The following is a 57,671-nucleotide window of genomic DNA, read 5'->3' as shown; positions in this document are numbered from 1 at the left end:
ACGTGAGGACACCCTGCTAATTCCAATCGACTTCCGTGTAACCTTTACCCAATAATCTTGGTCTTCTTCGCATTCTCCATCGACTTTTCAATGATTCCACTCAACGGACGCTTCAACGCGAGCGCTACAAACAGGCTGATACCAATAAAGCCGAATAATACGAGTATATCCCGGATCACCGTTTCCCAGAGGATGCCGCCCACCCCTTCACGTAACAGGCTGATCGCATACGTGAAAGGCATGTATGGGTTCAGCGCTTGGAAAAACGGTGAAGTCATACTGATCGGGAACGTACCGCCCGAGCTGGAGAATTGGAACACCATGAAGATGATCGCTATTCCTTTGCCCACGTTGCCAAAAACGGACACCAGCGTGTACGTAATCGTGACAAAAACCAGGCTGACCAGCATACCGAATAACACAAACGGAGCTTTATCCGCTACATAGGCCCCCAGGATGTAAATATCACCGAGCGTGACGAACAACGCCTGAAACAGCCCAATTGTCACAAACGTCCCCAAGCGGCCCAGGTACAGCTGATACGGCTTGTACACTCCGCCCGGATTTTCCGCATTCGGCTTCAGCAAGGAAATTAACAAGGTCGCACCTACCCACAGAGACAACACACCGTAAAACGGTGACATGGCCGAACCATAATTCGGTATCGGGTAGAGGCGGTTTTCCTTGATCTGCACGGGACTTGCGAGGAATTCGCTCTCTTTTTTTATGTCGCCGCGCAATAGTTTGGCAAGGTCGGCGAAGTTGTTGTTCGCCTCGACTTCTCTCAGCTTGTCGGCTGCCTGCCCAATGGCACTCTCCAGCTTAGGCAGATCGTCGCGAACCAATGCAGCAACTCTGTGGACTCCTGCCTCCACCTCCGGGAGCTTGTAGCGCACAAAATCAGCCAGCTTGGTCAAATTCGCCTCCGCTTTAGGCAGATCGTTCTGGACGAATGCCGCTGCCTCGTCGAGCTTCTTCCCGATAGTAGGAAGATTTCCTTTCAAGAACGGAGCTGCTACGCGAATAGCATTTGCAAAAGCATCCGACTTGCTTCTGAGCGTTTGCGCGAGCTCATGGACCTGCGCCCGTATTTGCGGCATCTCCTGCTGGATTCGCTTCAATTCTGCCAATCCCAGCTCCAAGCCCGTTTTTGTCTCTTGGAGAATCGTTTCGATATCCGGGAGTTTTTCTTGGGCCTTATGCAGTAGATCAGCAGATTCTCCTGTGATCACCTTCAGCCTTTCAATGCCCTCGGATATTTTCGGAACGATTTCGCTATCGTATCTGGACAGGATGTCTCCCAATTCCGCGCTGGTGTTTTTCGAGAGCTGATTCAAGCTCTCCACCAAATCTTTCGCAGGCTGCTTGCCTTTTTCCAGCGCGCTTGCAATCGTACCGAGAATCTCGATTTGCCGGTTCATCCTGTTCTCAATCGTGCGCAGCCTCTCTGCGAAATGACTCAATGGCTGTCCAGGAATATAACTGTTTACTTTCTCTACAAGCGATGCGGTATGCCCCAAAACATTCACGGCTCTGGATAACCTGTCTTTCACGGCATTTACCTCACTCGCAGTAGGAAGGCGATCCGGATTGATTTGCAACAGTCTATCTGTGAGTTGTGTGAGCGCATCCGATGCTTGCTGGGCTAAGATAAGATTTTGCTTGATCAGCGGTGCAATCGTTTCAAAGGCACCGTCATGCTTCGTAAAAAAGTCATTGAGCTGATCAGTAACAGCCGCGCCCTTATCAGTCAGATCAGCGATACGCGGCAACGCATGTTGCGCAGCAGAAACGATCTCAATAGCCTGACTCGCTTTTTCTGTGGCCGTAGTCACTGCGTTTGCGACTTTATCAAAATTTTGATCCAGCTCTTCAATTCGTCCAACGGCTTGCTCAATCACCGGTAGCTTGTCTTCCATCGCAATAATGACCGAAGCCGCCTCATTGATCTTCGGCCAGTTTTGCTGAATTTTGAGCACGGCCTGCCCAGCTTGATTGATTTCGGGGATTCTTTTTTCCACTTCCAGAATGATCTGCGCTTTCTCGTGAATCTCGGGAAGTTTCTTTTCAATCTCCAACACCTTTTGCCCTGCGGCACGAATCTCAGGCAGGCTTTTTTCCAGTTGGAAAACGCCACTCTCGATTTTGCGGATGGTCGGCAATTGCTCTTCAATTTTAATGCCGATCTCTGTAAGCTTCGTCAGCAAGGCTTCACTGACGCTTTCCGTAAAACTCTCGTTGATCTGCTTGGCAATCGCTGAAACACCTGACGAGGTAATTTTGGGTGCGACGGCGTTCACTTTTTCATTGACCGTATAGATCACTTCGGGCTTGTTCAGGTTGCCATGGACAATTCCCGTGATTTTTGTGGAAAAGTCAGCCGGGATCAGGATACTGGCATAATAATCGCCCCGCTCCACGCCCCGCCTGGCCTCTTCTTTGTCCACAAAGGTCCACCCTAGTTTCTGGTTGTTATGCAAGCTCTTTACGAGCTCGTCTCCGATGTTGACCTTTTGATCGCCAACAGTGGCTCCCTGATCCTCGCTCGTCACCGCCACCTTGACCCCTTGTGTATTGGCGTAAGGGTCCCATACTGATTTGATGTTGATCCAATCGTATAAACAAGGAAGGAGAATGATGGCGATGATTAGAAAAATCCCAGTCGGAACCTTGAAAATGTTAATCCAGTCCGTTTTGTAAATCTTCCATATAGACCGCATGTATGTACCACCTAGTAAAAAAGAATGGATGAATCTTTACACTCACATGACAGTTTACCATGGAAGGAAATGATCGGGAATGAGTCTGCTACTAGTAGCATGAGCCGCTACACGCTAAATTATGATGAAAAAAGCCCAACCATCACTGGTCAGGCTCTTCCTAGTAAATCGGTAAAACTATTTTCTCACTTTCAGCGTGTACTCGCTTGTATGACCATCGTTTTCGGCAATAATCGTCACTGTGGTTTTGTCCGGCGTATCCTCATGGACGGTTACCACACCATCCTCGCTAATCTCGGCATATTCCGCTTCCACGACACTGTAAGTGGTTCCTGTGCTTTCCTTGGTCATATCGCGTCGGCTGCGATCCGTCATGGTAGCCGACACGCTCATTTGAACCGTACTGCCAGGCTTTACTGTACTCTTTTTGGCGGACAGATTGATACTCTTAACCTCTGCGATCGTGAACGTCACTTTGGTCGATTTTTCTCCGTTGCTCACCTTGATGGTAACTTTTTTGCCAGGTCGCGCATCCTCGGAAATCTCGATCAAGCCATTTTCATCCACGGTGACGCTGCTGTTGTCAGATTCATAGACGGTTCCGCTCTCTACATCAGTCAAATCCTGCTCGGTACGGTTCGAGAACCATCCGGTCACTTGGAGCTGGAGACTCTCACCCGGCAACAGGGATGCCCTACTTGGTGTAACGTTCACTCTTTGCAGACCTGTATTTGCTACCATGTAGATGCCCGGCTCCTCGATTTCGAAGCTTGCGCGGTCACCCGTTTTGATGACATCTACTGTTTTGCCTTTGGAGGTCTTGAGGACGTTCCATACTCGCTTCGATTCATCATAGTACTGAGCCGTCAAATATTTATCCTTGTGCTCGTACGGCAGAATCATGCGGACAGTCCTGCTGTCAAAGCTCTTCAATTCCTGATTGTCTGCTTCTAGGCGCACTTCGTACATATCGCTGGCATTGCCCGATTTCGAAGGCTTTTTGATGTCGTCCGGCTTCGAGAGCTCGACGTGGATATCCGCACCGTCATGCTCTTTGAGAAGCTCGCTGGACAGCCATACACCTGCGTCTTCCTTGTTCACCAGGGCCACATTGATTTGCTTTTGTGCCAATGCATCTACGATATCACCACTTAGTGTCATCGAAGATTTTTCTTCTTCCTTCGATTTTTTCGCTGCACGCACTTCATGACGAGTGCCGTCCATGCGAATCTCGATTGTCTTCTCCAAGTCAAATAGCGATGCTTGCTTGTCCAGTGCTGTCTCGATGGCCTCTACTGCTTGGGCAAAGCGTTCGAGTTGAGCGACTACCTTCTCCGTATTTTCGCTATCGTCTGCTTCGATCGTGCTGACTTGTGTCAAAAGCTCCGCGATCGGTTCTTTCAGCTTTTTCACCCATTTTTCAGAGAGATCGTCTTTATCCAGCTTGGCAATCGTCGTCTCTGCTACATGAGCCATGACTTTTACTGCTTGCTCCCATTGTTCCTGATCGTTTTTCTCGATCTCATCAACAACTGGCAAGAAAGCATCCTTCAACAGCGAGTAGGTCTGTTCTAACACTTGATCCTCATCGACGATATCCTCTTTCCACTTGGAAACCATCGCTGCCAAAACAGTATCCGTTGCATCGGAAACCAAAGCAAGATGCGTAGAATCACTGAGCTTGTCGTCCTTGATCAGCTTGGACAATTGCTTGATCGCATTCTCTGCTTGCTTCTCTACTACATCCTCATCTGTAGCGTTCTTAATCACCTCAGCAGCAGCGCGATTGGCTTGGCGCAACTGCTCATCTGGCGTGAGTACAGGCGGATCTACTGGTGGTGTGACTGGTGGTACTTCGGTAAACGCATCCTTCAGTGCTGTTTGGGCAAAGTCCTCAGACTCTGTGTCCTTTTGCTTGGAGAAAGCGAGAATTTTCGTAGCGCCATTCGGAATTGCCGTACCATTCGGCATCGCGTAGACGACCTTATCGCCTGTCTTGGCTACAGATGCAATCGCAGACTGCCCGGACAGTTTGCCTTCGTCGTTCCCCCAGTAAAGTACATACTCGTCAATGTTCGCTTCATTTGCCGCAGGAGTGATCGTAACATCCCCGCCAATCACACCCTTATTCGTGTCCGCATCGGTAAAGGATACCGCTTGTGGTGCTTGTGCCTGCGTCTCATCGATAATGGTAAAGGTGGCGCGGCCAAGCTCCAGATTGTCGTTATCTGTGCGATACTCTGCTTCCCCGACATAAACGGCATCGTATTTGCCAGGAGCCAAATTCAAATCCTTGAACGTAATCGTTCCATCCGGCTGCTTGACGCTTTTCGTTTTTTGCATCGCGATTGGTTTTACATTTTTTCCAAGCTTCGTTCCTACAGGGAAAATACCGATCCAGTCTTCTAGTACAGAGCTGGTATAAGCAACCTCAACGGCTTCTGTTGGCAGATATTTTTCTTTGACCATGTGAACGGTAGGATTGCTGATGGTCAAATCAGGGTCGGTAGCCGGGTCTACCACTGGTATTTTCTCGGAAAGATCGATTTCGAATTGCGCATTGGCGATCCATGTGTCGTTTTTAAAATCTCTACCTTTTACCTTGACTTTATCATCGTAAACTTCCACGAAAAAGCCTTGGCTTCCATCCTTGCCTGTATTGGCGTCTGTCCACAAATAAGAGGTAGCGCCCGCATTAAACATCGTGGCGTATTTGGCGTTGTACATCGTATCCTTTGCACCCAGCTCCCAGTGCGTATGTCCGCTGAACAGGAAGGCCCCTGGATGCTTGGACAAGATCGTTTTCAATTCCTTATCCTGTCTGACACCGTACCAGTAATTGCTTTTGAGATAGCCCACGTTCGCACCTGCTACCGTATTTTTCAACGGTTGATGGTGGAAGATGAAGGTCGGCTTACCCCCAGACTCGGACAGTTTTTCGTCCAGCCATTTCAACTGTGCTTCTGACAAGTACGAGTAGTCCTTTAACCCTTTTTCCGTGCCAAGGAAAATGAACTGGTAGCCGTTAATCCACACATTGTAGTAGCTAGACTTCATGTTGGTGTACTTGTGGAACAGCTCGGAAAACTGCGTCCAGTCCCCCCAGCGAACATCGTGGTTCCCTTGCACAAAATACGTTTCCGGGAGTTGGTCCTTGTACATGTTAAAAATCCGGGCCAGCTCCATATATTGTGCTTCGGTTCCGTTCTCGGTATTGTCCCCGATGGTCATGAGTCCGTCACTGTCCGGATTCAGCGCAATCATATCTTTGAAGGCATCTTCGAGGTTTTTATTATGAACGTGATCCTTGCTGGTTTGCACATGCATGTCAGTGATGACTTCAAAACTGACCAATGGCTTCTCTTTCACCATCCCTGGGATCGTAAACTCTGCGCTCGCTGTCGTTTCACCCGCAGTTGAATCCGAGTAAGCGAGGAGCTTCGTAGCGCCCTTTGGAATGACCGTGTTAGCTGGGATTGTATAGGTCGCATACGTTTCATCTGGCGTAGTCGGGGGCTGCACTTGTGCGATGATCGGCTCTCCTGGCAGCTTTCCTACATCATTTCCCCAGTACAGATTGTAGTGAGTCACATTCGCAGGATCAGCAGGGATTTTGATTTTCACATCGCCTGCGATCTGGTCTGCATCGTCATCCGTATCCACAAAAGTAATGCCCGTAGGAGGATTCAAGGTAATGATCGAAAAAGGAGCACGCTGAAAAATGTTGTAGCCGTCATTTTGCATGTACAGCGCCTCATACTCACCTGCTGGCAACGATTTCGTAAAGCTCATCGCACCATTTGGCTGACCGGCTGCACTCGTATATTGCCAAGCAAGAGAAGGGTTGCTGCCCTGTGGAATGGCACCTGCTTTATACAGTCCGATCCAATCCTTCAGGGAAGCCCCTGTATACGACAAGGACATCGGTTGACCATACAAATAAGTTTGCTTGTCCATCGTGACGGTTTGCTCTCCTGCTGCCTGAACGCCTTGGATCATAAAAGGTTGAGTCATTCCCATGAAGGCAACCGTAACACCCAGTACCATTGACATCGTTTTGTTTATCACTTTCATAATAAACGCGCACCTCATTTCGATCAGATTGATAGAGTCCGACTGATGATTTTTACACGACCTTGCTGCTGACTTTCAGACCAATGACACCAATCACAATGAGTGACATCCAAAGCATTTGCTGAAGATTGATCATTTCTTTGAATAAGAAAATACCGACGAATGAAATTAAAACAATCCCGACACCAGACCAGATCGCATAAGCGACTCCGACCTGTATGTAGCTGAGTGCGAAATTAAGCAGAGTGAAGCTCGCACCGTACAACAGAAACATCAGAATGGATGGCCACAGCTTGGTAAAGCCCGCAGATAGTTTCATCGAAGTCGTACCTGCTAGCTCCAACAAAATAGCGAATGTGAGGAGAATCCATCCCCACCCGATCCCATCATTCATGCCGTGATGCCTCCACCTTCAGTTGCGCATAGGAGGAAATCACCGCTTCTGCTTCCTCCAGGATTTGTATCCGATCGGAAGAGTCTTCCTTGCTCACAATGCCAATGGTCACGGAGACCCCTGCACTTTTCCCCATGCGTATGTCGCCGCTCGTATCACCGATGACAGCGACTTCTCTCGGCTTCAAGCCCAATTGGGTACAAGCTTTTACCACCATGTCCGGATAAGGCTTGCCACGCTCTACCTGATCATTCCCGATAATGACTGGAAAATAAGAGCGAATGCCCATCCATTCCATATGCTTGATCGCTTCCTCTGTTTCATCTGCGGTTACAATCCCCATAAACATTCCGTGGTCGCGACATTGTTCGAGGAACGGAATCAGCCCCGGGATGGGATAGGCAGGACGAGTCTGATCCATATCCTGATAAGCTCGCTCTTTGCACTCTCTAGCGAGTCGCATTGATTCTCCCCACGATAGTCCCTGACGATATCCCTGCCATGCCAGGATCGCAAGCAAATCGCCAGTTGAGCCCATCGCTAACGGACCATTGATGCTGTAGTCGCATAATTGCCCGTCTTCGTCGTGAACGGTCCCCCACAGCTCTGCGAGAGGAGCGATCTCAGTCGGCTGCGGAAGCTGGCTGGCAAAATGACGATGTACGGATTCGCTCCAGTACCCCCAGAGCCGCACAAACTCCAGCAAAGTACCATCCTTATCGAACAAAATCGCTTTGACGGTATATCTCTTGTTGTTAACAAGTAAGTCGGGCATCTTTTCACCTGCATTCCATTTTGAATCGGACTTGGCTTTACTCTTTCGTCCTGACGAGAAGCGCATCCATTCTTTTCTGAATCTTGCCTGAAGTCCACATGATCGCGGTACGTACCAACATATTCGCCACGATGATTAACGTAGACATCGCAGCAGCCTGCGCGATATCGCCTGAGTCCTCCTTATTCACAATCGCAACCGCAGCCGGTTTCAGGTCTGGTGCATACAAGAAAATAATGGCCGAGACCGTCACCATGCTGTTGATGAAATAGTAGAGGAACACTTCCAAAATCGTCGGCAATGACAGCGGAACCGTAACCCGCAGCAATGTCCGATACCAAGGCACATTCATCGATTCTGATGCAGCCTCGAACTCGCTATCCAGCTTCTTCAGACCGGACGTCATCGTCAGGAAAGAAACTGAATAGAAGTGAACGATGTTACACAAAATGACGATCCAAATCGTACCGTAAATGCCGTGCAGCGGTTGATTCGGATTGTTGAAAAAGAATACGTAGATCAAACCGAGCACGAGTCCTGGCAATGCAAGCGGCAGCATGGACAGAAAATACGCTGACTGACGCAGCAGACGATGCCCACGTGACTTCTCGATGAGATACGCGAACAAAAAAGTAGCGACTGTGCCAATCAATGCCGTAGCAAACGCGATAAGCAAGCTCGTCACAAACGGCCCTTCGCCATCCAAAAAGTCTTCATAGTGCGCAAAGGAAATGGACAGATTGTACGGCCACACTTTTACAAGGGAGCCGTAAATAGCAACCAGGATAATGCTAATAATCACAGCGGACACGGTGGAGCAAAGCACGTAAAACAACCCATCCCGCAGTTTGTTGCGTTCAATTCGGTAAGGAATGGACTTTGCGCTCAACCAACCGCTCTGTTTGCGCTGGGAGATGCGATCGATCACAAATGAAATCACAGCTGGTATTAACAGCAGCACTCCAACGGCCGCACCCATTTGCATGTTTTGTTGCCCGATAACCTGCTTGTACAAATCTGTCGCCAGCACGTTGTACTGCCCGCCGACCACTTTGGGAGCCCCGAAGTCGGTAAAGGTCAAGACGAAGCAGACAAAAATGGCACTGATCAGCGCAAACCTCGTACCCGGTACCGTGACCGTCCAAAATCTGCGCCACTTGGATGCCCCGAGCGTCTCTGCCGCTTCATACATCCGGTAATCTGCACTTGCGAGTGCCACCGACAGCATCAGAAACGCCTGCGGAAACGTATAGAGTACTTCCGCCATCACAATCCCGATAGGCCCGTAGAGCTCAATGCGGAATTCCGGCAACAGCCCAAAAAATCCGGTAGAAATCAGACCTTGATTGCCAAACAGGTAGGTCAGCGCCAAGCCGTGCAGCATAGAGGGTGCGAATAGCGGCAAGAGTGCAACCGACCGATAAAACCATTTGCCGCGAATCGCACTTCTCTCCAGTGCGTAAGCAAATCCGAAGCCTAACGTAACGGCAATGATCGTCGTGACCGTCGACACCTTAATGGAATTCCACAATGACATCACGAGAGCCGGCGTCGAGAAGTAATTAGCAAAGTGCATGAGCCCGATAAAGTTTCCGTCCTGATCTGTAACTGCCTTGATCACTAGCTCACCAAGCGGCAGCAGGATGGCGAACAACAGCGCGATGGTCATGCAAATAATGATCGCATTTTGGCTCCATTGGTTGGCATCAGGGCGTATTCGTTTTAACCAGGTGTCCATATCGTATGCGCTCCTTAGCCAACAGCCAGGTCTGCCGTATCATCAAAACGGATGACATGCTCTGGCGGCAGGGTGAAGGCAATTTTTTGATCCGGCCAAACATGATGAGACACCATAGCATGTGCCGGGACATCAATCGTGACAAACTGTTGCAACAAAGTACCTTGTGGACCGATCAACTCTGCCACAATTCGATAATGCGTACCGCGATATTCCAACTCGCGCACGATCCCTTGTCTGCCTTTTTCATGACCGTCACGCAGCAACTGGACATGCTCCGGACGAATGGCGAGCATAGCTTGATCCGAGTGCTTATCCGACTGGATAAAGCTGATGGCTCCGATAAAATCAGCAACAAATGGCGTTTTGGGACGCTCGTACACTTCTTTTGGCGTACCGACCTGAATGATGCGCGACTGGTTCATGACCACGATGCGATCCGCCATTGTCAACGCTTCCTCCTGATCGTGCGTCACCATAATCGTCGTCATCCCGAATTGATGATGTAGCCGACGAATTTCGTTCCTGAGTTTGGCACGGACCTTGGCGTCCAGCGCAGATAATGGCTCGTCCAAGAGTAAGCAGTCCGGCGAAAACGCCAAGGCCCTCGCCAGTGCTACCCGTTGCTGCTGCCCTCCTGATAATTGAGCCGGGACTTTGTTGCGGTGTTCTCCCAGCTCAACCAGTTGAAGCATTTCCTCTACCCGATCAGCAATTTGTGCCTTGGAGAAGCGATTACGCAATCCGTAAGCAATGTTTTCACTGACCGTCAAATTCGGAAACAAAGCGTACGATTGAAACATCATGCCAAAATTCCGTTTCCCTGCTGGCAGCGAGGTAATGTCTTTCCCGGCAATGACGACGCTCCCTTGATCCGCTTTTTCCAGTCCTGCGAGGATGCGCAACAACGTTGTTTTTCCGCAGCCGCTCGGTCCGAGCAGACAGATGAATTCATTCTTGGCAATGTCCAATTGAATGCCCTGAAGCGCTGTGTGCTTCCCGAATCGCTTGGCGAGATTGCGTAATGACAAATAGCCTTGCTCCATCACAAATGCCCCTTTATTTTTTACTTTTTCGGTTCAGCCTTGGAGCCGTACTTCTGCTCCCACTCGGCCAGAATGCCTTCGCGGTCTCTTGCTGCTTGATACAAGTCCAGCTTGGTCAACTGCGATACAGGGTCTTGTTTGTAGCCTTCCGGAATTTGACTTCCCTCTTGCTTGATGCTCAAAATCGCGTAGTTTTTGTTGTATTCCTTCATCGGCTCATCGCTGATCGCCCAGTCGAGGAACAATTTTGCTTCTGGCTTGATGTCCTTTTTCTTCACGAGCGCGCTCGCTTCCATATCCCAGCCTGAGCCCTCTTTCGGGAACACGACTTCGACTGGCGCTCCTTTTTTCTGTTCGTTAATGCCGCTGTATCCATAAGAGATACCGATTGGCGCTTCACCAGCGGACGCCATCTTCGCCGGCTTGGAGCCAGAGTGCGTGTAGATCATCATGTTTTCATGCAGCTTGTCCATGTAAGCCCAAGCCTTGTCCTTGCCGTACAACTGATGCAAGGCGTTGACGGTCAAGTAGCCTGTTCCAGAAGAAGCAGGGTGAGGCATCGCGATCAAGCCTTTGTATTCTGGTTTGACCAAATCTTCGTACGACTGTGGGATAGCCAGATTGCGTTTTTCCATCTCTGCTTTGTTGACAATAATGGCTGTCTCCCAAATATCCATGCCTACCCATTTTGGCGGGTTGGCCTTGTCCTTGAATTCAGGCAGTACACGATCTACGCCTTTGGGAGCATATGGCGCAAGCATTTGCATATCGTCCATCACCAAGAGACTCGTGGCAGCCAGTCCCCAGATCACATCCGCCTGCGGATTGTCCTTCTCGGCAATCAGCTTGGCTGTCATGATGCCAGTGGAGTCACGAACGATGTTTACTTTGATATCCGGATACTGCTCTTTGAAAGAAGTCAGATACGTCTTGATCTGTTCATCTTCAATTGCCGTGTACACATTGATTTCTCCAGAAGCGTTAGACACTGCAGCCTCCGAGCCAGTTTGACCACTGTTCGATGCTGTTCCCTCTGTCTTCGGTGCTCCACAGCCTGCCAACAAACTCGTAACGACCAACGTTGCTGCCATCACATTCCACTTGATTTTCACGGTGATTCTCCTTTTCTGAAAGAAAGTATCGGATAAAAACCATCTGCGTTCAAAAATTATTGTACACTCGCATTGTGTTTCGCCCATGAAACCACTGTTAATTGAGCATTAAGATTACGTAAATGCTCATAACAATAGCTTTATCACTGTGTAGAAAAACTTTTTGCTATAATGGAAGTATCATACAAAAAGCATTGAACGAAATGATGATGACGGTGGCACGAGAGGGAAGTGAATATTCGCATGTCGTTGAACGACGAAAATGTACGAGAAGAAAAACGCCTCCATATTCGTAAACAAATGATCGAAGCCATAGCGGAAACGATGGACTTGTATGGCGCTACTCATTCCTCTGGTCAGCTTTACGGTGTCATGTTCTTCGAGAATCGTCCGATGACTCTCGACGAGATGAAAACACAGATGAACATGAGCAAAAGCAACATGAGCTATGCAGTGAGATCTTTAATGGAATCCCGCATGGTCAAAAAACTCGAGGAAAAGCAGGAACGAAAAGAGCTGTATGCGGCGGAGACCAACTTCTTCACAGCGTTTCAAAACTTCTTCACATTCAAGCTGCAGCGTGAAGTCGATGTGATGACCGGTGCCATCGACCAGGCACTGCCTGAATTAACCGAGCTGATCCTTTTGGAAAGTACCTCTGATGAGGAACGAAAGCTCGCCCTCCAAGATTTGCACAAGCTCAGACATGCAAAAGGGTATTACGAATGGTTGCAAAGTTTTGTGTATGCCTTGGAACAAGGTGATTTTTTCGAAGAAGAGCCCGAATAGAAAAAAGCCATCTTTCTCTCCAAAGCTAGAGGAAAAGATGGCTTTTCTTTTTACTTTTTCTTCTCTTGACGCACCAAATACAAGAAGTATGGAACACCGATGACCGCCGTCACAATACCCGCGGGGATCTCGATCGGAGGATTCAGTCCTCTCCCCAATGCATCTGCAATGACGAGAATCAACGCGCCCAAAACCGCCGCACCTGGCAACAGATAACGATGCTGATGACCGAACAGCTTTCTCGCCATATGTGGTGCAATTAATCCCACAAATCCGATCGAGCCAATCGCCGCTACACATGCGCCTGCCAATGCAACGGCGAGCAGCAGGAGCATATAGCGTGTTCGGACGACATTCAGTCCGAGCCCCGTGGAGCTCCCTTCATCCAGACTGATAATGTCCAGCTTTCGATGCAGAGCAAAGCTAATGGGAATGAATACGAGCAGCCACGGCAGCAAAGCGTAAATTTCATCCCAGCCTTTCCCCCACAAGCTCCCTGCCAGCCAGACAAGAGAATCATTGGCTTGCATCGGATACTTCACCATGATGAATTCCGTCAACGCTTGGCAGATCGCCCCTACTCCCATGCCGACCAAGGCAAACGTAGTTGGCTGTGCACCGCTTTTCCGAGCGAAATAGATGAGGGCAATCGCTACCGCCAGTGCTCCCAAAAACGCGACAATCGGGAGAAGAAGCGGTGATGCGGTCGGAAACAGAATGATGACAACAACCGCGAACAAGCCCGCTCCTTTGGTTACCCCTACAACATCTGGAGATGCCAGCGGATTACGGATCATTCCTTGCAAAATCACACCTGCGATCGCGAAGCCCGCTCCGGCAAGAATCGCGAGCAACGCCCGTGGCAATCGATAGTTTTCAATCATAAACGTAAGCGACGAAGATTCTCCCATAATCACTCGAATGATTTGATCAGGGCCGATAAAGATCGGGCCGATCCCCATGCTAAGCAATGCTGCCGCTAAGACTAAGGCGCCGAGGCCAACTAGGAGCAGGGTGTTTTTTCGCGAAGTCATACCATTTCCCTCCCCTTTTTTCTCGCCAAGTACAGAAAGAACGGGGTTCCCAAAAGAGCCGTTACAATCCCTACAGGAGACTCAAACGGATAGGAAATCAATCGAGCCAGTACATCGGAATAGGTAACCAAGACAGCACCACCAAGCGCAGACACAGGGATAACGACCCGATAGTCCGTACCCACGAGCCTCCTTGCGATATGCGGAACCATCAGTCCAACGAATCCGACAGCTCCGGCGACAGCAACAGAAGCTCCTGCCAAAATAACGACCACAACATAAGATAGCAGTCGGACGCGGGCGATTTTTTGTCCCAACCCCATCGCGACTTCCTCCCCCAGTCGAAACACAGACAAAGAGCCGGACAGCCAGATCGCCAGAAGGAGTCCCGCCATCGACCATGGCAAAATCAATTGCACATCCGTCCAAGCCGCTCCGCTAATGGAGCCAGACAACCAGTACAATACATTCGAGATGTGCTCGTTAAAAATAATGATTCCCTTCGTAATGGAGGTGAGCAGCAGGTGGATGGCCATTCCTACCAAGGCGATCTTGAGATTGGTCATCCCGCGGGAAGCTGCGAATCCAAAGACCACAAGTCCCCCGAGAATCGCTCCAGCAAATGCAAAATAAATGAGATTGGCTTTCCCGATATCCGGTAAAATCACAATCGCGAGTACGACCACCAGACAAGCCCCCGCATTCACGCCAAATACTTGCGGGGATGCGAGCGGATTGCGGGTAACGGCCTGCATCACGGCACCTGCCACAGCCAAATTCGCCCCAATGATGGCTCCCAGCACGGCTCTCGGAACGCGGATGGTTTGGAAAATCAAGAGCTCCTTGGAGTATTCACCCGATAGCCAATGCGTCACTAATGATCGAATCTCCAGCGAAGCTACTCCGGTAAACAAGCTCAGCAACAAGCCAATGAACAAGAGGATTGCCAAGCCGATCGCAATGAGGACAAAGGTACTTTGTCGTTGTCGTGTCGTTGTTTTCTGCAATACAAGCCACCTCGATCAACTACCACGTGCAGGAACACTGAAAAGACCAGATCAGCGATCGGTCTTTCCAGAATTTGCATCGTATGTTATTTTTCCTTGCTATATAAGAGATTCACTGCCTCTTCCACAATGCGTTCTGCGGATTTCAGTCCGCGATAGCGCGTCCAGAGGTCACGATTTACTTTGTGTACTTCCTGATTTTTGACTGCGGTGATATTGTTCCAAAGCGGATTTTGCTTCCACTCGTTCAACAGCGCGTCGTCGGCTTCCGCCAGGAAAATCACATCTGGGTCCCACTGCACCATTTGCTCCAGACTGATTTTTACCGTTGGTTCTGCCGCATCCTGAATCGCATTTTTGATTCCAATCATTTCGAGCAATTCGCCATCAAACGATTTCGCACCATGTGCAGACAGCGAATCTGCGCGGAATACACCCAGCATGACATTGCGGGAATCCCCAGCCGGTACCCTCTTCTTAAACTCTGCGATGATCTCCTTGTGCTTGATCAGGCGTTGTTCTGCTTCTTTTTGCTTGTTCAGCGCTTCCCCAATCGTGGCAAACGAGCTCAAGTTTTCCTGATACGTCGAGTTGCGGCTTTTCAAAATGATCGTCGGTGCGATTTTTTGCAAATCCTTGTATATGTCCTTGTGGCGATTCAAATCACCGATAATCAAATCCGGCTGCAACGAGCTGATGACTTCCAGACTCGGCTGCTGGCGTGTCCCCACAGGGGTATACTCGATTTTTTTGCCGACCAGTCCTTCTACGTCCTTATCCTTCTCCTGCGCGATTCCTACAGGTGTCACTCCCAGCTCCCATAGTCCGTCTACAAAGGAATACTCCAACGCGACGACTCTTTTCGGGTCTCCGGTAATTTCCGTTTCGCCCAGCTCGTGTTTCACGATGCGCTTCTGTGCGGTTTGCGCACTATCTTGACCTGCTGCTGGCTGTTTTTGCTCTGCGCTGCCGCACCCGGTCAGTAATACCGTACCTGCCAGTGCAAGCGTCCAAAGCATATGACCGAGACGTTTCATTCCGTTTGTTCGCTTCATCTTTTGTCCCTCACTTGATGTAATTGATAATGATTATTATTACCGACGAAATGCGTTTTTTATTGTAACAATCCGCTGCCGCAAATGAAACATTGTGCTTATTAAACCTTTTACCGCAATAAAGGTCATTAACGTCATTTTGTTCATGCTCTGCCATTACGAAAAAAAGCCGTTACGCCTGAACCATCGACGTAAACGGCTTTTCGCCACGATGCTATTTGGTGTTTGGTGTATGACTTACTTCGGTCATCGAGCTCAGCTTCTCTAATGCTTCCTTGGCAGGCGCATGATTCTCCGCCATCTCCAACGCCGACTGATAAGCTGCCACAGCCTCTTCCACTTGACCCAATCCTTCGTAACAAAGCCCTTTGTAATACCAGGCGTGAAAACTCCCCGATCCCTTCAAGGTCAGATGACGAATGTTGCTCTCCCCTAGCTCCAAGCAGTGATCAAACGTCATCAATGCTCGTTTATAGTTCTTTTTCAAATACTGAATGATCCCTTTGTACAAATGCAAATCAACATAGTCAGGATAAATCTCGATTGCCTTTTCAATTCCTGGCCACGCTCCCTCAGCACTGCCGATCGAGATCAACGTAGAGTATTTGAGCTTATAAAGAAGCGAAGGAGGCATCATATGGTTTTCGAGAAACCCAATAATAGACAGATTCACGAACTTGAACGTTTTCTCATGCTCCTGGATACGTGAGAATTCACTGGCAAGATGATACTCAATCCATGGAGAGTGGTCCTCTTTTTCCAATTCTTTCATGAGTAGCTGAATATTGCGCTCGAATTTGTTCTTTCTGCCAGTAAATTCATTCATGTAGCCGTAATGGTATATCCGTACAGGCAAAATTTGAATGTGGAGATCTTCGGTCAGATTGGGAAGGACCTCTTCTACGTTGAGCGTTTCATGGATGGGAAAATAGAAGCGAAAACCGATGCCATTGCGAAACAAACGTGAGTGAGCGATATGAAAAGCATCGTCTTCATTTTTTTCATCTCCAATGTAATTTATTAGATGGATATAAAAAAGGGAATCTTCTTGACCGCGAAGCAGCTCTTTCAATTTCGTGCTGTCTTCTTTATTCATTTCCTCATCGGCATCCATCCACAAAATCCAGTCGCCCGTTGCTTTGTCCAGTCCAAAGTTTCGTGCTTCTGCGAAGTTATCCTGCCACTCATACGAATGCACGACCGCTCCGAATGACTTGCATATCTCTACCGTTTTGTCGGTACTTCCCGTGTCTACGATAATCATTTCATCCACAAGATCTTTCACGCTTTCCAAGCACTTGTGAAGGCACTCTTCTTCGTTTTTTACAATCATACATAAGGAAATTTTGGGCGCCTCAGACATGCTACTCATCTCCTTTTACACACATCAATGAGATCGTAGTCTATCCCCCTTTACTCTATGAGCGGACTGCTCCTTTCAGAACGGCGCCATTTCCTTGGTTTTCGAACTATTTGCTGGAGCAGCGCATAGCAGATATCACAAAGAAAGCAGGGATCGTATCCATGCATGACTCATGTCCTTTGTGCAACAGCGCTCAGGTTGCGCTTTTCCACCAGTACGCTACCTTCGCGCTACTTACGTGCAAAGATTGTGATCTCGTTTTTCCGGAACATGCGATCTTCCATACACTGCTGCTCGATATGTGGTTTTCGGAAAAAGGGAAGCTGCTCGAAATTGGTCCAGGAACAGGAGAGTTGTTATTCCTTGCTCGTGAGGCTGGGTGGGAGGTTGTCGGGGTAGAGCCGTCGCACCAATCATGCGCATACGCCCAAGACCGGTATGGGTTACAACTGGTTCATTCGTTATGGAACTCCTCCGTTCTCGCCCCCGAACACATTAGTACTTTTGATGCCATTGTTTTTTGTCACGTCTTTGAGCATATTTCGCATCCGAAGCAATACCTTGAAGAATTGAAGGGGTTTCTTAAACCAGGAGGAAAGATCCTTTTTAGCGTGCCGAACAAAAACTCGTTCACCAATAAATTGTTTGGGGTGGATTCCCCTCTGTATACCGAGAATGACCACCTCTTCCATTACTCCCGTGACAATCTGATCTCACTGCTTCATCAAGGTGGCTGGGAGGTTCTCTCCATCTTTTCTCGAGAAGAAACGAACCGATTGGAAAACCATCTGCGCAAGACCACGCAAACACCTCTACCGATCCATGACATCATCAAGCTAGCCGCGAACCTCCAGTCGACATTCCAAGGCCATGAAATCTTCTGCATTGCAACACGACAAGCCTAACCTGCCATCCGTAATAAAAATTCGAGTAGGCAGGAGGTGCAGCACGTAGATGACCAGAGCCAAACTGACGCTTTCCATGATTGTGAAAAATGAAGGCAAACGGTATTTGAGACGAGTGTTGGAAGCACATAAAGACTTTATTGACGCAGCCGTCATCATCGACGATGGCAGTATCGATCATACCGTGGATCTCTGTAGAGAGGTTCTCAAGGGCATTCCTCTTCATCTGGTTCAAAACGCTACCTCTCAGTTTTCCAACGAGGTCACCCTGCGCAAACAACAATGGCAAGAAACGATCCAGACTGATCCGGGATGGATTTTGAATCTGGACGCCGATGAAAGCATGGATAGCTCCTTTCCCTCAAAAGTTTCCGAGATTTTGGAACAACAGACACACGAGGCGATCTACTTTCGTTTGTACGATATGTGGAGCGAGACGCATTATCGCGAAGATGTGTATTGGAAAGCCCATCATCACTACCGTCCTTTTATGGTCAAATACCGCCCTGACTTCCCCTATGTATGGAGGGAAACCCCACAGCATTGCGGCAGATTCCCTCTCTCGATCAACCAGTTCCCTTACCTGTGCCATCCATCACGCGTGAAACATTTTGGCTGGGCCCGACTCGAAGACAGACAAAACAAATACAACCGCTATCAGCTCCTTGACCCCAACGCCCGATATGGATGGAAGGAACAGTATGAATCGATCTTGGATCAACATCCCAATCTGTTGGAATGGGTGGAATGAGGATGATCATACGCGATATCGAAGAGGCTTTGCAGCTCAAACCAGATGCGCTTATTCTCGTAGATGATTTTGATCACTATCCCTTTCTGGCTCATCTCGGAAAAATCTATCACTATGAGGAACTTTTTCGAGAGATTGCCGGAAATCGTCGCTGGGTATTGGTAAGGCTCCAGGGCCAAGAAACATTTGATTACTAAATCTATGAGGTGATAATCATGTCTCAAGCATCGATTCCTAATATTACGCCTGTTATCTCGCTTACTCTTGGCCAAACCACTTCGCTATTGCTTACCTCCATCGCTTTAGAAGAGCTGGCTTTGGCTCACATTCTGAACGCCGAGGCGGAAAAGATCCAATATGTTTTAGGTACCCTTGCTCCAGGGCTCGAACCAGCCGCAACACTCTCCGACATCCTGCTCGTCCATGCAAGCGTTCGTCAAACGATACAAGATGTCATCAAAAAAGAAATGCTTCTGCAATTCAAGCTGGAGAACATCGTTGATAATCTGATCACTCGAAGCTAACTGGCTTCCTTCATTAGACTCCTTCGCCTTAATAGACCTCATTCGTATGGAAACTATCACCATATCACTGGTCCGGGTCAATCGATCCGGGCTTTTCACATTCCCCGCTTCCTTACGCATGTGTACAAATAAACAGTTCAGTGGGACACACACCTATGCATACACTTACCGTAGTTAAAACAAAGGGGGGGAATAGCTCGCGCTCACAGTTTAGAAGTATGCGATAGGCGCGCGATTAAATTGGTTACCTATTACTTCAAAGAGGTGATCTCATGTCTCAACCTATCATCCCTAACATTACCCCAACGATTTCCGTTACGATTGGGCAATCCGTATCTTTACTGCTAGCTTCCATTGCTCTGGAAGAATTGGCTTTGGCACATATTATGAATGCAGAGGCAGAAAAGATCCAGTTTGTGGTAGGTACATTGGGGGTTACGCCTGGGTTCGTCCCCAACATTTCTGACATTCTTGCCGTTAACAACAGTGTTCGCAGAACGCTGCAAGATGTCATCAAAAAAGACATGCTCTTGCAATTCAAGTTGGAAAATGTAGTTAGCATTCTCCCGAGCACCTCCACTTCGTTATCGAATCAATACGATTAAGTTGTCATATTAAGATCGCGGTTACATAACATGTACTGCGAGGAAGTTTCCATTTCTTCACTATCAATCACGCGATCCTATGACGATCCTATCGTTTTTGTTGCAAGAAACTCGCCCGAAGGCGTTCTGTGCAAATTAAGGGAAGCAGATCGCCTTCTTCTTTGGGTAAGTCTTATTTTGTATACAAAATCAAACACATAAAGGATGTAGATAACGATGTCAATGCCCACGATCCCCAATATAACACCGGAAATCATATTGAAGCGAAACGAAGTATTAAATCTGCTTCTCACCTCCATTGCGCTGGAGGAAATCGGACTTTCTCACATTATTAATACAGAGGGGGAAAAGATCCAAAAGATCGTGAAGGAGCAATGCCTCTCGCTCAATGATGCGCTTGCCTTAAACGACAGCGTAGAACGAATGCTGCGCAATGTCATCAAGACCGAGATGCTCCTACAATTCAGGCTGGAGGATATTATCAAGCTGGAGCAGATGCAAAATAATCATGATCAGCAGCACGATGACTTACCTGACTTACCCGACCTTCCATGCCTTTGAAGAATAGCCCTCACTACTTACACTGCTTTTCATGGGATCATAATTTTATTGAAGAGGGATGATGATGACCTTACGGGATAAAGTTCCATCAAATGATGTGCCTACGCGCGAAGAAGCTTTGAGTCATTTGCTGCAATCCATTGCCCTAGAGGAAGAAGCCTTGTCCAGATTGCTAAACGCCGAAGCTGACAAAGCCCTTGCTTTCGTTGGCAAAAATCTGGACTTCCCCAACACCCCCTCTAATGATGAGATCATTACCTTTAATCGTACAGTCATTTCGATTCTGGATTCGGTGCTGATGGCTGAGTGGCTTTTGTTAAAAAAGCTGGATGCAGCCATTCACATGTACCCTGTGGCGCTTAAATCAAACTTTGAGATGAAAGAAGCCGATTTCGGTGATGAATTGGATGACGACTTCACCATCGACTATTAACGATTGATCATTTCAGGAATTCGAGGTCAATTGCCATGAAGAACAAAGATATCGATGACCAAACCGTTCTAAAGCTGACCTATTCCATCGTCCAGTTGGTCAAAGGATTGGAATCCCGCTTTCATCATGCCAAAGATTACGAGCTTATGCTGTTTGGCTACCAAATATCAACGATGTTCAATCTGCTCATCAGACTGCATACCCACATACATAACAAGCAGATTGCTCACAGCTTTCTATTTGAATCGTGTAACCCTTTCCATCCCACTAGTGAAATGTACACACATGTCCTTGCTGCGATTGCCCAGTTATCGGAATTGGTAAAGACATGGAGGTTTCCGCATAAACAATTCGCGACCTTGATTGAAAATCATCTGCGGCAATTACAATCGTTTTACTCGATAGAAGACCATTCCCATCATCAAACAAAGTCTATAGAACGGGAAGAGGATTCCCCCAACAACGAGCCGATGCAATTGGAGCTGGAAGGAGATTTTCCAGATGACGAACCTGTACAGCTAGATCTGGGTGAGCAAACGAAAACCACTGACGTTCCACCTATACCTCCCCCAACCCCTCCATTGCTCACAAACAACGCACGCATCGATACAGCCAACAACCGGAAATCAGTACATCCAAAACCCCCATTATTAGCACAGGCTACCTCCATCCCTACTCCCGATAAAAACAAACGCAAGTCCAAGCGTCCCAAGCCTGTAACAAACGTGGCAAAAGTGCGTGGCCAGAAAAAAATGCTCGCTAAGCGAGTTACTGCACCTACAAAGCCTCCCTTTGTACCGAACTCCGTAAAGGTACGTATCGGCAATGTCACCAAGGTCATCCACATATGAACCTGAATTTAATGAAGGAGTAAGGTATATGGATCGTTTGGAATTGATCGAAGTGGCCGGTAGCAGTTATGTGGTCTCCGGTAAATACGGGATCGGTGTCTATTTGGATAGGTCCAGCAAAACCGCCGTTTGCATTGATAGCGGACCGAATGCCATGGTCATCGAGGCAGTATGCACGAAAATCAGTGATCGAGGGTATCAAATTCTTGCCGTTGTTCATACACATGGTCACGCTGTTAATCACGGTGGCAATCTCTATTTGAAAAAGAGGTTCCCCGACCTTCGTATCTATGCGACACATCTGGCAGCCTATCTCATTGAAAATCCGCATCTCGAGCCTTTGGTTTTCGACGCAGGTGGAGGGTCTGATACGAAGCCTGATCAAAACAAAAAGAATGAACGTGCGCTCGTAACAGATTATCTGCCATCCACCGATGGAATCTTTCACGTCCACACCATTCCATTCAAAATCGTCTCCTTACCTGGACATTCGCCGGGAATGGTCGGCATTATTACCCCTGATCATGTCCTTTACTGCGGCGATGCCTTGTTTGGTCCCAAAACATTGAACAAGCAGAATCTCCTTTTTTTTAACGATCTGAGGGCTGCCAGAAGTAGCTTCAAGAAGCTCTCGATGATGAAATTGACCGCGTATGTGCTCTACCATGGCGGACCCTATAAGACAGTCACCGGTTTAATTAACAAGCATCTCACCATTATGAAAGACACCTCTGCTTTTCTTGAAGCATTGATTCATGAGCAGCCAAGCACTCTCGAACAAGTCGTCCAAAAAGTCATGAAAAAGTATGAGTTTGAAGATGACTTGCACCGCTACGGTTTGACCACTTCGATTATCCGCTCTTATATAAAAGAGCTACAGCAAGAGAACCGAATTGTCGCAAAAGTGGACAATGGTTTACTGCTATTCAGCAAACCTGCGGCAACCACTTGAACAAAGGCTATATATGGGGGTGTACTATGGGTAAAAAACGTATTTTAATCGGTAGTCCCATTCAGCAATTCCCGATCATTTTGGAGGAATTCCTTCAATCCCTCTCGGAGCTGACTACCAAAAATGAACTTGTTCATTACATGTTCATTGACGATAACAAAGACCCACTATCCAGTACACTCTTGGCTGATTTCGAAAAGGCGAACAAACGAACCATCATCCTCAAAAACACAGACGATGATACGTATGTCCGAAATGAAATGACTCATTATTGGACGGACCGAAATATTTGGAAAGTAGCGCAAATGAAAGATACGATTATCTCCTATGCGCTCAAAGAGGGTTTCGATTATTTGTTTTTGATCGATTCTGATCTCGTTTTACACCCTCACACCCTGCAACAATTGCTTCAAGCGAATAAAGATATTATCTCCAACATTTACTGGACACGTTGGCAGCCTGATTCGATTGAGCTTCCTCAAGTTTGGCTGATGGATCAATACACATTGACACGCGAAGGCGCGTCCGAGTCAGCGGAGAACCAAAACTTTTTAGAGATGCTGCGTAAACCTGGTGTGTATGAGGTAGGTGGTCTCGGTGCATGCACGTTCATCCATCGAAAGGTCTTGGAGGCAGGCGTCAGCTTTAAACGAATAGCTAACTTGTCGTTCTGGGGAGAAGATCGGCATTTTTGCGTTCGGGCTGTAGCTATGGGCTTTTCTTTGCATGTGGATACGCATCTTCCTGGGTACCACATCTACCGTCAGTCGGATCTGGCAGGAGTGAGCGAGTATCGCAAAAAAAATGGCATGACAGCGGGGAAAGCGAATCAGATTTCAATCAGTTTATGCATGATCGTCAAAAATGAAGAAGACGCTCTGGAGCGTTGCCTTTCCACCGTTGCGGATCTCGTCGATGAAATCATTATCGTCGACACGGGGTCAACAGACCGCACGAAAGAAATTGCGTCCAACTATGGCTGCACCATTTATGATTTCGAGTGGATTGATGATTTTTCAGCTGCACGCAACTATGCGTTCAGCAAGGCAACATGCCCCTATATTTTGTGGCTGGATGCAGACGATATCCTTCTGGAGAAAGACCGTCAGCTCTTCCGCGAGTTGAAGTTTACGTTGAATTACAGCATCGACAGTGTCACGATGAACTACAACCTTTCTGTGGACAGCAATGGGAATGTGGCATACAGCATTCGCCGCAATCGCCTCGTAAAACGCGACCGCGGTTTTTGCTGGATCGGACCCGTCCATGAGTATTTGGAAGTGAATGGAAACGTCATCAACAGTGATATATCCATCACGCATAACAAGCAGAAGGAATACACGGACCGCAATCTGCAAATCTATCGACGCAGGGATGCCAAAGGGGAAGAATTCTCTCCTCGCGACTTGTACTATTTTGCGAATGAATTACGCGACAATCAGTTTCATGAAGAGGCCATTACTTTTTACACGAAGTTCCTGAACACCCAACAAGGCTGGGTAGAAGACAACATTAACGCTTGCTTGAAGTTGGCGAGCTGCTATTCCCACCTATATGAGAGACAAAATGTTTTGTCGTCTCTATATCGTACGTTCAACTACGATCGTCCACGGGCGGAAGCTTGCTGCCAGATCGGAGCCTTTCACGTCGAAGATAAAAATTGGCTGCTGGCGATTTTTTGGTACGATCTCGCAACAAAAGTAGAGCGACCTGCTGAAAAGCTCGCACACATCGACCACGTTTCCTGGACCTGGCTACCTCATCTGCAACTATGCTTATGCTATTCTCAAATGGGGGACAACGAGAAATCCCGTCACCACAATGATATTGCCTACTCTTACAACCCAACTCACCCTAGCATTCTCTACAACAAAAGGTATTTTGAGTCTCTGACCTGACTCCCCTCGTGATCATGAAAAAGTTACCCACCCTGTTGGGTGAATGTATAAATGCCATAAGCAATGGTGGTCTATTTTTTGATGAGCACGGTGCTAACCGGTTAACACAAAAGCCAATCTGGAAATCAAATTGGCTTTTTCTGTTTCTATACAGCCAGGCACGCGCACAGATAAGGCCTCATAGGATAGTAATAAGTTTTTGAATGTAACAGGAAGGATGAATGCCATGTCTCAAGCCAATATTCCCAATATTACTCCCACTATTACTGTAACGAGAGACGATGCTATCAATCTCCTCCTTACTTCCATCGCCATCGAAGAGCTCAGCCTCGGGCATATTATTCATGCAGAAGCAGAAAAATTGCAATATGCCATTGGTACACTACCAGGCTTGACTGTTCCTGCTTCGGTAAGCGATCTCCTTCTGGTGAATGCAAGCGTACGCCAAACCTTGCAAGACGTTGCGAAAAAAGAAATGCTCTTGCAATCGAAACTGGACAATATCCTGTCTGTTCCATCCAGCAGCACAGGTGGCATAACAGGGCCTATGGGGGCCACAGGGCCGACGGGCTTTGGTACTACTGGAGCTACGGGGGCTACTGGCGCGACAGGGGCCACGGGCGTTGGTATTACTGGAGCTACTGGAGCTACTGGCGCTACCGGGACAACAGGCGCTACTGGACCTGCTTTCATCGCTGAAAACTTCTCTGGCTTCTTATCAACTGTGACCCTTAACGCATCTTCCCAATTAACTAACTGGTCAACAGCCAGCCCCTACTATAGCAGTCCAAGTTTCAACCCGCAAACTGGCGTATATACAGTACCAGTGACTGGAACTTACGCCATAAAAGCAACCATTAACTATGAAACGACCGCAGCCATTACCGTTAATTTAGATCCGGGAATCACCCCTGCATTTGAAGTACGGAGACTTACCCCTGTTGTAACAAGTCTCATTATCGGTGATTTCCCTGTCCTCAACGTAAACATTGACCTCGTACTCACATTAAGAGCTATTTTGGGGGCTGGAACAGTTACACTCGCTGGTGACGTTCAACTCAATGGTGGAGATACGCTCGGTTTGTTCTATGTAGCCAATGGATTGACTACTAACCTCGACTTAGGAGGCGGCGGCGAGGGTATCGTCTGGTCCATTCACCGTCTCACCTAACACCACGTTCCTTACGAAAAAAGCTGACTGCATTTTATCATGCAGTCAGTTTTTTCTTGTCCATCATATTCCCCAGCTTACACCTTTTTCACAAACTCCGATTTTAGCTTCATCGCGCCAAAACCATCGATTTTACAATCAATATCATGGTCCCCATCAATCAGGCGAATGTTTTTTACTTTTGTCCCGATTTTCACGACCAATGAAGTCCCTTTTACTTTGAGGTCTTTAATGACGGTTACCGTGTCGCCATCATTCAAGACGTTTCCATTCGCATCCTTGATGACCTTGTTATCTTCACCATTATCGTTGCCTGCTTGGAGCGTCCACTCATGGCTGCATTCCGGGCATACCAAGGAACTTCCATCTTCGTACGTGTATTCTGAATGACATTTTGGGCAATTTGGCAATTGACTCATCTTTGATATAACCTCCATTCGATACTGTCCATTCTATCATAAACTAGCCTGAAAACCTGGCCACCTACCCAGTAAGCCCTTCGTCCCGTGCTTTTTTAACTGCCTCTTCGCGATTCTTTACACCCAGTTTTGCATAAATCACTGTGGTGCAATTGCGTACTGTTCCTTCAGAAAGAAAGATTTTCTCCGCGATTGTTTTCATGCGAAGCCCCTCTACTAACGAGGCCAATATGCCTCTTTCCCGTTCCGTCAACCCATAGGGGCACTCGCGTCCTTGCTTTTGGCGAAGTCCATTCAGCTCTTCTTGCTGCAAGCGCATTTCTTTGAAAAGGACATCCGCAATCTTATGGTTAATCAACGCTTCACCCTGATGAACAACTCGTATCGCCTCTACCAGCTCGATCGGACTAACCGATTTTAACAAGTAGCCATTGGCGCCTCTCCCTAGCGTTTCTGCTGCAAGGGCTGTTTCTTCGAAGGTCGTCAACATAATGACACGCATATCTGGCCACCGCTCACGTATCGCTTGTAGTGTCTTCGCCCCGTCCATGACAGGCATTTGGACGTCCAAAAGTACGACGTCGGGTTTTTCTTTTGGAATGATGTCCAGTGCCATCAAGCCGTTCTCTGCGACCCCGACCACCTGCAAGTCTTGCTGATTCTGTAAAACGAGCTGCAAGCTTTCCCTCACAACGGGCTGATCATCGACGATCAGGATACGTATGCCTGCACTTGGTACAGCCTGCATAGCTGGCAGACTACAAATGACCGTCACACCTCCTTCGTCCATACAATGGATCGATAATCGTCCCTGAAGTGTTTCCAGCCTTTCCTTCATCGATTGCAAACCAAATCCGAATTCGATCGTCCCATTTCCTTCCCCATTATCTTCGACCTGCAACCGGATCTGGGCTTCTTCAAAGTAAAGTCCCACTTGAATTTGTGATGCTTTTCCGTGTCGCACAGCATTGGTCAGTGTTTCTTGCAAGCAACGGTACAAAGTCAGCTTTATGGAACGGCTCAACGCATACTCAGCGCCGTACATACGCAGCTTGACGGACACCCCTGTAGCCACTTGAAATTGCTCGATCAATTCAACGAAGGCGGACTCCATCGTCGTAGCTGATTCATAGCCATTATGAGCCCACTTGTGGAAAATCCCTCTGGACTCGTCCAAACCTTGTCGGGCCATCTGCAAAAGCATGTCCAGCCGACTAGCCTCCGCATCTGGTATTTTAGACCGAAGCATCTCCATCCCCATAATAAGCGATGTCATCGTGTGTCCGATCGTGTCATGCAGCTCTCTGGACATTTTGTTCCGTTCTTCCAGCAGTGTGATTTCCTCCACCTGGGAGGTGTATTGCTCCAATATTTGGTTCTGATGTTGAATAATCAGGCCTTGCTTGTGCATACGGCTAAGCAATTGAAAGGCAAAACCAAGCGCATATGCCGCGAAATGGTACACAATTAGATCGCTTAAGGGTATAGGCTCGAAATCCACCCCGATTGCCTCCCCCACAAGAAACGGAATCGCCAAAATCGCCAATGGTCCCGTCCAGCGATAAGATCGTTCCACACTGTGATATCCGATAAGAAAAGCGATGGGGATAAACTGCCATCTTACACCCTCAAAAAAGAAGTTCAAGGCAATACACAAGCCTCCACTCAAAATAATCTCAGCGAACAAATATAGGTTACGAGAGTATCGACGCAAACAACTGGGGACGACAAGCACTAAGAACACAACGATCAATGTAATCACTATCGGATAAGGCAATTGATCGTGATGGCGGACAAAGCCGAGAATAATCGTCAATCCCCACATAAAGTGGATGGTGAAGATCATCCAGTCGACCCATAACCATCGTTTAACAAATGCAAGCAATTGGCACACCTCATCTACACCCAAACTTTCTCTCCATTATAGTATCAGATGACGATCAGCTACTATCACGATAAGCAATGACATTCTGTTACTTCTCACCGTGACACTCATCGTCCTATACTCATCCCTGTCGCTGGCTTACAACAATTGACTGACGCAAAACGCGAAAGGTGATGAAACATGACATTATTTGCTTTACGAAAATGGTTTGCCGTTCTGCTCGTATCCTGCCTCATGCTGATACAGCCCTTATCTGTGGTCAATGCTCGCTCGCCGCTTACTACTCCTTCCATCGAACAAGTAGTTGATCCCCTCATGAGGAATGAAATGAACAACTTGCATATCCCTGGCGCAGCCATTGTCATTACCCAGGGAGATCGCATCATTTTTAAAAAGGGCTATGGTTTTGCCGACGTCGAACAGCAAATCCCCGTTGATCCCGAGCGTACGGTGTTTCGAATCGGTTCCGTGACCAAGTCGTTTACTGCTACTGCAGCGATGCAGCTCGTGGAAAAAGGCAAGCTTTCCTTGCGCGAAGATTTGAATACCGTCCTAAAAGACTACAAAATTACCAATAATCGTTACGGCCCGATCACGCTCCACCACCTGCTCACACATACAGCCGGTATAGATGAAAAAATTTATAAAAGAGACAACCGTCAGAGTGTGATACCGGAATTCTCGACCGAGCCCGTAAATGAAACGCTTCAGATGCAGGAGACGATTTTCACGCCAGGCAGTAAATTTCAATACAGTAATGCGGGCACCGGATTGTTAGGGAGTGTAATCGAGCAAGCTTCCGGTCAATCTTTGCATGACTATATGCGGGAGAATATCTTCCGCCCGCTAGGTATGGATTCCGCCGAATTGTATCTCCCAGAGGACAAGAGCAATCTGGCTAAAAGCTATTATTACGACGGAAACGCCTATCAAACGATTCCTTACTCGGGGATTATTTTCCCAGGGAGTGGTGCCGCTAATATGACACCAGTCGACTTCGCCCCCTATATGATCGCCCATCTTTCTGGCGGCAGCTATAACGGCACATCTCTGCTCAAACTAGAAACTGCCCAGCTTATGCATGCCCAGCAATTCGCGGCCCATAAACGCATGTACGGAATCGGCTACGGCTTTTTTAAAGGAGAGACGAAAAACGGCATTCCTACCCTATGGGCAAACGGTGGGATTGATGGCTTTATCTCGAAAATGGTGCTGATTCCATCAGAATCAATCGGCATCTTTGTTACGGTGAACGCCACGCATCCGGGCTTGGAGCTGCACGGCAAGGTCGTGAACGCTTTTACCGACAAGCTACTGACAGAGCAAGTCCGCAAGCCCCTAACTCCTGTTGCTGGCACCATAGATGAAATGAAAAAGCTGGAAGGTCAATATCTGCTTACCCTGACGCCCGAGAATGGCTGGGGCAAAGGGCTTCGTCTACTCAGTAGCTACCCTTACACAGTGAAGGCATTGGACGCGCAGACGATATCCGTGACTGGTATGTTCCAGAATGAAGGACAACAGTCCCTTGAGAAAAAGTTTGCGCAGGTAGACGATCATTTCTTTCAAGAGATCGATGGTGAGGAACAGCTCTATTTTCACGAGGAACAAGGGAAATTTTATATGACAGGACCGATGAACTTTTCGCTCCCTCGTATCTCCTTCATCGAAAGTCCGCCTGTTCTCCTGGCTCTATATGTGATTCCCGGAATCGTGTTCATCCTTCTTTCGCTCGTCTGGATCGCTCGTTTCGGGCTACGCAAATGGCGCAAACAATCGCACGCTATTTCGAAGATCGTTCCGATTATGGCTCTGCTTCATAGCTTGTTTTTTATCATCCAATTCACCTATGCAAACGCAGAGCTTGTCTATGGCTATCCGACCTTCTACCAAGTCGTTGTTGCATCCCTACCAATAGTTTCGTTGGCCGCCGCCGCTTATTTGCTCCTGCAAATTGGAACATCCAAGGAGCGCGATCGCTGGAAGGTAGCGAATAGCGCAGCAGCGGTACTCTCCATCCTGTATACTGGCTATTTATTTTACTGGAACTTTCTTTCGATTCATTACTCATAGGACTCCGATGCCGCAACTGAGCTTTACAGTTGCGGCATTTTTTTAAGCATAATGTTTGATCCAAGGAACTACCATTAAACTAAGCCACATAAGGAGGATCGAACCATGAGTACTTCAAGCTTAAAAATCGGGATTATTCTGGGCAGCTCTCGCCCTGGCCGAGTCAGTCCCCAAGTAGGTGCGTGGCTCAAAGGAGTTGCCGATCAACGAGGAGATGCAGCGTATGAAATCGTTGATATTGCGGACTTTCACTTACCGTTCTTTGGCGATCCGAGTGGTGAGCAACAGGTAGCCGCCTGGGCGGCAAAGCTATCCAGCCTGGATGGATTCGTATTCGTTACCGCCGAATACAACCACAGCATCACAGGGGTATTAAAAAACGCACTCGACCTCGCCCGCAAGGAATGGTACAACAAGGCGGCTGGTATCGTCAGCTACGGTTCATCAGGTGGAACTCGTGCAGCAGAGCACTTACGTGGAATCCTGGGGGAATTGCAGGTTGCCGACGTTCGTACACAACCTGCCTTCAATCTGTTTACTGATTTTGAAAATTACACCGTCTTTAAACCATCCGAATTGCACATCCCACATGTAAACGACATGTTAAATCAGGTGATAAGTTGGTCAACGGCATTAAAATCGGTTCGAGACTAATAGAAAAATGACTAGCAGCGATATCTGCTAGTCATTTCTTTTTGGTTCCTCACTCATATCGCAACGCGTCAATCGGATTGAGCCTAGCTGCCTTATGAGCCGGGTAGAGCCCAAAGAAAATACCGATGGCACTGGAGAACCCGAAGGCGATTGCGATACTTTCCCACGATAATAACGGCGGCACATCGACATATTGCGAGGCAAACATGGCTGTCCCGATGCCGAGCAGCACGCCAATCGTTCCACCAATCAGGCAGACGATCATCGACTCGATCAAAAACTGCAACATAATATCTCCGTAACGCGCCCCTAACGCTTTGCGAATGCCGATTTCCCGCGTCCGCTCCGTGACGGATACGAGCATGATGTTCATGACGCCTATCCCACCGACAAACAGCGCAATCCCGGCTGCGACGCTAAAGATCGTGGTGAGCGTACCGGAAAAGGAATCCATCTCCCCCAGTGCGTTCTCGATACTATCGGTTTGGTAATAGTTTTCGCGATCGTGTCTGCGGTTTAAGTATTTCTCTGTCTGCCTCTTGGCTGCTTCCATTGTTTCCTTCGACTTGGCTTTTACGGTTATCGTCTGAACGTACTTGAACCCGTCCATATTGTGCAGAAAGGTAATCGGCATATAGGCACCCTCGGATCGACCAGCGTCAATCGTCAGCTTGGCTTCCCTTACCACGCCAATAACGATGACTGATGCTGTTTTGTAAGTTAAACGCTTGCCAATCGGGTCTTCACGTCCGAAAAGCCCTGCCGCTAATTTTTCGGTTAAAACGATAACCGGCTTCCCCTCTCTTGCTTCCTTCGCAGTAAAATATCTGCCTGCAACTATTTTCAAGTTGGGTTGAACCTTTAACAGATCCTCATTTGTTCCTTGTATACTTGCGTCCTTCCCCTTTTTCGGGCCTCGAATCGTTCCAAAAAGATCTAAGAACGGCACGGCCGCTTCAATGTAGGGCGATTGTTTGGGAAGTGCATAAGCATCCTCCACTGTCAAATCAGAAAGCTTGCTTCCTTGGCCCCACAAAATAGTAACGGTGAAATTAGTAGCACCCAGCTTCTCCAACTGATCAGTATAAGCCTGTTGACTGCCGTTTCCTAGTGTAATCACGGCAATAACAGACATGATTCCGATGATGATCCCAGACATCGTCAAGGTAGCACGCAGCTTGTTTGTTCCAATTCCTTCCAGGGCCGTACGAAAGCTTTCGAGTAAATTCACGTGAGGATCACCTCCTCGGACGCAGTAGCAAACAAGCGCTCCTCCACTCGCTCATCTCGGATGATATGACCATCTCGAAACGTAATGACGCGCTCGGCATGCTGGGCGATATCCGCCTCGTGCGTGACGAGCAGAATCGTTACCCCTTGCGCATGCAACTCCTGAAAAATCGCCATGATCTCGATGCTGGAACGACTGTCCAGATTCCCTGTCGGCTCGTCAGCAAGTAAAATGGCTGGCTGGTTAACCAACGCTCTGGCGATAGCTACCCGCTGTCTTTGACCGCCGGACAGCTGCGTTGGTTTATGATCCATCCGCTGGCCGAGTCCGACACGCTGCAACGCCGCTTTCGCTCTTTTTTTGCGTTCTGTCATGCCGACGCCCGCATACATCATCGGCAACTCCACGTTTCGCAGCGAAGTAGCACGTGGCAACAAATGAAACGATTGAAAGACAAAGCCGATTTTTTGATTGCGTACCTGCGCCAGCCCACTATCCTTCAACTGCGTAACATCAATTCCATCCAAGACATACGATCCGGAGGTTGGCCGATCCAGACAACCCAGCATGTTCATAAACGTCGATTTTCCGGAACCAGAAGGTCCCACGATCGCCACGAATTCACCTTGAGCCACGTGGATATTGACATTTTGCAAAGCAAACAATTCCAGCTCATCCGTCTTGTACTGTTTGGTTAACCCCTCAATGTTCAGCATATGTATCCTCCTTTACCCCGCAAACTCTTCGGGAGATGCTTGGAAGATCACTTCATCTTCTTGCAAGGTTTCCGGTGGATTCGCTACCAATTCTTCACTGCCGTCCAATCCGCTTTCAATTTGGATAAACAATTCACTTTCAATTCCAGTCGTCACTTTTTTCTTCTTGGCCTTGCCATTTTCCGCTACCCAGACAAAAGAAGATCCATCTTGATCCGTCACGACTGCCTCAATGGGGACTTGCATGGCGTTTGCTGCTTTTTGCAGGACGATGTTCACATCCACGTGAAAACCTGGCTTCAAATACTCCCTCGTCTCATTTAGATGGACAGCGACTGGCACTCCCGTACTCTCTCCACCCGGCTCTTTGCTGGTTACAGCCATAGGAGATATGCGCAACACCTTACCTTGCAACTGTTCTCCGCCTAAGGAAATGCCTGAGACCACAGCATCCTGTCCGACTTTGATTTTACGCAAGTCAGATTCGCCAACTGCTGCTTCGACCATAACATCATTGGTATCTCCAACCGTGAGAATTTCCTCGCCTTTACTTAGGTACTTCCCTTGTTTCACCTTCATGGAGAGCACCGTCCCGTCAATCGGAGACACGATGCTGCTTTGCACACGTTGCTTTTCATATTTTGCTTTTTCCAAATTCAGCTTTTGAATTTGCGCCTCGTAGGAACGAATCTCTGCCTTGTCTGGCCCTTTTTGCTTCAAAAGTAAGTCTTGCTTCGCGACCCTTACTCTTGATTCTGCGGTCTGTAGCTTTTGCTTCGCCTCCTCTACAGCCTGTTGGGTAGACACGCCAGCAGTGAACAGCGATTGCGTTCGCTGGTAATCTTTTAATGCCGTTTGGTATTCACGTTCATACTGGGCAAGCTGCTCCTGCATTTTCGTGACTTCCTCAGGCTCCACGCCTTTGGAGAGCTTTGCGATATTCGCTTCCTGAATGGTGATCTGTGCCTCGATATCCATGATTTCATTGCTGACATCGGACATGTCGATATTGCCGATCACCTGCCCTTTCGTCACTTTGTCTCCCTCCTTGATGGAGAAATTCCGCAGATCGCCTGCATAGTTGGCGAACAATGTATGTTCATTTCGTACTTTGACCATGCCCGACGTCAAAATCGTGCTTTCCAAGTCGGCCGTTACCACCGTTGATAACGTGATAGGAATGCCATTCTTCTTTTCTCCCGAAGAAGCTGCATAGCCGCCGAACCCGGCCACAAGCACGCCCACGCCCACACCTAGCCAGATCCACAAACGCTTTTTCATCTTTCCTTACCTCCCCAAAAACTGTAAGCTCCGGTCATCTTTGGCCAATCCAAAAACCCCACTTCTTCCTTCGCAGTTTCCACCCTGGCTCGTCACCCGATCAGGATAAGAAAAACTTTTAAAAGAAAAAGTGGGGTAATCCTTAAATTTTTTTAAAGTGAGGGAGTCTGTTCGTAAGGTAAGCGTATTTCAAAAACGGTGCGGATCAAATTGCTTTGCGCAGAAATCGTCCCTTCGTGGCGCTCGACGATATTTTTGGCGATAAATAGCCCGAGACCTGTGCTTCCGTTTTGATGGCTTCGGGCCTTGTCACCTGTGTAAAACTCCTCGAAAAGATGTGGCAGATCTTCTGGGGGAATCTCGTGACCGTAATTGATAATCTGCACAACGACCTCGTCGCCCGCAAGAAAACCGTTGATATCAACAAACTGACCATCGTGCCCGTAACGAATGGCATTCGTCATGATGTTCTCGAAAACGCGTGCCAAGAGCTCGCCATCCCCGCAAACCGTCAATCGTGAGGCCACATTCATTCTCGTTTTCAACTGATTTTTCTCCAAGGAAGGATATAGCTCTTCGTTTAACTGCATGAGCAGTTCACTCAGGTCAATCAGGTTCTGTTGGATGGTGAGCATGCCGTAGTTCATTCTCGTAATTTCGAAGAGCTCATCAATCAGCTTTTCCAAACGCTGCGACTTGGTAAAAGCAATATTCGTGTAATGTCGGGCTTGTTCCACCGTTAACTGCTCGTCCCGCAAAATGATGTCCAAATACCCTAAAACAGAAGTCAGTGGCGTCCGCAGGTCATGCGCCAGGTTTAAAACCAACTGATCCTTGCTGCTTTCGGCAAAATCTCCTCTTTGTACGGCTTCTTGCAATTTTTCACCCGCCAGATTGATGTCCTTGGCAATATCTCCAAACTCATCGTTTGACGGTATTTGAACATGATGGGTAAAGTCGCCGTTTGCAAGATGATGAATTCCTCTGGAAATCTCCTGAAAGTAGACGGCATACCGTTTGGTTAACAAGAAGAAAAACAAGATAGCTAGGGGAACAAAAAAAATCAAAAAGAAGTAAATGTCCCCTATTTCTCGCATAAAATAGCGAATCGGCGTTAACAAGCTTTCAAACTTTACCTGTGTTCGATAGTAAAACTGTAGCGCTTTAAAGATCACATAGGTAACCGCACCGGATAGAAGCAGACTTAGGCCCAGTAGCTTGACCATTTGGAACCGAAAGCTTCGTTTCATGTTATCCATGGAATGAATACCCTACGCCCCAGACCGTTTTAATCCACTTGTTCTTGGTTTTTTCTTCTCCCAGCTTCTTTCGCAAGGTGCGAATGTGCACCATGACTGTATTGCTGCCTTCATAGTACGCTTCGCCCCATATCTGCTGGAAAATATTGTCCGCACTAAACACCTTCTTTGGATAGCGGGCCAGCAGGTAGAGAATATCAAATTCTTTCGGTGTTAACTCAATTGTTTCTCCGTACAGGCTCACCGTTCGCTGCTCTGGATAAATGACAAGTCCACCTGACTCTACCACCTTGTTACTCGGCACTTCTACTGCTGGTTGGTTCAGCTGCTTAAAGCGCCGCAGTTGGGCATTCACACGTGCGACCAATTCCATCGGATTGAATGGCTTGGTCATATAATCATCTGCGCCCATCACCAATCCCGAAATTTTATCCAGATCGGACGTCTTGGCACTCAAAAAGATAATCGGCATATTGTGCTGTTCACGAATCAGCCGGGTGACCTCATAGCCATCCAGCTCAGGCATCATAATATCGAGGATCGCCAAATCAATCGAATGGGTCTTCACAGCTTGGAGTGCTGCCTTTCCATCCTCTGCGATAATTGTATGGTAACCTTCTTTTTTCACATGCAAGGCAACGAGCTCAGCAATCTCCGCTTCATCGTCGGCGATCAATATGGTGACGTGCTTCATCGTTTTTCCCATCCCTTTTATACATTTGCTACCATTATAGCAGGTATGAAAAAACTTTTCTGTTATCTCACCATGATATCGTTCATACAATTATGGATAATAATTACTTTCAGTTTGTTTTGACTTTGCAGACTTTTCTATATTAATATATTCATGTCCATATCATATCTATCATAAATATACTTGGGGGTAATTTATGAAAAAACTAATGTTTGCTGTTGTCTCTAGTTTGTTGGCGCTCACGGTAAGTGCATGTGGCAGTAGCACGGATCAAGCTTCCACAACCTCTGGACAATCCGGTGCTAAAAAGTACGTTATTGGTACAGATGCAACATACCCACCCTTTGAGTTTGAAAAAGACGGAAAATACGTGGGAATTGACATCGACCTGATCAATGCGATCGCCAAAGAAGAAGGCTTTGAGGTAGAAATTAAGCCGATGGACTTCAAAGGAATCATTCCGGCTGTTCAAGCGAAGCAATTGGACGGTGCCATTGCAGGGATCAGCATCACGGATAAACGCAAAGAAATTTTAGATTTCTCTGAACCTTACTATCAAGCAGGTCTTTCCCTGGTCGTACGTGAGGACAACACAACGATCAATGGAGAGGCAGATTTGGCTGGCAAAACGATTGCTATCAAAAAAGGCACGACTGGCGCAACCTTTGCTGATGAGCTCGGGAAAAAATACGGAGCCACTGTCAAATATTTCGACGATAGCCCTTCCATGTTCCAAGAGGTTCAAAACGGCAACGCTGATGTGACTATCGAGGACTATCCGGTTATCTCGTATAAAATTGCGGTAGACCCTGCATCCAAGCTGAAAATTGTAGGCGAACGTCTCAACGGTGACCACTACGGCATCGCGGTTTTAAAAGGGAACAAAGAGCTGCAGGACAAACTCAACTCCGGTCTGAAGAAGCTGAAAGAGAACGGGAAATACGACGAAATCATCAACACATACTTGAGCACCAAAAAATAAAAGGCGCAAGACGCGCCTTTTTTTTCACCTTAGAAAGAATGGAGTTGTCCAAATGAGCAGTAGTTGGGATGTTATTGTCGATGCACTTCCTGTCTTGGCCCAAGGCTCTGTGGTCACATTAAAAATAACGGTCATTTCCCTGTTTTTCGCTCTCTTAATCGGATTGCTTTTTGGTTTAATGAGCACCAGCCGCTCCAAAATACTCCGCGGCATTGCAACCGCTTACGTTGACTTTCTCCGCGGCACACCGCTGTTGGTTCAAATCTTCTTTATTTATTTTGGATTGCCGCCTGTCCTTGATATCAAAATTCCAGAGACAACCGCAGGTATTCTTGCGCTCAGTCTCAATGCCGGAGCGTACCTGGCTGAAATTTTCCGCGGAGGGATTCTCTCCATCGATAAAGGGCAGATGGAAGCTGCTCGCTCCCTCGGACTCACGCACGGAAAAGCCATGCGCCTGGTTATCTTGCCTCAGGCTGTTCGCCGCATGATTCCTGCTTTCGTCAACCAATTCATCGTGACGCTAAAAGACACCTCGCTCTTAACGGTCATTGGTATCCGTGAACTAATGAACAGTGGTGAGATTATCATTTCTAGCAACTTCCGCTCATTCGAAATTTGGGCTGTAGTAGCAGTCTTCTATTTCCTGATGATATACATCCTCAGTCTGCTATCCCGTTCCCTTGAGAGGAGGTTCGCGAAATGATTCATGTAGAGAATTTGAAAAAGAGCTTCGGCTCATTGGAAGTCTTAAAAGACATCTCGACTACCATTGAAGAGCGCGAAGTTGTCTGTGTCATCGGTCCCTCCGGATCGGGAAAAAGTACGTTTCTGCGCTGCCTGAACCAGTTGGAAGAGGTGACATCTGGCAAAATCACCATTGAGGGTGTGGAGGTTACCTCCCCCAAAGTGGACATTAACAAGCTGCGAGAGCGTGTCGGCATGGTGTTTCAGCGGTTCAATCTATTCCCGCATCTCACTGTATTGGAAAACATTATGCTCGCACCCAAGCACATCAAAAATTCAGAGCGTCAGCAAAATGAACAAAAAGCGCTGCAACTCCTCAAAAAAGTAGATTTGGCGGACAAGCGTGACGTGTATCCAGATCGGTTATCTGGTGGTCAACAGCAGCGCGTAGCCATTACCCGTGCGCTCGCCATGGACCCTCATATCATGTTGTTCGATGAACCTACCTCTGCACTCGACCCGGAAATGGTAGGGGAAGTTCTTCAGGTGATGAAGGATTTGGCCAAAGAAGGAATGACGATGGTCGTGGTTACGCATGAGATGGGCTTTGCCCGTGAAGTAGCTGATCGCGTGATTTTCATGGATGGCGGATACATCGTCGAAGAAGGCACGCCTTCCGAGCTTTTTGACAATCCCCAGCATGAGAGAACCAAGGCGTTTCTCAGTAAAGTGCTGTAGACAAGCAACGGGCATGATGCGATTTTTCATCCATCATGCCCGCTTGTTTTTCTATGAAACTATCTTACACATACTCATGCGCCAGCATCAAAAACACACTGGACGTCCACGTAAAGGCCCGGTCCCTCAGTCCATCACCTGTCAGCGCATCGAAGTTTTCCGCCATGCCACTGCGTGCTGCCATTCGGCAAAAACGTCTGGCAATCTCCTGAGAAAACGCCACTTCGCCTGCTCGCCTCAATCCATCGACCAAGAGCATCGTCACTGGCGCCCAGATCGGGCCTAACCAGTAGCCATCAGCACGGTAGAAGGAGCTGGTTGGACTCTCCGTAGCCAGTCCATTCTCGGTCAAAAATCGCTCCTGCAAGTCCGCAATCAGCTTGGCCCGGATGTCCGGCGGCAGCCTTTCACCTAGCACGAGAGGCATATAGCGAATCAAGCTGTCTCCTTGGGTAGGCTGATCGCTGCCGGAGTGGGTCGCGAAGAAGTTTTCGCCATTCCAGTGCTTCTCCATGAGTCGTTGCAGCGTCATTTCAGCCTTTTCCTGCCACTTCGCTGCCTCTTCAGGACGGCCCAGCCTCTTCGCCAAATCCGCCAGCACATCCATTTGCAGAATCAAATACGCAGACAAGTCCGGGCTTTCAATTGGCGCCCCATCGAGGAAAATCGTGCTGTTGTCCCAACCGCAATCATAGCCGTGATTGTACTGCGGAATCCCGTCCTGATCATCATCGCGGTAACGGAACCACCAATCGGTCCAGCGACAAAGCGGCTCGTACACCTCTTCCAGCATCTCGTTTGTAATCGCGTCGTTCCGATCCAGCATCCAACGCAGCGTCCAGCCATGAATCGGAGGCTTGCAGCAGTTCCACAACGCATACCGATCATTGATAAAATCGGGGAAGACACCACTTTCGTCCTGCCTGTCGATAAAAATCATGAGCTGATCCCACGCCAGCGGCAAGTTTGCTCGCGTCAGTGCCATCGCATTGAAGCAATGATCCCAGCTCCAGATATTTGTCATCCAGTTTTTGGACATGTACATCGCGGATCGTGGCAGATAGCCTTCAGGTCTCACCACACAAGACCAGGTGATGTACGCCGCGAGTTCTCGTGCTTCATTCAAGCCTTCGCGATGCTCCTCAGATACAGAGAGCGTCCGTTCCAGCCACTCGTCGTACTCTTTTTTTACCTGTGCCCATCCATCGGCAAAGGCAGGGTAGCTACGCTCCTTCCATACCGTGTGGAATTCCTCCCATACGCCTTCCAGTACACCAGTATCCTCGTCGGGAAGAAAGGTTACGCTCACTTGCTGTTCACGCGATGCCTTCGTAGGGTTGACCACCATCGCTCCAGCAAGCGGAGTCACTCGCAAGCGAATTTCCGTGGAAAAATGATTGATTTCCCAGCATCCAGCTCCTGCTTGAATCGCGTAGTCTGCTGCCGTCGATTCCAGCACCAGTCGCAAACCAACGCCTTGACCACGTATCTGCACCAGTTGAGGCTCGCTCATGCACAGCTTCACTTCGCCTTTATCCCCGTAAAGACGCAGCAAGGTTGGCGTAGCCTCGGTCTCAAATGGAATCGCCACACCATCGGCTACCATTTCTATGCGAAAAATCGCGCCATCGTGGTTGTCTCCTCCACGAATATTGCGCAAATACAGCCCTTCTGCTCGCTTGGTGTTCCCCAGTCGCGAGAGTACGAGATATGACCCGTATCGACTAAAAGGAACGATTCCTAAATCAAACTGCATATGTCTCACCTCGAGGTTGCTTCGTCAATCGTTTACGATCGCTCTTTTCCAGCAGACGGCTCATTCTGGCGTTCATCCACCAGACAGGCAGGCTCGCTCCCAACAAGATCGGCAAAACAGGAATCGCCAGCAAGAGAATCAAGAGAAGGAGCAAGCCGCCCATCGTGACGAGCGAATGCAACGGAAAGGCCGCGACCAGCCAAAACGATTGCTTGAGCGTCCTCTTCACGTCTGCATCCTCTCGAACAAGCAGGGAAAAAGCGTGGCAAGAGGTAGCCGCATGCAAGAATCCGATCCCCGCAAAAACGGCCGCGATCGAGAGCCCCCACAGGGAGCCCATGCGAAGGAAAAACACCACATCGACCCACAGAATTGCCCCCGTTAGCACCGTCCCTGCGCCAAGCCATTGGCTCCTCCAGAAGTAGTGGCGAAAAGCATGCCAGAAGGCGGACGGAAGCCCACGGTCATTCCACTTGCCGCTAAGTACGTCGTACAGAGCAGCTGTCGCTGGGAAGACTCCAAAGACGATGCCTCCCATGAGCGTGCACGCCACCCACATGAGATGCGCTGCCGCCATCCGCAACAATCGCTCACCAAATTGATGAAATGACCATGCCCAGCCTTCCCACTTCGCCCGATTCCCCACTGTAGCTCCCTCCTTACTTGATAGCTTCTTACTTAATAGCAACGCCAGCTGAATTGTCTACGATATATCGTTGTGCGAGGAAAAAGAGGAGTAACGGCGGAAGCGAGATCAGGAACGTTACCGCCATCAGCCCAGTAGCCTCTACTTCATACATCCCTTTAAATTGCGCCAGTCCCAGCGTCAGCGTGTACTGACTTTGGTCATTCAAGAAAATGAGTGGACCCAAATAATCATTCCATGTGCCCAAGATATTGAATACACTCACCAAAATCAGAGCCGGCATCATCAACGGCATAATAATTCGGGCGTAGATCTGAAACGAACCGGCACCATCAATACGCGCGGCTTCATCCAGCTCACGAGGAATGGTCAAAATAAACTGTCGCATGAGGAAAATGTAAAACGCTGACCCGAAGAACGAAGGAACAATCAACGGCTTGAGTGTGTTGATCCAGCCCAGGTAGTTGAATTCCATGTACAGCGGGATCATCGTCACTTCCCACGGAATCATCATCGTGGCCAGAACGACCATGAACAGAAAGTCTCTCCCTTTAAACGTAAACCGGGCAAAGCCGTACGCGACCAGCGAAGACGAAATCAACTGACCAATCGTGGTCAGGATCGTCACCGTCAACGAGTTTTCCAAATACAGATTAAACGGCTGGGACATCCACGCATTCCCGAAGTTCTCCCAATGCAACACATCCGGAATCCATTTGGGTGGATACTGCAAAATCTCATCGTCCGACTTGAGCGCAGTAGAGATCATCCAGTAAAACGGTGCGAGAAACAGGAAAGAGAAAAAGATCAAGCTCGCATAAGCAATCGTTTTGCGTATCAAGCCTCTTCCCCTCCCTTGCGATTGTCGCCCTCGTAGTACACCCATTTGCCAGACGTTTTAAATACAATGAAGGTCAATACCAAAATGATCGCAAACATAAACCAGGAGTTCGCCGAAGCATATCCCATCTTGAAGTATTTGAAGGCGTTGTCATACGCGTACATGGCATAGAAATACGTAGACTGCAACGGTCCGCCTCCTGTGAGCAAGAGTGCTAGACTCAGCTGCTGGAACGCACTAATGATCGTCATAATCAGGTTAAACAAAATCGTAGGACTCACCATCGGCAGTGTAATGCGGAAAAACTTTTGTACCGCCCCTGCCCCATCAATCGAAGCCGCTTCATACAAGCTCTCCGGGATACTTTTGAGCCCCGCCAGGAAAATCAATACCATGGAGCCTTGCCCCCACAGACTGGCGATTACCATTGCTATGAGCGCCCACGTCGTATCGTTTAGCCAATCTGGACCTGTAATCCCAATCAGACTGAGCAAATAGTTGAAAATACCGTATTCCCCGTCGTATACCCACGCCCAAATCATCGCCAGCGCCACACCGGAAATCACGCTCGGCAAGTAAAACACTGTGCGGAAAAAGCCGCTGCCTTTTACCTTCTGATTCAGCATCATGGCCAAAAACAACGCGATGAACAGATTCAACGGTACAAACAACAGCGCAAATTTAATCGTGATCCAGAGCGATTGCCAAAACAATGGATCGTCCGTAAACATATTAACGTAGTTGTCCAAGCCGACAAACGTAACCTCACCAACGACAGGCCAATCAAAAAAGCTCATGACGAGCGAAAACAACATCGGTCCCAGCGTAAAAGCAAGAAAGCCGAGAATCCAAGGCAAGATAAAAAGATAGGGCGTAAGAAACGCCCTTCCCCTAAGTTTTTTCGGTTGAACGGTCATGGCAGGCTGTTTATGTGTCACGACACTCTCTGTATTCAATTCCCTGACCCCCTTCCCATTATTTTTCTAAAAACTTCTGGGAGTCTTTGACTGCCTTGTTCAGTAATTCCTCGGCATTTTGTCCCATCATGATCGCATTAACCGCTGCGGAAAGGTTCCGGTTGATTTCGTTCCAGTGTGGATTCAACAGGAATGCTGGCGTGTCAGTCGATTGCTCCAATGTCTTATAGAACGGCGCGTAGAGCGGGTCCTGATCGAGCTTCTTTTCTTGTACGACACTAATACGCACAGGCAAGTCAGATGTACGCATCTTGATCGCATCACTGGAAACGAAGAACTTCAAAAACTCCCAAGCCAGTTCTTTATTTTTGGAATCCTTGGCGATCGATACAGAGGAGGTTGCAATGACACCCTTACCAGGCTTGCCAGGGAATTGCGGCATCACGACCGTACCAAAATCGACATTCGCCTTCTTGTACGACTCGAGCGACCATACGCCGTTGTCATACATCGCGAGCTTGCTTGCTTTGAACAAGTCGTTTCCGCTCTGCTGGTTTTTGCCACCGACGAGCAAAGCGCTCTTGTCTTTTGTCAAATCACTAAAAATTTGCAGGGCTTCTGCCGTTTCCTTGCTGTTCATGTAGCCTTCGATGGTTTTTCCATCAGGACTAATGAAGCTGCTGCCATTGCTCCACACGAACTGCTGCAAATCGTACGTATCCGGCTCCGAACGAACAGCGAAGCCGTACTGCTTCTTGTCGCGAACCGTTAACTGTTTGGCTGCTGATTTGAAATCATCCCACGTCCAATCGTCTGTCGGAAGTGGTACATTTGCTTCGTTAAACAGCTTTTTGTTGTAGAATACGACCCGCGTCGAGAAGCCCGCTGGGAGACCGAACAATTTTCCATCGAATCGATTATAGTTTAAGAGGCCTTGGTAAAAGTCGTCGATTGCCACTGATGGGTCCTTCTTTACGTACTCATCCAATGGCTCGAGCGAGGCGTTGTACGTCGGGAAATCCCACATGTACATGACATCCGGCGGGTTTTTCGCTCCGAATGCCGCTACCAGCTTCTGATCAAAACCATCTGCATATGCCTCGACTTGTACCTTCACACCCGGATTTTTCTGTTCGAATTGTTTCGCGATATCTTGTTGGATCTTCAGCATTTGGTCCGTATCCCATGTCGCGAAACGCAATGTAATCGTTTCCTTTTTATCAGACGATGCTGGCGTTGTCGTACCTGTGTTACTAGACGTGCCGTCTGTTCCTGCTGGCTGGGCTTGTGAACAACCAGCTACGACGGCCAAAAGAAGTGCCATGCCAGCTGCCATCCATTTTGACGCAACCTTTTTCATCTGTGATCCCCCCTAGATTTACCCCTCATTTTTCTTTATTTTAATGAAGGGAAAAAAACGGTGAAACCGCTAACTGTTCGCAATAGTGTGTGAATTTGTTTCCTTTTTTTCGCTTTGTTCAAGTTTGCGCGGTGGAGTGTACGATTGTTCGACTGGACTCCTCCTTTTGTTTGAAACGGTAGTGGCTCGGGGTCATCCCTGTCCACTTTTTAAACCATTTGCTGAAGTATTTCGCGTCAGGAAGACCGACTCGCTCAGCTACCTCCTGAATGGACAGAGCTGTTTCATCCAGCATCGCTCGGGCCATTTTTACCCGGCGTTTGTCGAGAAACTCGCCGAAGCTCTCGCCCACTCCCTTTTTAAACATCACGCTAAAATGACTGCGGCTCAGTCCCACCTGTGAAGCTACCTCACTGACCGTCAATGGCGTATCTAGACGATCGAGTGCGTAATGAACAGCCTGCTTGATCGGTTCCTGCCACGGGTCTTGAATGACGCCGTACTTGCGCGCGCGCTCCGTACGCTGGTAGAGCATCCGTACCGTCTGAATCCACGGTTCGAGTCCAGCAAACGGGCTTGTTGTCTCCCAGCTCGTCACCTTTCCAGCCAGCTTCCATTCCACGAGCAAGGATTCTACCTGCCTGCCGGTACTTGCGGGAGTCAGCAAAAAACGGATATCGCCACATGCGATCCATTCCCATTGGCTGTCCAGCTCCCGTGTAATCCATGCCCGCTCCTGCTCCTCGCCATGTGCACTGCTGCCCATTCCTTCCAAGAGCCACACACGCATGGAATCGTTCATCCACGACCAGTGTGTTTGCAAGAGGGAGGACAAGCTTTGCTCGAAATCGCGACTCAAACCAGTCAACCACGCACCGAATTCCCGCTTCCATTCATCAGGGCGTTCACGAATGTTTTCAGGTCGTGCGCTCTCGCCTGCCAACTCAGTCCGCAGCTTTTCCAACAACGTCCCCCATTCCTCATCCTGAAACTCGGTCTTCAACAAATATCCGGACACCCCGAGAGAGATTCCCTGCTGGGCAAAAGAAAAATCGCGGTGACAACTGAGTAGAAGCACCTTTGTTTGTGGAGCCTGCTCCTTCACCCGCCTGCACAGCTCCAACCCATCCATTTCCGGCATAACGATGTCCGTAATCACCAACTCGGGCTGTATTTGCAGGAAAGCCTCCCAGCCTTTCCGACCATTCGGTGCATCCGCTACCACTTCCATTCCGTAGCGACTCCATGGCACCATTGCCTTCAGTCCTCTTCGCACCAGCACTTCGTCATCCACAATCATTACCTTGATGTTCATCAGGAATTTCCTCCCTTTTCGGCCATGTGATTTGAATTGTGGTTCCTTCTCCTCTGACAGATGAAATCTTCATGCCGTGCTCCATACGGAAATGAAGCTTGAACTTCTGATCGACGTTGTACACGCCGAGTCCTCGTTTGCTAGAACGCTCCAGATCAGGATCGAGAAGTTTGGCCAATCGCTGGGGCACAATTCCTGCGCCGTCATCTTGCAACAGCAGCGTCACAAGCCCTTCTTTTTCACTGACACTGATCCGGATCGTTCCGTGCCCGTCTTCGAATGCGTGGAAAAAAATATTTTCTAAAAGCGGCTGGAGAGTCATTCGCGGGATCAAATAGCGACGGCAAGCCTCTACTCCGGTCTGTTCAAATTGAAAAACAGGCCCGTATCTCAGCTCTTGGATTTGCAGAAAATGCTCGACGGTTTGCAGCTCCTTTTCCAACGGGACGAGCTCCTGCGTGATGTCGAGGTTGCCCTCTAGCACTTTGATGAGATGATAGAGCATATTACCGATTTCATTGGCACCAGATAATCTTGCTTTCCACTGGATGGAATTAAGTGTATTGAACAGCAGATGCGGGTTGATCTGGTAGTGAACGGCTCGCAGCTCTGCTTCCTTTTTCAACTGCTCGGTTCGACTCACCTCGGCGATTAGCGTCTGAATCCGCCTCACCATCTGGTTGAAGCTCACCCCTAACCGCCCCAGCTCGTCTTCCGTGTCTACCTCTGCGCGCGTCTGTAGCTCGCCTGTTCCTACTAGCCGCATCGTTTCTTGCAGTCGCTTGATTTTGCCTGTAATTCGTCTGGAAAATAAATACGCCAAAAGAAGTGCCAGCACTGCTGAAAGAATCAGTGCCGCGATAAAGAAGGATTGAATCACTTCCGCAGAGCGGTTCATTTGCTCGTATGGCAAGCGTACCTGAATCATCCAGTTGTTGGACTCCAGCGGCTTGTTCCAGACGATATCGCTCTCTTGCTGGACAAACGTACCCGCAGTCTGGTAAATCAATTCGCCATTTTTGGCTGTAATCGTCACATGCGCACTCATGTCCTCTTCCAACTGGGAAAACAACTGAAACAGCTTGCCTGCCTTCATCTCAATCAAAATCCGGCTATCCTTCAACACGCCATACCCGCTGAGAACGGGAACGACCAGGCCGAGCACCTTCTCCTGATTACGCAGCTCCGCCTCATCCTGAAACCCGACATAATGCCTGGGCGTGTAAAAGCCGATCCATCGCTCCTCATCCAGCTTGGCGGGCAGTCCCTTCCACCACCATTCCCGCAACAGATCCTGTCCATTGATCACATTTTCTCCGAAAAAATAACCGGAGGGCGTCACGATAAAAATGCCTTTTGTATCAAGGTTGCGGTGAGCCCCCAGGTATCGCTCGAAGTTTTTTTGTTCTAGGAAGCCTGTGTACGTTTTCGGCTGTTCCTCCCGCATGACGACCAACGTCGGATCTGACACGTACGTATTGATGTCATAGGCCATGTATCTCATTTGACTCAGGTAGTTGTCGATCTGGATTTGCAGCTGCGTAGCGATATACTCGCCTGACTTGCTAAATTGCTCGCGAACGACCATCGACGATTTCCAATACGCCATACTCCCCAGAGTGATCAGCGGAATAATGGCTGCAATCAGCATAAAAGCGAGTAGCTTGGCATGAATGCTTCTGCGCGGGAAGAGCGACCATGACTTCATGTGACAACCACCACCGGTTTTTGATTAGTTGCACTATTCAATCTTTAACTAGATTGTACAACGTTTCGGCGATGCCTTCGAGAACAATCAGCGGTTAGTCACACAAATTCCGCTTGTACAACTGAATCGGAGAAATCATATCTTTCGAAAAAGGCGTTAGCCTCATCTGGAAGAAAAACTCCTCTGGACGCAAGGCATGCTGCTCGGATTGCTTAGGTCCGCAGCTATTGCTACCTAGCCCGTTTTGTCGATAATCGAGATGCAGTGTCACATACTCTCTTTTTACGAGATCTGTCGTGTGCTTCGCTTGCTCCAGATCGTCCGTATCATAGCGAAGTGCGCTAAATTCCAAGGTCGGTTGACCCATCGCGAAAAGTCCAATGCCTCGCTGATCGGTGATCGACATCCATTTGACGTCCGTGCGATTGCCATTTTCCTGTGGGAATACGTACGGCGTGTACAGCTCATCCACACTCGCATGATATACCCCGATGCGATTGGCTTCCTTGCTGTCGATATACGCCTCCCCCGGGCCACGACCATACCACGAGACACGCTCCATATCTTTGGCGACCAATAGCTTCAAGCCGATTCGTGGCAGCATCGCTGGCGGGGGGCCTTTGGGTGTGCCTTGAACATCTACTTGCACTTCGCCATTTCCGAACACGGTATACGTGTAGCGGCACGCAAATCCCCAGTCGTATACAGGCGGAGCAATCCGTACATCGCAAGTGATGACCACCCGATCTTCTCGATCCTGCTGGATGCTTACATGCTCCACCCGGCTTTGTAAACGATCGAGGTACACCTTGCGCCACTCTTCAACTACGTACATGTCATTGTCAATCGGAGCACGCCAAAACGTGAGACGAGGTCCTGCCACCAACAGCTCCTTGCCTGCAAACACCCAGCTTGTCGGCACACCGCTCACTTTGTCAAAAACGAACTGAAAATCTGCTCCTGTAAAGATGATGTCCGTTTTCGTTTCTTTTGTATCTACTCTGCCGAACAGAGGCTGATAGGGAGCGACCGTAACCTGTTGGGCAGCGGTCACTGGCAAGGCAAATTGTGCCCACGCCAGCTCATGTCCAGCCTGTACCCAGCTCTCATCTTGGTCCAGCACAAAGGAGAGCGTCAGCCAGTAGTCGGTTCGATCCTGTACCTGCGCAGGAAAGGTATATGGAACAGCTACAATGGTGCGACTTCCTGCTTCTGTATGTGGCAGCGACAGCTTTCCGCTCTGCACCACTTGTCCGTCTGCTGTCACACTCCAAACCATTCTCACGTGCGCAAGCGTGCGGAAATCATAACGGTTCGTAATGGTGACGAGCCCGCTTTCCAAATCAGTCGCTTCTACGACAATCGGCTCAATCACTTTTTTGTATTCGAGTAATCCAGGAGATGGGGTGCGATCTGGACGAATCAGTCCGTCGATGACGAAGTTGCCATTCGTCGGGTAGTCCCCGAAGTCTCCCCCGTAGGCATAATACTCTCGCCCATCCGGCGTATATTGGCGCAAGCCGTGATCAATCCATTCCCACACAAAACCGCCCTGCAAGCGTTGATATTTGTCAAACACATTGGCGTAGTCACGCAAGCCACCCGGTCCATTTCCCATGGCATGAGCATACTCGCACATGATATGCGGCTTTTGCAGATGTTCATTTTCACCGTGCTGGATCATTTTTTCTACCGAGGAGTACATAGTGGAAAATACGTCGCACACTTCTGCTTCGCGATCCTCCTCGTAGTGGATGAGGCGAGTCGGGTCCGCTTGTCGGCACCAAGCGGCCATTGCCCGGAAATTGCAGCCGAAGCCGGATTCGTTGCCAAGCGACCACATGATGATCGACGGATGGTTTTTGTCCCGCTCCACCATGCGCTCCATACGCTCTACGTACGTCTGCTCCCACTCTGGATCATCGCTCAGCTGACTAATGTTGCCCGTTAACTGAAAGCCATGTGTCTCCAAATCGGTTTCGTCCATGACATACAATCCGTATTGGTCGCACAAATCGTAATAGCGCGGATCGTTCGGGTAATGCGCGGTACGAACAGCGTTGATGTTGTGACGCTTCATCATGAGCACATCTTCACGCATCGTTTCATACGGGACTGCCCGCCCGAGATTAGGATGATGATCATGGCGGTTCACGCCGTTAAGGCGAATCGCTACACCGTTCACGAAGAAGTTGTTTCCTTTTACTTCGATCCGTCGGAAGCCCACGCGAATCGGGATGACTTCTGTCTTTTCACCCGACTCCTGCTCAATTGCAAGCAGCAGGTGATACAGGTTCGGCTCCTCCGCCGACCATTTTTTCGGCTCCTGCACCGGAAGCTCCAAGGTCACGACCTTTTCCTGTCCGGCTGCCAGATCGCCTGCTCCGGTGTCGGTCAGCGAAGCGATAGGTGTGAAAGATTGATCTAACAGCTGTGCGGTCACGCTCACTCCGTCATAGGCAGTAGCGGAACTGTTTTCTACATGGACACGTACGCGCAGCATGCCATGGCGGAAATCATCATCCAGATCAGTCACGACCGCCAGATCTCTCACATGCAGCTTCGGTCTTGCAATCAGGGAAACATCCCGGAAAATCCCGCTCAAGTACCACATATCCTGATCCTCAACATACGTACCGTCCGACCATTGGTACACTTGAACCGCCAAGCGATTACTACCTTCCTGCAACAGCTCCGTCACATCAAACTCAGATGGCAAGCGGCTTCCCTGGCTATAGCCGACTTCTTTCCCGTTCAGCCACACATGAAAAGCGCTATCGACCCCTTCAAACCGCAGGATCACCTGATGATTTTGCCACGCAGACGCTACGGTAAACTCTCGTAAATAGCAGCCTGTCGGGTTATCTGATGGGACATGCGGCGGATCGACCGGAAACGGATAGTACAAGTCCGTGTAATGCGGTTTACCGTACCCTTGCAGTTGCCAATGCCCTGGTACCTGAATTCGGGCCCACTCCGTCGCATCATAATCGGCGGCAAAAAAGTTTTCCGGCACACGCAGTGGTGATTCTGCGTAAGCAAACTGCCAATGCCCATTCAACAATTGAAACCACGGTGTCGCGCCTCTTTCATACGTCAGTGCTCCCGATTCTTCCGGGTAAGACAAAAAGTAAGCCCGCGCCGCCAAGCGATTTCGCTCTAGCAGCTGATGATTTGCCCAGTCATACCGTTGATGCATCGATGTACACTCCTCTTTTTACGATTTCACGGTTCCTTGTTCCCTGTTCATTGCTTGCAGGGCCAAGGCGCCAGCACCGAGCATTCCTGCATCTGCACCGAGCTCGGCCAAGACGATCTTTGTCTGTTGATGAACGACATCCATGGCGTACCGTTGTACACTCGCTTGTACTGGTGCCAGCAATAGCTCCCCAGCCCGGCAAACGCCACCGCCAATCACTACGAGCTGCGGGTTGCACACGTTCACCAAGATAGACAAAGCCCAGCCAGTTACTTCACACGCTTCGTTCCATGCGCAGGTCGCCACCGCATCACCCTGTTCCACTGCCGTAGCCACCTGCTCAGCCGTAATCTGCTCGATCTGTCCATCGCACAGAGTAAACAGAGGAGAGGCTTTTGCTTGCCGCGGATTTGCATCGAGCTCCTCGTCCAAGCGTTCACGGGCCAATCGGGCAATACCTGTGGCAGATGCGACCGTCTCTACACAACCGAGCTTGCCACAATTGCATGGAGCAGTCAGCCCTGGGTAACGCACATGGCCAATCTCTCCCGCGAATCCGTGACTGCCGCGAACGAGCTTGCCTTCGTTTACAATCCCTGCCCCCACCCCCGTACCAAGCGGCACGAAAACGAGGTGACTTACCTTGCGACCCGCACCGAATATGGCTTCTCCGAGCGCAGCTGTCCGTAAATCATTTTCAAAAAAAAGCGGCAGCGCCACCAGCTTCGCGAGTGGTGTCCGCAAGTCTGCCTGATGCAATTGAAAGTTGGGCGAGTGAACTGATATCCCACTTTCCGCATCAAAAGGACCAGGAAATCCGATCCCTACTGACTCTATTTGAACGGGTGATTGATCCCGCAGTTCTTTAATCAAGGCAGCCATTCGCTCGATCAAGATGGGCAAGTTGTTATGAACTTTTGTCTCCTTGGCAGCCCTGAGGAGAATTCGCCCCTTCTCGTCCATGACCGCCCCTTTCATAGTCGTACCACCGACATCAAGGCCAATTACATGGCGCATGCTACTCCTCCCTTCTGAACCAGCTATTCTACTCGACTCGCTCCACATGCATCGGCTGACTTCTCAACCTCTGCACATCGTCGGGCGCAATCATACCCGCTCCAAACGACCGCGTATTCGCGGCGCCGCATGCCATCCCCAGCCAAATTGCATCTGGCCAGGCCAAGTCTCGCAGCCTTCCGACAAGGACACCCGCAAGCATGGAATCACCGCAGCCCACTGTATTTTTCACTTCGGTATCCGCTAACGGGATCGCCGAAATACGCCACGTCTCCTGGCCATCGCCAAACCACGCGCCCTCCTCCCCCAACGAGAGAAGGACTCGCTGGGCACCGCGCTCACGCAGCTCGCGTATCGCTCTGCAACGTGCATCATCGCCATCCAGCGAAAATCCGAGAATCGCTTCCGCTTCCGGTCGATTGGGCTTGATGAGCGAGGGTGTTGCTTTTATTCCTTCCAGCAGGGCCTGACCGCTCGTATCAAGCACGCATTCCGTTCCTTTCCCGGCGACACCTCGGATGAGCGCAGCGTATGCTTCGGCTGGAACGCCACCTGGCAAGCTTCCGGAAAAAACCATGTACTGTGCCTTAGCCGCCAGCTCGATCAAAAGCTCTTGCAAGCTACTGATCTCTTCTTCACTGGGTGCAGGTCCTTGCTCTAACACTTCTGTCACCGTTTTTTCCTGTTCGTCGAGAAAAGCGAGACATAGGCGAGATTCTCCGCTCGTTTCAATAAAGGAGGAGGTAATCCCCTCACGTTCGCAGCCTTCCACGATGAACCTCCCGTTGTGACCGGCGACAAAACCGCTAGCGACTACATCCTGCCCCAATGCTTTTGCTACACGGGCCACATTTAGCCCTTTTCCGCCGGGCAAGCTTAGTACATCAGCCGTGCGATGCAGCTCTCCAGAACGAAAATGCGAGAGGCGATACGTCTTATCGATGGCCGCGTTCAGTGTTACCGTTACGAGCATGCTATCTCACCTGCACAGTAACGAGCGGCTGCCCCATTTTTTGTTTGAACAAATTGATCACTTCTACAGGGGTTGGATCGACGCCGCGAATCAGAGCAGCGTACAGCGACACGAAGTCAGCCAAGTACACGATAGAAAACAACCGAGCCATTCGAGATACACCGTGAGAATGAACCACCCTTACCCCACCAGCGCGCTCACGCAAAATGTCAGCGCTGATCTCTACACGTTGGGTCGTCTTCTCGCTGTCCTCCAGATCGCGAATGAGTGTAAAATGAACACCCTTCAGCAGTGCAGACGGCGAATCCCAACCCACAGCTTCGTCGTGGTGAAGGCTCGGAATGGCGTTCCAAAATGCCATCAGCTTGCTGTTTTCCCCGAGCTGGTTTTTCCAACGCCATGCAGGGGCATCGAAAAACGGTAGCGTCCCGTACACGACAGGTATCAGTCCATCCATCTCGATAGCAATTTGTTTGGCTTCATTTTTCTCGATCGGAGAGTCTGTTCCGTAGATGTGCTTCCACTCCTCGAACAGGGCAATCGTCTCCTCTACCTCCGCACGCTTGTCGGAAATCAGCCCGAGCTTCGTCAGGATGGCGAGAATAGGCAGGAAAATGTAGCCGAGTACGATCCGCGGCATCATTCCGCCCGGCACGAGCAAACACGCATGATTGTATTCACGGGCCATCTCCAATACTTTTCCGCCCGCCGTAATCACGGCGATCTGTGCTCCTTTGGCGATAGCTGCTTCGTAGCCGCTGACGACTTCTTCTGTATTGCCGGAGTGGCTAACGACGATGACAAGCGTTTTCGCATCCACAAAAGCCGGAATGGTGTAGCCTTGATTTAACTGAAGCGGCACTTGCAGCTCGTCAAATAAATACGACTTGATCAAATTGACGCTCGCAGCCGAACCGCCACCAGTGCCAAGCACCACAATATTTTCAATTTTAACAGAAATATTAGATACATCTAAACTATCAGATAATTTTAGACCTGTTTTAAACTGTTCATCGTAGCTTTCCGTATCTTGCAGGGCAGAAATTGTGTCCAGTTCGCGCAATGCTTTCGCATCATCGAGATTTATACGCATGTAAAATCGTCCCTTCCTGTCCTTTTTTGTTAACGTACATTCGCTTTTCCGATACAACCACACATCTCCATCTTGGCGAGAGCCACTTCTTTGACCGCCTGCTTGGCCTGCTTCATATAGGTGCGCGGGTCGTTTTCCTGCGGGTTGTTGTCAAATACGCCCTTGATCGCTTGTGAAAACGCGATACGCAGCTCTGTCGCTACGTTCATTTTTGCCATGCCGAGCTGAACCGCCCGCTTCACCTGCTCCTCGGGAATTCCAGAGCCGCCGTGCAACACAAGCGGTACAGAAACACGACGAGCAATCTCTTCGATGCGAGCAAAATCAATGCGCGGCTCCCCCTTGTAAATCCCGTGAGCCGTACCAATTGCAGGAGCCAATGTATCTACGCCAGTCAACTCGATAAATCTCTCACACTCGATCGGGTCAGCAAGCGCAGCATCTGCATCATCGACAACGAGATCGTCCTCCACGCCACCGACTTTACCGAGCTCTGCCTCCACATTGACACCGCGCTCCCTAGCCAGCTCCACTACACGCCGCGTCATCGACGCATTTTCCGCAAAAGGATGCATCGACGCATCGATCATGACCGATGTGTAACCCGCTTCGATACATCGCATAATCAGTTCCTCTTCATGACAATGATCCAAATGCAGGGCAATCGGCACCCGGGCCTCTTCTGAGGCTACCCGGGCGATTGCTGCTACATACTCAGGTCCGAGATGCCGGACCGTTCCGACTGTGGTCTGTAAAATGAGCGGTGCGTTTGCTTCGCAAGCCGCCTCCACTACTGCTTGGAGCATTTCCATCGTGTGTACGTTGAATGCTCCTACACAATATCCTTGCTCCCTTGCTGTGCGCAGCATCTGTGTCGATGATACCAACGCCATATCGATCCCCCATTTCCTTTCTGAACTGGTAGTGTTTACTTGGTCACAACCTGCAAGCTCGCCAGCTCCAGGTTGATGCCCAGCTCCGCATACTTACTGACAAGATGCTGTGCCGCCGCATCCGTAATAATCCGATCCACATCGGACACCCCGGCGAACTTCGCCAAATGCGTCTCTCCGAACTTGCTGTGGTCGGCCAGCACGTAAACTTTTCTGGCGCGTTCCATCATGACCTGGTTGATTTGCGCTTCGGCCAGATTGAGCGTCGTCAGCCCATTTTCCGGATGAACCCCATCTGCTCCGATAAAGCATTTGAAGACAGAAAGTCCTCGCAAATTGTCCGCTGCGACAGAACCAACGAGCGCAAAGGATTTGTGGCGCATCTCTCCACCGATTAAGATGACGTGATGCTTGCCTTGACTGTTCAGCTCCATCGCGATGTTGACCGCATTCGTCACGACAGTCAGATCATTTAGGCCGCGCAGCAGCTTGGCGAGCTCCATCATCGTGGTCCCTGCCCCGAGAATAACCGTGTCCCCCGGCTGTATGTGTGACAGCGCCTGATGGGCAATCGCTTGCTTCTCTTCACTTCTCTCTTCCAGCTTTTCCGTGAAACTACGCTCCAATGGCAAGAAATTCGTAATCGTTGCGCCTCCGTGAATGCGCGTCAGCAGGCCATCGTTTTCGAGCTTGATCAAATCTTTTCGGATCGTTACTTCAGACACATCCAGCGCCAGACTTAATTGGCTGACGGTTACGCTCTGTTCTGCCTTCAATTGTTCGAGGATCTTGCTGTGCCGTTCGGCTGCTAGCATATGACTTCACTTCCTTACGATCATAAATCATATTGTTTCGTTTTGTTTCCGTTTTCCTTTCGTTTACTTTCACTTCGATCTTAGCATTGCAGAAAAACGAATGTCAAATAAGTTATGAAATTTTCCGAAAATAAAACTAGCCTGCTCTGGTTCTCGACCAAAACAGACTGGTTGGTTGCCTCTTTACCCGATATCCCGACTTTCCAGCATGAAATCAATAAACTTCTTATGCGCCCGTGAAAGCCATTTGTTTTTATGGTAGGCAATTTGTGCATAGAACAACAGCTCTTCCTCGCACGCTATCATTTTCACTTTTTGCTCATTCAACCAGGCTTCGACGCTAATATAAGGCATCAAGCTCACGCCTAGCCCGTTCGCCACACTCTGCTTGATCGCTTCCATACTGGAGAATTCCAGGTGGTGCTTCGGCTTGATCTCCCTTTTTTCCAGGAATCGTTGGAAAAACCGCCGCAGAGCACAATGCTCTCCACTGAAAATCATACATTCCTCGCCAGCATCCTCTATTTTTTCAAACGAATGATCGCGCCCCCCGATAAAAACCAGCCGCTCGGTAGAGAACTGCTCCACGACCAGATTCGGATCATCGAGCCTTGGCTCCAGCGTGATCACGATATCCAATAGACCTTCATGCAGCTTTTCCCGCAAGCGACTACAATCATCCATCACAAATGAAATATTTACACCTGGGTAGCTCGCTCTGTACTTGGACAAAATGTCACCCAACCGATAAATCGTAATCGTCTCCGAGGCCCCGATCCGCAGCTCGCCTTGCAACGATTGCTCATTCGCCGATATATCTTTGATCTTCGCATACGAAACCAGCAGCTCCTCAACATACGTGTACAGCTCGCGTCCATAGGCGGTCAACTGAATTTTCTTTCCGAGTCGATCAAACAAGGGGACACCCATTCCCTCTTCCAGCTGCTGAATATGGGATGTAATCGTCGCCTGTGAATATTGCAGTGCTTGTGCGGCCTTCGTAAAGCTGTTGAAATCGACGACTGCCTTAAAGGTTTGAAATTGGCGAATCTCCATGCCCGCTCCCCCTTGCCCGCACGTTTGTTATCAGAAATTCTAAAGATCATCTTCAGAACTTTCATTTTTACTAATAACCAATGATAGCATATGATTCTTGGTAAGTACCGGTACGGCTTGAACGATTCAAACACAGGAGCTGATTTTCGATGAAAAAAGTGTGCTTGTTATTACCGAACGGCTTTGAAGCAGTAGAGGCTAGCGTATTTACAGACGTAATCGGCTGGAACAAGGAAGAGGGCGACGGAACAACGGAGCTGGTGACCGTGGGAACGCGCAAAGAGCTGAAATGCACGTGGAATTTTACAGTGATTCCCGAAATGGTGATCGACGATGCGAATGTAAACGACTTCGATGCACTGGCACTGCCTGGCGGTTTTGAGCATGCAGGCTTTTATGAAGATGCTTATCGCGAGGACGTTCTCGCTTTCATACGTGAATTTGAAAAGCAAGGCAAAGTAATCGCCTCCATCTGTGTTGGCGCACTGCCCCTCGGGAAAAGCGGGATTTTGCAAGGACGAAACGCAACGACGTACAACCTGAACAACCAATTGCGGCAAAAGCAACTAGCTGCGATGGGTGCCAATGTCATCCCTGACCAATCCATCGTCATCGACAACAATATCATCACCTCGTACAACCCTTCGACCGCTTTTGATGTGGCATTCACCTTGCTGGAGTCGCTGACATCCCGCGAAAACACCGACCATGTGAAGCGCTTGATGGGGTTTCTTGTATAATAAAACCGGCATTTTGCCCAGTGCTCTTGGGTAAATGCCGGTTTCTTTCTGCTATTTAACGAACAAGCTCGCCAGCGCTCACTGTGTCTATATGAATGAGAATATCAAATGCTTGCCCAAGCGAAGTTGTTACCATGTTTGGTTTGCTTGGATGAGCAGAACCGAATCCGGTCAAAAACGGCCGTTCTTCCTCTAACCATTTTTTGGTGAGACCTGTAGCATTCCGTAAATCAACAAAGTATTGATCCTTTGAGACTTGATCCAGGGTGTGATTGAATGTTTTTGGATCATTCGATTCAATGGTAACTGGAACAATTTTATGTTCAAGGTTATACGCGTTGAATTCGCCTTTCCCGAATGAAGTTCCAATCGTTACATATTTCTTACCATAATGGTCAAGTAAATGCTGACCGGCGAGCTTCGGGTATACATCCGGCAACATATTGTTCTTTGCGATGTGCCCATTGTGCCCCCATACGATTGTTTTTCCCAGCTGTTCATGAGCCCACTTCGCATTCTCAAACATCGCGATATCATGCCTCAGAAATACTTCTGATGGATTCTCCGAAAAATTGATATATATGCCAGTAAATTGCTCAATGACCTTGGCGTGTTGCTTGATCTTTGCGAACTCCTTGGATTGGCCGTTCAGACCTTTTTTGTTTTGTTCCAATATTTTCGTGAGTTCTTTCGCTTGCTCATGATGTTTTTCCTGAATGGCCTTTGGCAAATCTGTATAGGCATTCAGGTCCTTCGTAGCTTCGGCAAGTTCCTTCATTTTTTCATTCACACGGGGCAGCAGGTCAGGCTTATATTTTTTTACATACTGTCTGATCTCATCATATACATTTTCGCTGACGTTTTGTACATCCATCCCGACCACTCGCAGTTTCTTTTTGATCTTGGGATTGGCATTGTACTCACGCATCCATTCCAGCATGTCTACGATTTCTTGTGTTTGAAAT

51 protein-coding genes (1 of these 51 cut by a window edge) are annotated in these 57,671 nt (G+C 48.8%); 18 read left to right on the top strand and 33 right to left on the bottom strand.

Translation table 11 applies throughout. The features are described from left to right. Positions 1-44: 44 nt before the first annotated feature. From PMI05_RS09550 to PMI05_RS09520, 7 genes are all read right to left on the bottom strand, one after another. Positions 45-2,720, bottom strand: coding sequence for a YhgE/Pip domain-containing protein (locus PMI05_RS09550; protein WP_007720379.1), 2,676 nt, complete (start codon positions 2,718-2,720; stop codon positions 45-47). A 177-nt stretch (positions 2,721-2,897) separates the two neighbouring features. After that, complete coding sequence (locus PMI05_RS09545) at positions 2,898-6,794, bottom strand: metallophosphoesterase (RefSeq protein ID WP_007720370.1); 3,897 nt, start codon at positions 6,792-6,794, stop codon at positions 2,898-2,900. Positions 6,795-6,846: 52 nt separating this feature from the next. Then, the gene (locus PMI05_RS09540) at positions 6,847-7,188 is read right to left on the bottom strand and encodes a multidrug efflux SMR transporter (RefSeq protein ID WP_007720368.1); all 342 of its coding nucleotides are present in this window, start codon (positions 7,186-7,188) and stop codon (positions 6,847-6,849) included. Then, positions 7,181-7,963, bottom strand: a complete 783-nt coding sequence (locus tag PMI05_RS09535; protein WP_007720366.1) for an HAD family phosphatase — start codon at positions 7,961-7,963, stop codon at positions 7,181-7,183. Before PMI05_RS09535 ends, PMI05_RS09540 begins: the two co-directional genes overlap by 8 nt. Positions 7,964-8,000: 37 nt before the next feature. Beyond that, on the bottom strand, positions 8,001-9,701 hold the full coding sequence (locus PMI05_RS09530; protein WP_007720364.1) for a putative 2-aminoethylphosphonate ABC transporter permease subunit: 1,701 nt from the start codon (positions 9,699-9,701) through the stop codon (positions 8,001-8,003). 14 nt (positions 9,702-9,715) lie between these two features. After that, the gene (locus tag PMI05_RS09525) at positions 9,716-10,747 is read right to left on the bottom strand and encodes an ABC transporter ATP-binding protein (protein ID WP_007720363.1); all 1,032 of its coding nucleotides are present in this window, start codon (positions 10,745-10,747) and stop codon (positions 9,716-9,718) included. Between the two features lie 20 nt (positions 10,748-10,767). Next, positions 10,768-11,859, bottom strand: coding sequence for a putative 2-aminoethylphosphonate ABC transporter substrate-binding protein (locus tag PMI05_RS09520; RefSeq protein ID WP_007720361.1), 1,092 nt, complete (start codon positions 11,857-11,859; stop codon positions 10,768-10,770). Positions 11,860-12,102: 243 nt separating this feature from the next. Between PMI05_RS09520 and PMI05_RS09515 the strand changes: the two genes are divergently transcribed. Continuing rightward, on the top strand, positions 12,103-12,648 hold the full coding sequence (locus PMI05_RS09515; RefSeq protein ID WP_039960503.1) for a GbsR/MarR family transcriptional regulator: 546 nt from the start codon (positions 12,103-12,105) through the stop codon (positions 12,646-12,648). Positions 12,649-12,698: 50 nt separating this feature from the next. On the opposite strand, the gene PMI05_RS09510 is transcribed toward PMI05_RS09515, so the two are convergent. The 4 genes from PMI05_RS09510 to PMI05_RS09495 form a co-directional block, all read right to left on the bottom strand. Then, positions 12,699-13,682 (bottom strand): iron ABC transporter permease, encoded by a 984-nt coding sequence (locus tag PMI05_RS09510; RefSeq protein WP_007720357.1) that lies wholly within the window; start codon positions 13,680-13,682, stop codon positions 12,699-12,701. Beyond that, the gene (locus PMI05_RS09505; RefSeq protein WP_007720356.1) at positions 13,679-14,689 is read right to left on the bottom strand and encodes an iron ABC transporter permease; all 1,011 of its coding nucleotides are present in this window, start codon (positions 14,687-14,689) and stop codon (positions 13,679-13,681) included. The genes PMI05_RS09510 and PMI05_RS09505 overlap by 4 nt, the downstream gene beginning before the upstream one ends. Positions 14,690-14,775: 86 nt before the next feature. Beyond that, positions 14,776-15,744, bottom strand: a complete 969-nt coding sequence (locus PMI05_RS09500; RefSeq protein WP_007720355.1) for a Fe(3+) dicitrate ABC transporter substrate-binding protein — start codon at positions 15,742-15,744, stop codon at positions 14,776-14,778. 214 nt (positions 15,745-15,958) lie between these two features. Then, on the bottom strand, positions 15,959-17,107 hold the full coding sequence (locus PMI05_RS09495) for a glycosyltransferase (protein WP_007720354.1): 1,149 nt from the start codon (positions 17,105-17,107) through the stop codon (positions 15,959-15,961). 161 nt (positions 17,108-17,268) lie between these two features. Between PMI05_RS09495 and PMI05_RS09490 the strand changes: the two genes are divergently transcribed. The 11 genes from PMI05_RS09490 (at position 17,269) to PMI05_RS09440 (ending at position 25,758) form a co-directional block, all read left to right on the top strand. Continuing rightward, entirely contained in the window at positions 17,269-18,012 is a 744-nt protein-coding gene (locus tag PMI05_RS09490; RefSeq protein ID WP_007720353.1) for a bifunctional 2-polyprenyl-6-hydroxyphenol methylase/3-demethylubiquinol 3-O-methyltransferase UbiG, read from the top strand. Positions 18,013-18,061: 49 nt separating this feature from the next. Next, positions 18,062-18,763, top strand: coding sequence for a glycosyltransferase family 2 protein (locus PMI05_RS09485; protein ID WP_007720351.1), 702 nt, complete (start codon positions 18,062-18,064; stop codon positions 18,761-18,763). A gap of 2 nt (positions 18,764-18,765) precedes the next feature. After that, complete coding sequence (locus PMI05_RS09480; RefSeq protein ID WP_007720349.1) at positions 18,766-18,960, top strand: hypothetical protein; 195 nt, start codon at positions 18,766-18,768, stop codon at positions 18,958-18,960. Positions 18,961-18,978: 18 nt separating this feature from the next. Then, a complete protein-coding gene (locus tag PMI05_RS09475; protein ID WP_007720346.1) occupies positions 18,979-19,287 on the top strand; it encodes a hypothetical protein in 309 nt (102 codons plus the stop codon). 272 nt (positions 19,288-19,559) lie between these two features. Then, positions 19,560-19,892: a hypothetical protein gene (locus PMI05_RS09470; RefSeq protein WP_007720344.1), complete on the top strand. Its 333-nt coding sequence runs from the start codon at positions 19,560-19,562 to the stop codon at positions 19,890-19,892. 216 nt (positions 19,893-20,108) lie between these two features. Beyond that, a complete protein-coding gene (locus tag PMI05_RS09465; protein WP_007720341.1) occupies positions 20,109-20,453 on the top strand; it encodes a hypothetical protein in 345 nt (114 codons plus the stop codon). 64 nt (positions 20,454-20,517) lie between these two features. Further along, a complete protein-coding gene (locus tag PMI05_RS09460; RefSeq protein ID WP_007720338.1) occupies positions 20,518-20,886 on the top strand; it encodes a hypothetical protein in 369 nt (122 codons plus the stop codon). Between the two features lie 35 nt (positions 20,887-20,921). Continuing rightward, positions 20,922-21,737, top strand: a complete 816-nt coding sequence (locus tag PMI05_RS09455) for a hypothetical protein (RefSeq protein ID WP_007720336.1) — start codon at positions 20,922-20,924, stop codon at positions 21,735-21,737. Between the two features lie 28 nt (positions 21,738-21,765). Continuing rightward, a complete protein-coding gene (locus tag PMI05_RS09450; protein WP_007720334.1) occupies positions 21,766-22,689 on the top strand; it encodes an MBL fold metallo-hydrolase in 924 nt (307 codons plus the stop codon). Positions 22,690-22,715: 26 nt separating this feature from the next. Then, on the top strand, positions 22,716-24,587 hold the full coding sequence (locus PMI05_RS09445; RefSeq protein ID WP_007720332.1) for a glycosyltransferase: 1,872 nt from the start codon (positions 22,716-22,718) through the stop codon (positions 24,585-24,587). A gap of 226 nt (positions 24,588-24,813) precedes the next feature. Then, complete coding sequence (locus tag PMI05_RS09440; RefSeq protein ID WP_007720330.1) at positions 24,814-25,758, top strand: hypothetical protein; 945 nt, start codon at positions 24,814-24,816, stop codon at positions 25,756-25,758. A 77-nt stretch (positions 25,759-25,835) separates the two neighbouring features. Here the strand turns inward: PMI05_RS09440 and PMI05_RS09435 are convergent, their stop codons facing one another. Both PMI05_RS09435 and PMI05_RS09430 read right to left on the bottom strand, forming a co-directional pair. Continuing rightward, positions 25,836-26,177: a zinc ribbon domain-containing protein YjdM gene (locus PMI05_RS09435; protein WP_007720328.1), complete on the bottom strand. Its 342-nt coding sequence runs from the start codon at positions 26,175-26,177 to the stop codon at positions 25,836-25,838. Between the two features lie 64 nt (positions 26,178-26,241). After that, positions 26,242-28,071 carry a hybrid sensor histidine kinase/response regulator transcription factor gene (locus PMI05_RS09430; RefSeq protein WP_238543276.1) on the bottom strand — a complete coding sequence of 610 codons (1,830 nt, stop codon included), beginning with the start codon at positions 28,069-28,071 and terminating at the stop codon, positions 26,242-26,244. A 171-nt stretch (positions 28,072-28,242) separates the two neighbouring features. On the opposite strand from PMI05_RS09430, the gene PMI05_RS09425 reads away from it, so the two are divergent. Together PMI05_RS09425 and PMI05_RS09420 are read left to right on the top strand one after the other, a co-directional pair. Further along, positions 28,243-30,135 (top strand): serine hydrolase, encoded by a 1,893-nt coding sequence (locus PMI05_RS09425; RefSeq protein ID WP_007720324.1) that lies wholly within the window; start codon positions 28,243-28,245, stop codon positions 30,133-30,135. A gap of 105 nt (positions 30,136-30,240) precedes the next feature. Beyond that, positions 30,241-30,789 carry an NADPH-dependent FMN reductase gene (locus tag PMI05_RS09420; protein ID WP_007720322.1) on the top strand — a complete coding sequence of 183 codons (549 nt, stop codon included), beginning with the start codon at positions 30,241-30,243 and terminating at the stop codon, positions 30,787-30,789. Between the two features lie 49 nt (positions 30,790-30,838). Here PMI05_RS09420 and PMI05_RS09415 read toward each other — a convergent pair whose 3' ends face one another. The 5 genes from PMI05_RS09415 to PMI05_RS09395 all read right to left on the bottom strand — a co-directional run bounded on the left by PMI05_RS09415 (position 30,839) and on the right by PMI05_RS09395 (position 35,970). Beyond that, on the bottom strand, positions 30,839-32,020 hold the full coding sequence (locus PMI05_RS09415; protein ID WP_007720318.1) for an ABC transporter permease: 1,182 nt from the start codon (positions 32,018-32,020) through the stop codon (positions 30,839-30,841). After that, positions 32,017-32,736 carry an ABC transporter ATP-binding protein gene (locus PMI05_RS09410; protein ID WP_007720317.1) on the bottom strand — a complete coding sequence of 240 codons (720 nt, stop codon included), beginning with the start codon at positions 32,734-32,736 and terminating at the stop codon, positions 32,017-32,019. Before PMI05_RS09410 ends, PMI05_RS09415 begins: the two co-directional genes overlap by 4 nt. A gap of 12 nt (positions 32,737-32,748) precedes the next feature. Beyond that, a complete protein-coding gene (locus PMI05_RS09405; protein WP_007720316.1) occupies positions 32,749-34,017 on the bottom strand; it encodes an efflux RND transporter periplasmic adaptor subunit in 1,269 nt (422 codons plus the stop codon). 152 nt (positions 34,018-34,169) lie between these two features. Next, on the bottom strand, positions 34,170-35,276 hold the full coding sequence (locus tag PMI05_RS09400) for a sensor histidine kinase KdpD (RefSeq protein WP_007720315.1): 1,107 nt from the start codon (positions 35,274-35,276) through the stop codon (positions 34,170-34,172). Next, positions 35,269-35,970: a response regulator transcription factor gene (locus PMI05_RS09395; protein WP_007720314.1), complete on the bottom strand. Its 702-nt coding sequence runs from the start codon at positions 35,968-35,970 to the stop codon at positions 35,269-35,271. Before PMI05_RS09395 ends, PMI05_RS09400 begins: the two co-directional genes overlap by 8 nt. Before the next feature lie 196 nt (positions 35,971-36,166). Between PMI05_RS09395 and PMI05_RS09390 the strand changes: the two genes are divergently transcribed. From PMI05_RS09390 to PMI05_RS09380, 3 genes are read left to right on the top strand one after another with little or no spacing between them, the layout of a single operon-like run. Then, positions 36,167-36,952: a transporter substrate-binding domain-containing protein gene (locus PMI05_RS09390; protein ID WP_007720312.1), complete on the top strand. Its 786-nt coding sequence runs from the start codon at positions 36,167-36,169 to the stop codon at positions 36,950-36,952. Between the two features lie 52 nt (positions 36,953-37,004). Next, positions 37,005-37,658 carry an amino acid ABC transporter permease gene (locus tag PMI05_RS09385; protein WP_007720310.1) on the top strand — a complete coding sequence of 218 codons (654 nt, stop codon included), beginning with the start codon at positions 37,005-37,007 and terminating at the stop codon, positions 37,656-37,658. Then, on the top strand, positions 37,655-38,377 hold the full coding sequence (locus PMI05_RS09380; RefSeq protein WP_007720309.1) for an amino acid ABC transporter ATP-binding protein: 723 nt from the start codon (positions 37,655-37,657) through the stop codon (positions 38,375-38,377). Before PMI05_RS09385 ends, PMI05_RS09380 begins: the two co-directional genes overlap by 4 nt. Before the next feature lie 64 nt (positions 38,378-38,441). Here PMI05_RS09380 and PMI05_RS09375 read toward each other — a convergent pair whose 3' ends face one another. The 14 genes from PMI05_RS09375 to PMI05_RS09310 form a co-directional block, all read right to left on the bottom strand. After that, positions 38,442-40,133 carry an amylo-alpha-1,6-glucosidase gene (locus tag PMI05_RS09375; RefSeq protein WP_007720308.1) on the bottom strand — a complete coding sequence of 564 codons (1,692 nt, stop codon included), beginning with the start codon at positions 40,131-40,133 and terminating at the stop codon, positions 38,442-38,444. Beyond that, complete coding sequence (locus tag PMI05_RS09370) at positions 40,123-40,779, bottom strand: YesL family protein (RefSeq protein ID WP_007720307.1); 657 nt, start codon at positions 40,777-40,779, stop codon at positions 40,123-40,125. The genes PMI05_RS09375 and PMI05_RS09370 overlap by 11 nt, the downstream gene beginning before the upstream one ends. A 28-nt stretch (positions 40,780-40,807) precedes the next feature. After that, a complete protein-coding gene (locus tag PMI05_RS09365; protein ID WP_007720306.1) occupies positions 40,808-41,620 on the bottom strand; it encodes a carbohydrate ABC transporter permease in 813 nt (270 codons plus the stop codon). Beyond that, positions 41,617-42,537, bottom strand: coding sequence for a carbohydrate ABC transporter permease (locus tag PMI05_RS09360; RefSeq protein WP_193375256.1), 921 nt, complete (start codon positions 42,535-42,537; stop codon positions 41,617-41,619). Before PMI05_RS09360 ends, PMI05_RS09365 begins: the two co-directional genes overlap by 4 nt. 58 nt (positions 42,538-42,595) lie before the next feature. Further along, positions 42,596-43,897: a sugar ABC transporter substrate-binding protein gene (locus PMI05_RS09355; RefSeq protein WP_007720303.1), complete on the bottom strand. Its 1,302-nt coding sequence runs from the start codon at positions 43,895-43,897 to the stop codon at positions 42,596-42,598. A gap of 118 nt (positions 43,898-44,015) precedes the next feature. Continuing rightward, positions 44,016-45,212 (bottom strand): helix-turn-helix domain-containing protein, encoded by a 1,197-nt coding sequence (locus PMI05_RS09350; RefSeq protein ID WP_007720302.1) that lies wholly within the window; start codon positions 45,210-45,212, stop codon positions 44,016-44,018. Then, complete coding sequence (locus tag PMI05_RS09345) at positions 45,184-46,920, bottom strand: sensor histidine kinase (RefSeq protein ID WP_007720301.1); 1,737 nt, start codon at positions 46,918-46,920, stop codon at positions 45,184-45,186. Before PMI05_RS09345 ends, PMI05_RS09350 begins: the two co-directional genes overlap by 29 nt. Before the next feature lie 94 nt (positions 46,921-47,014). Further along, positions 47,015-50,119 (bottom strand): beta-galactosidase subunit alpha, encoded by a 3,105-nt coding sequence (gene ebgA / locus PMI05_RS09340; RefSeq protein WP_007720300.1) that lies wholly within the window; start codon positions 50,117-50,119, stop codon positions 47,015-47,017. 18 nt (positions 50,120-50,137) lie between these two features. Continuing rightward, a complete protein-coding gene (locus PMI05_RS09335) occupies positions 50,138-51,136 on the bottom strand; it encodes an ROK family protein (RefSeq protein WP_007720299.1) in 999 nt (332 codons plus the stop codon). A 28-nt stretch (positions 51,137-51,164) separates the two neighbouring features. Continuing rightward, a complete protein-coding gene (locus PMI05_RS09330; RefSeq protein WP_007720298.1) occupies positions 51,165-52,109 on the bottom strand; it encodes a 1-phosphofructokinase family hexose kinase in 945 nt (314 codons plus the stop codon). A gap of 1 nt (position 52,110) precedes the next feature. Next, positions 52,111-53,202 carry a bifunctional phosphoglucose/phosphomannose isomerase gene (locus tag PMI05_RS09325; RefSeq protein WP_007720296.1) on the bottom strand — a complete coding sequence of 364 codons (1,092 nt, stop codon included), beginning with the start codon at positions 53,200-53,202 and terminating at the stop codon, positions 52,111-52,113. A 29-nt stretch (positions 53,203-53,231) separates the two neighbouring features. Then, on the bottom strand, positions 53,232-54,095 hold the full coding sequence (fba, locus tag PMI05_RS09320; RefSeq protein ID WP_007720295.1) for a class II fructose-1,6-bisphosphate aldolase: 864 nt from the start codon (positions 54,093-54,095) through the stop codon (positions 53,232-53,234). 35 nt (positions 54,096-54,130) lie between these two features. Then, positions 54,131-54,910 carry a DeoR/GlpR family DNA-binding transcription regulator gene (locus PMI05_RS09315; RefSeq protein ID WP_007720294.1) on the bottom strand — a complete coding sequence of 260 codons (780 nt, stop codon included), beginning with the start codon at positions 54,908-54,910 and terminating at the stop codon, positions 54,131-54,133. A gap of 183 nt (positions 54,911-55,093) precedes the next feature. Beyond that, positions 55,094-55,966, bottom strand: a complete 873-nt coding sequence (locus PMI05_RS09310) for a LysR family transcriptional regulator (RefSeq protein WP_007720292.1) — start codon at positions 55,964-55,966, stop codon at positions 55,094-55,096. Between the two features lie 149 nt (positions 55,967-56,115). On the opposite strand from PMI05_RS09310, the gene PMI05_RS09305 reads away from it, so the two are divergent. Then, positions 56,116-56,706, top strand: a complete 591-nt coding sequence (locus tag PMI05_RS09305) for a DJ-1/PfpI family protein (protein WP_007720291.1) — start codon at positions 56,116-56,118, stop codon at positions 56,704-56,706. Positions 56,707-56,761: 55 nt separating this feature from the next. On the opposite strand, the gene PMI05_RS09300 is transcribed toward PMI05_RS09305, so the two are convergent. Further along, on the bottom strand, positions 56,762-57,671 hold the 3' portion of the coding sequence (locus PMI05_RS09300; protein WP_007720290.1) for an erythromycin esterase family protein. It continues 431 nt past the right edge of the window; the window shows 910 of its 1,341 coding nt (coding positions 432-1,341); its start codon lies beyond the right edge, outside the window; its stop codon occupies positions 56,762-56,764.

This window comes from Brevibacillus sp. BC25, assembly GCF_000282075.1.
Classification (GTDB): Bacteria; Bacillota; Bacilli; order Brevibacillales; family Brevibacillaceae; genus Brevibacillus.
Note: the sequence above shows the minus strand (reverse complement) of the source record. Positions and strands in the feature narration are given on the sequence as shown.

What these genes read in the sequence shown, in the direction of transcription:
- PMI05_RS09390 (WP_007720312.1), top strand. Translation starts at nt 36,167, where the DNA reads ATGAAAAAACTAATGTTTGCTGTTGTCTCTAGTTTGTTGGCGCTCACG.
- PMI05_RS09460 (WP_007720338.1), top strand. Translation starts at nt 20,518, where the DNA reads ATGACCTTACGGGATAAAGTTCCATCAAATGATGTGCCTACGCGCGAA.
- fba (WP_007720295.1), bottom strand. Translation starts at nt 54,095, where the DNA reads ATGGCGTTGGTATCATCGACACAGATGCTGCGCACAGCAAGGGAGCAA.
- PMI05_RS09440 (WP_007720330.1), top strand. Translation starts at nt 24,814, where the DNA reads ATGTCTCAAGCCAATATTCCCAATATTACTCCCACTATTACTGTAACG.
- PMI05_RS09425 (WP_007720324.1), top strand. Translation starts at nt 28,243, where the DNA reads ATGACATTATTTGCTTTACGAAAATGGTTTGCCGTTCTGCTCGTATCC.
- PMI05_RS09315 (WP_007720294.1), bottom strand. Translation starts at nt 54,910, where the DNA reads ATGCTAGCAGCCGAACGGCACAGCAAGATCCTCGAACAATTGAAGGCA.
- PMI05_RS09510 (WP_007720357.1), bottom strand. Translation starts at nt 13,682, where the DNA reads ATGACTTCGCGAAAAAACACCCTGCTCCTAGTTGGCCTCGGCGCCTTA.
- ebgA (WP_007720300.1), bottom strand. Translation starts at nt 50,119, where the DNA reads ATGCATCAACGGTATGACTGGGCAAATCATCAGCTGCTAGAGCGAAAT.
- PMI05_RS09445 (WP_007720332.1), top strand. Translation starts at nt 22,716, where the DNA reads ATGGGTAAAAAACGTATTTTAATCGGTAGTCCCATTCAGCAATTCCCG.
- PMI05_RS09435 (WP_007720328.1), bottom strand. Translation starts at nt 26,177, where the DNA reads ATGAGTCAATTGCCAAATTGCCCAAAATGTCATTCAGAATACACGTAC.
- PMI05_RS09455 (WP_007720336.1), top strand. Translation starts at nt 20,922, where the DNA reads ATGAAGAACAAAGATATCGATGACCAAACCGTTCTAAAGCTGACCTAT.
- PMI05_RS09405 (WP_007720316.1), bottom strand. Translation starts at nt 34,017, where the DNA reads ATGAAAAAGCGTTTGTGGATCTGGCTAGGTGTGGGCGTGGGCGTGCTT.
- PMI05_RS09450 (WP_007720334.1), top strand. Translation starts at nt 21,766, where the DNA reads ATGGATCGTTTGGAATTGATCGAAGTGGCCGGTAGCAGTTATGTGGTC.
- PMI05_RS09345 (WP_007720301.1), bottom strand. Translation starts at nt 46,920, where the DNA reads ATGAAGTCATGGTCGCTCTTCCCGCGCAGAAGCATTCATGCCAAGCTA.
- PMI05_RS09480 (WP_007720349.1), top strand. Translation starts at nt 18,766, where the DNA reads ATGATCATACGCGATATCGAAGAGGCTTTGCAGCTCAAACCAGATGCG.
- PMI05_RS09545 (WP_007720370.1), bottom strand. Translation starts at nt 6,794, where the DNA reads ATGAAAGTGATAAACAAAACGATGTCAATGGTACTGGGTGTTACGGTT.
- PMI05_RS09540 (WP_007720368.1), bottom strand. Translation starts at nt 7,188, where the DNA reads ATGAATGATGGGATCGGGTGGGGATGGATTCTCCTCACATTCGCTATT.
- PMI05_RS09385 (WP_007720310.1), top strand. Translation starts at nt 37,005, where the DNA reads ATGAGCAGTAGTTGGGATGTTATTGTCGATGCACTTCCTGTCTTGGCC.
- PMI05_RS09550 (WP_007720379.1), bottom strand. Translation starts at nt 2,720, where the DNA reads ATGCGGTCTATATGGAAGATTTACAAAACGGACTGGATTAACATTTTC.
- PMI05_RS09310 (WP_007720292.1), bottom strand. Translation starts at nt 55,966, where the DNA reads ATGGAGATTCGCCAATTTCAAACCTTTAAGGCAGTCGTCGATTTCAAC.
- PMI05_RS09525 (WP_007720363.1), bottom strand. Translation starts at nt 10,747, where the DNA reads ATGGAGCAAGGCTATTTGTCATTACGCAATCTCGCCAAGCGATTCGGG.
- PMI05_RS09535 (WP_007720366.1), bottom strand. Translation starts at nt 7,963, where the DNA reads ATGCCCGACTTACTTGTTAACAACAAGAGATATACCGTCAAAGCGATT.
- PMI05_RS09305 (WP_007720291.1), top strand. Translation starts at nt 56,116, where the DNA reads ATGAAAAAAGTGTGCTTGTTATTACCGAACGGCTTTGAAGCAGTAGAG.
- PMI05_RS09325 (WP_007720296.1), bottom strand. Translation starts at nt 53,202, where the DNA reads ATGCGTATAAATCTCGATGATGCGAAAGCATTGCGCGAACTGGACACA.
- PMI05_RS09375 (WP_007720308.1), bottom strand. Translation starts at nt 40,133, where the DNA reads ATGCAGTTTGATTTAGGAATCGTTCCTTTTAGTCGATACGGGTCATAT.
- PMI05_RS09500 (WP_007720355.1), bottom strand. Translation starts at nt 15,744, where the DNA reads ATGAAGCGAACAAACGGAATGAAACGTCTCGGTCATATGCTTTGGACG.
- PMI05_RS09470 (WP_007720344.1), top strand. Translation starts at nt 19,560, where the DNA reads ATGTCTCAACCTATCATCCCTAACATTACCCCAACGATTTCCGTTACG.
- PMI05_RS09355 (WP_007720303.1), bottom strand. Translation starts at nt 43,897, where the DNA reads ATGAAAAAGGTTGCGTCAAAATGGATGGCAGCTGGCATGGCACTTCTT.
- PMI05_RS09410 (WP_007720317.1), bottom strand. Translation starts at nt 32,736, where the DNA reads ATGCTGAACATTGAGGGGTTAACCAAACAGTACAAGACGGATGAGCTG.
- PMI05_RS09465 (WP_007720341.1), top strand. Translation starts at nt 20,109, where the DNA reads ATGTCAATGCCCACGATCCCCAATATAACACCGGAAATCATATTGAAG.
- PMI05_RS09490 (WP_007720353.1), top strand. Translation starts at nt 17,269, where the DNA reads ATGCATGACTCATGTCCTTTGTGCAACAGCGCTCAGGTTGCGCTTTTC.
- PMI05_RS09335 (WP_007720299.1), bottom strand. Translation starts at nt 51,136, where the DNA reads ATGCGCCATGTAATTGGCCTTGATGTCGGTGGTACGACTATGAAAGGG.
- PMI05_RS09485 (WP_007720351.1), top strand. Translation starts at nt 18,062, where the DNA reads ATGACCAGAGCCAAACTGACGCTTTCCATGATTGTGAAAAATGAAGGC.
- PMI05_RS09400 (WP_007720315.1), bottom strand. Translation starts at nt 35,276, where the DNA reads ATGGATAACATGAAACGAAGCTTTCGGTTCCAAATGGTCAAGCTACTG.
- PMI05_RS09350 (WP_007720302.1), bottom strand. Translation starts at nt 45,212, where the DNA reads ATGAACATCAAGGTAATGATTGTGGATGACGAAGTGCTGGTGCGAAGA.
- PMI05_RS09395 (WP_007720314.1), bottom strand. Translation starts at nt 35,970, where the DNA reads ATGAAGCACGTCACCATATTGATCGCCGACGATGAAGCGGAGATTGCT.
- PMI05_RS09380 (WP_007720309.1), top strand. Translation starts at nt 37,655, where the DNA reads ATGATTCATGTAGAGAATTTGAAAAAGAGCTTCGGCTCATTGGAAGTC.
- PMI05_RS09475 (WP_007720346.1), top strand. Translation starts at nt 18,979, where the DNA reads ATGTCTCAAGCATCGATTCCTAATATTACGCCTGTTATCTCGCTTACT.
- PMI05_RS09420 (WP_007720322.1), top strand. Translation starts at nt 30,241, where the DNA reads ATGAGTACTTCAAGCTTAAAAATCGGGATTATTCTGGGCAGCTCTCGC.
- PMI05_RS09360 (WP_193375256.1), bottom strand. Translation starts at nt 42,537, where the DNA reads ATGACCGTTCAACCGAAAAAACTTAGGGGAAGGGCGTTTCTTACGCCC.
- PMI05_RS09330 (WP_007720298.1), bottom strand. Translation starts at nt 52,109, where the DNA reads ATGCTCGTAACGGTAACACTGAACGCGGCCATCGATAAGACGTATCGC.
- PMI05_RS09515 (WP_039960503.1), top strand. Translation starts at nt 12,103, where the DNA reads ATGTCGTTGAACGACGAAAATGTACGAGAAGAAAAACGCCTCCATATT.
- PMI05_RS09495 (WP_007720354.1), bottom strand. Translation starts at nt 17,107, where the DNA reads ATGTCTGAGGCGCCCAAAATTTCCTTATGTATGATTGTAAAAAACGAA.
- PMI05_RS09530 (WP_007720364.1), bottom strand. Translation starts at nt 9,701, where the DNA reads ATGGACACCTGGTTAAAACGAATACGCCCTGATGCCAACCAATGGAGC.